The sequence below is a fragment of the bacterium genome, from assembly GCA_035454885.1.
Lineage (GTDB): Bacteria > UBA10199 > UBA10199 > JACPAL01.
In genome coordinates, this window is the sequence record DATIGE010000016.1 from 1 (window position 1) to 52,862 (window position 52,862).

The window sequence follows — 52,862 nt, forward strand, 5'->3', positions numbered from 1 at the left end:
CTTGACGCGATAGGTGGAGCTCGGCGTCAAGGGATCGAGGAGAGCGTTGTTGCCCGTGACGATCACGCTGTTCGGGCATTCGGACTCCTCATCGATGGTGAGGGCGGGCCCGATGGTCGAGCAGAGCTCATAGCCGTCCACGGTCAAGCCCGTGGGAATCTCGCCGGCCTGCCAGAGCACATGGGCCCGGGTGGCGGGCAAGATCGTGCCCAGCCCAGGCCGGAGGAGAGAAGGACCCGCGGGCAAGGAGCCGGCGTCCATGCCGCCGTCGCCCCCCATGCCACCGTCGCCGCCCGTGCCGCCGTCCCCGCTCGTCGAACCGTCCAGCGCCGGAAGCCCCGCCGGATCGAACCTGCATCCCGCCGAAAGTCCCAAGGCCAGGGAACCGGCCAAGAGCGTGGCTTGAAGCGAGTTCGCAAGGCTATTGATGAAGGACATATTGGGTTCCTTTTCTTTTTATGGACAGACTGCCGGCAGGGAAGAAGCGCCCGAAGCGACGAGGGCCGCGCAATACTCGTTGATGACGGCCCCGGGTCCCACCGCCCCACCCATGACGATGATCTCATCCATCGCTCCCGCAAACGGTTCGGTGCAGGGCACGGTGGGAGACAGACAGCCAAAGGCGAGATCCCCCGAACTGCTGACGTCCCCCGGACAGGACTTGGAGCCGTCCGCGACACCGTTCACGAAGAGGCGGACGGTGCCTTTTTCGCGGGTCACGAGGGCATGGGTCCACTTGCCCTGCTGGGCGATCACGCTTCCCGACAGGGCGCAGCCGCTCCCGGAATAGGTCAGTCGGCCATCCGGTCTCCGGTAGAATTCGTACAAGGACGCCACGTCTCTCTTATCGACGATCGCTTGGTTCGTCCCGGTGGAACTCGGGTTGATCCAGGCCGAGAGTGTGAGATCCCCGGTTCCGAAATTGAAGGCCGGGGAGGAAGCGACGGTGACGAGATCGTTCGTTCCGTCCAAGGCGGCCGCCATGTTGACCAACCCGGCGCCGAAGCCGGCCCCGTTCTGGGGGGACCCATCATGCCCGTTTCCGGTCGTATCCGAGGCGTTTCCATCCATGAGATAGCGGGCGCTCATGAGCGTGGTGGCCGAAAAAGAAAGAACGGGGGAATACGGGGAGTAGGTGTCATCCTTAAAACGGGTCCTGGCCTTGACGAGATAAGCGGCGCCGGGGGTCAAGGGGTCGATGAGGGCGAAGGTTTGCAGCGTCGCAAACATATTTGGGCACTCGGTGTCCTCATCGATCAGGTCGGGCGTGCCGGTGGTAAAACAGATCTGTTGCCCCACGGCCTCGGATCCGTTGGAGGCCGTGCCGGCCTGAAGCCGGAGGAAGGCCCGGGTCGCGAGGAGCGTGTCATTCGCGAGCGGGGCCAAAAATGTCGGGGGGACCGAGGCGCCGCCGTCTCCGCCTCCCCCCTCCCCTCCATCCGCCGCCGCATCCGGATCGCCGTTGCCGATCGTGAATTCGTCGCCTCCGCAACCGGAGGCGCTGAAGGCCAAGGATCCCGCCATCGAGGCGGATAAAGCGGTTGCACCCGCGATCGCAATCGTTGAAAGAGTCAGATTCTGAAAATTTTGCATAAGGTTCTCTTTTTGCCGAAAGACGTACAGATGTTCACCCTTGTGCACATGGCGTCGTCATTTCTCAAGGAAAGTTGCTACTTAGAAACGGAACAGGACGGAAGAAACAATGCAAGACTTGAATATTATTGAGAAAACTTATCGAGACCTGGCCGCTCAGGGGAGACCGATCCTCAAGCTCTTCTCCGGAAACCCGAACGACGAAGGTTTTCTCTATCCCGGCGGCATTCTCGAGGAGGCCTATGCCCGCTATTTCCGCGACCAGGACTACCGTCCCCATTCGAAGGGCTTGATCGAGGCGAGGCGGGCGATCGCCGCCTACTATGCGGAGCGCGGTGCGGAGGTCGACCCGGAAAACCTCCTGCTCACGGCGGGGACGAGCGAGTCCTTTCTCTACCTTTTTAGGCTGCTCGCGCGGCCGGGCGACAACGTCCTTGCGCCCAATCCGGCCTACCCCTTGTTCGACCACATCGCGGGCCTCGCGGGGATCGAGCTAAGGCACTATGTGCTGAGGGAAGAGGGCCGATGGTCGATGGATTTCCACGACCTCGATGAGAAAGCCGATGATCGGACGAGGGCCGTCGTCCTCATCTCCCCCAACAACCCGACCGGCCATGTGGCCTCACAGGACGAGATCCTGGCGCTGGTCGGTTGGGCGAATCAAAAAAAGATCCCCCTGATCTGCGACGAGGTGTTTTCCGAGTTCTTTTACGGTGCGGGGAAATTCCCGCGTCCGATGGCGGTCGCCAGGCCCGATCTCTGCTTCACGTTGAACGGCATTTCGAAGATGTTCGCCCTGCCGGCGCTCAAGCTGGGGTGGATCGCCGTCACCGGAAAAAAATCCTTGGTGGATCCCGCCGTCGACCGGTTGGAGACCACGGCCGACACCTTTCTTTCCTGCCACATTCCGATCCAAAAGGCCCTGCCGGACTTGTTCGAAAAGGGGCGCGCGTTCGTGGACGGCTACGTGGCGGAGGTGGGACGGAGACGGCTCATGATGATGAATCTCCTCCGCGGTGCGGAAGAGATCCGCTTCGTGGAACCCCGGGGAGGTTTCTATCTCACGGCGGCGATCGAGACGGGTCTACCGGAAGAGGACTTCGTCGTGAGGCTCATGAAGAAGGAAGGCGTGTTCGTTCACCCGGGGTATTTTTTCGATTACGAAAAGGGATGCCACGTCGTCCTCTCTTTTCTGGTGCACCCGGAGCGGATGCGGCCGGGGATCGAACGTCTCCTCTCTTTTCTTCAGGGCCGGTAAGGAAATTCCGCGAGGAGGTCTTCGTAGCTCCGGCGGATGTACCGGATCGGCGCGCCCGACTGGTTTTCGTACATGTGCTCGAACCAGGCGAGCCTCCAAAGAAGGGCTTCTTCGTCCACGTTTGAGTTCCTCTCCGGGTGGAGACCGTAGAACATCCGGATCCCCGAGATCATGCCTTCGGCCCCGACGGAGACCTCCATGGCGGCCGCTCCCTCGTAGGCCTGGAGCCATTGGCTGTGCCGCCGGGCGTCGGTGTTGAAGGAGAGCGGGGAGAACCAAGTCCGCCCCGCCTCCGCCTCCCGGTGAAGCCTCAAGGCCTCCGCCTTCGCGTTCTCGATGTCCGGCTTCGAGAAAACAAAGCGGGAGTCCTCGATGGAGAACCGGGCCGTGTCCTCCGGACTCAAATATTCCACCCAGGGATGCGTGTGCAGGACGAAGACGTCCTCCACGTCCTCGGCGTTGACGCCGGCGAGGTCGCCCAGGCTCAAATTCACGCCGAATCCCTCGGCCCGGGGAAACGTACCGACGGCGATTTCGCGGTAGAACCCGGCCTCGCCGATCGCCCGCACCAGCCGGAAGGCGGGAGCCAGGTCGGGCACGACGCGGAATGGAAACAGGCCGAAATAGGCCTCGGCGACGTAGGCGCGTGTCTCCATGTCGGCGCGTGAGATGGCCGTCAAGGCCTCCGGGGTGCACCGGTCGAAGTGGTCCCGGATGCGAATCAACGCCTCGGGAAAATTTCGGACGTCCTCGTTCAAGAGTGAGACGGCAAAATCGATGACCGCCGCCCTCTCCCTCATGGCCGGCGGGCCGAGCAAGGGGCGGCCCAGCCGGGCGTTCAAGATCATCCAGGCGTAGCGGAAAACCTTGTCTTTCCGGCCGAGCAGCGCGGCTCCGGAGACGACGTCCCGGTCGGAAAACTTTTTGTTTCCGCCCCAGTCCTCCGGGCAGGCGCGCTCCGTGATCTGGATCGCCCGGTCCATGAAGGCCTCGACGCGGGCGCGCAACGAAGATCCTTCGACGATCAAGTCCAGCGGGCGGTTGCGGTGGACGATTTCATGGATGAGCTCAAGGGCGTCTTCCGCGTCTCCGGCCTGTCCTCCGAATTCTTGCCGGATAACGTCGTAAAGAGAGCCTTCGGCCTCGTCGATTTCACCCATGGCGGCCTTGAGTTCCGGTGACAGGCGATTCGCGTTGGCCGGCTTCATTCTCAGGCGCCGGTAGCTTTCCGCCTCGATTAAGTCCCGGACCTCCTGCCTTTGGTGCCGCGAGGCGATGCTTGCCAACGAAACGTTGTGCCCCAGCAGGAAGTTGCCGAGGGCGTGCAAGGTTTCCGAGGACGCCTCCTCCAAACGCCGGGCGAAGAGAGGGGGTACCGCGGACGAATCCGGCCGGGCGCTCTCCTGGCGGATGAGCCGGAGCCAGGGCGCCGCTTCGAAATCGGCGGGCAGCTCGCCGTGGGCCTTGGAGATATCAAGGATCAAATTCGCGTCTTCGAGCCGGGGTTCTGAGCTTGACTGCTGTGCGGAAAGCCAGAGCCCGAAGAGCGTCTGGTTCAGGACGTAGCCGGAATTCTGCGAGACGATCGCCATGGGGACCTTTGCATTGCAGGTCCCCCGACCAGGTCCTATTTTCGGCCGGATTCGGCCCAAGTTGCCAATTTCCTTGAACTGGCAAGTGGTTGAGAATACACCCGTTTCCGTGTCTCTCCCCGCTATCGCCGGGATTTTTCTTGTCGTCGTCGGAACGGCCTATGTCTTCTACAGCCGCCTGATCGCACGCTTCTTCCGTTTGAGCGACGCCGTGGTGACGCCCGCCGTCGAGTTCAACGACGGCGCCGACTTCGTGCCGACCAAGCCGTTTTACCTGATGGGCCAGCATTTTTCGGCCATCGCCGCCGCCGGTCCCATCGCGGGGCCAATTCTCGCCTGCCAGCAGTTCGGTTGGCTGCCGTGCCTGCTCTGGATCGGCCTGGGCGTTGTCTTCATCGGCGCGGTCCACGATTTTTCCGCCCTCGTCGCGAGCATCCGGCACCGCGGCCATTCCATCGCCGAGATGATCCGCGAGAACGTCGGGCCGCGCGCGTGGCTCGCCATGATGCTCTTCATCTGGCTCTCGCTCCTCTACGTCATCGTCGCCTTCACCGACATCACGGCGGGCACCTTCGTGGGTCGCATCGAGGAATTGGAGGGCGTGAAGGTCGGTTTCGAGCGGGGAGGAGCGGTCGCGGCCGCTTCCGCCATGTACCTCCTCCTTTCCATCGTGTTGGGGCTCGTCCAGAAAAAATGGAATCCGCCTCTGTGGCTCGTGACGCTCCTGTTCGTCCCCGCCACCCTGGGGGTGGTTTGGCTGGGCACGCAGGTCTCGAGCTGGCTGATCTTCTCGAAGCCGTCTTGGGGCGTCATCATCCTCGTCTATTGTTTCGTCGCTTCGCTCCTCCCCGTCTGGATGCTCCTCCAGCCGCGAGGATACCTGGGCGGGTTCGTCCTCTACATGGCGCTGGCGGTCGGCGTGATCGGCGTCTTCCTGGGCGGCTATGACATTCAACAGGCGTCCTTCAAGACCTGGAACGCGGGCGGGTTGACCGGATCGCTCTTCCCTTTCCTCTTCGTGACGATCGCCTGCGGGGCGTGCTCGGGCTTCCACGGGCTTGTGTGCTCCGGCACGACGTCCAAGCAAATTTCCAAGGAGTCTCATTGCCGCCCGGTCGGTTACGGGGCGATGCTGCTGGAAGGCTTCGTCGCCGTCATCGCTCTCGCGACGATCATGATCCTGGCGGATTCCGAGGCCAAAGGCGCGCCCGGAGCGATCTACGGCGCGGGCATGGGGCATTTCCTCACGCTCGTGATCGGCAAGAAAAACCTGCTCTTTGCGATGACCTTCGGGGCGATGGCCTTTTCGACCTTTGTCTTCGACACGCTCGACGTCTCCACCCGGCTGGGCAGGTACATCCTTCAGGAGTTGACCGGGCGCCAGGGGCGCCTTTCCGCGCTTGCGGCCACGCTCGCGACGACGGCGATTCCGGCCCTCCTTCTCGTCAAAGCGCCGGAAGGAAGTTGGTCGAATTTCTGGACCCTGTTCGGCACCTCGAACCAATTGCTCGCGGCGCTCACGCTCCTGGGCGTCACGGTCTGGCTCTACCGAACGTCGCGCCGCTACTGGTTCACCCTGATCCCCATGCTATTCGTCATGACGATCACGTTCTGGTCCCTCTTTCGCCAGATCCAGATCACCGCGAGCCGGGTTTTTGAAGAGGGTTTGAAATTCAACGTCGGCTTCGTCAATGGGCTCGTGGCCCTCGCCCTTTTCTGCCTCGCGGGACTCGTGATTCTCGAAGCCTACCGCTCGGTCCGCCGCGCCCCGCGGAAACGATCGACACAACGGGAAATATTTGCCGCGGAGTAACCCGGCAAGCGGCTTTTATATTGATCCATGTGTATGAATGGGTTAATGTGATACACATGAAAAACCTTCGCCGGAAGCAATTCATCCTTCCCCAAGACAAGCTGGCCGAGGTTCGAAGGACCTTAGGGGCTAAGACCGATACCGAAGCCGTGATCCTCTCTCTCGACATGGTCCTGCGCCGCAAGAAATTGGAGGAGCTTGCGGGTTTGGCCGGTAAGGTCAAGCTCGGGATCACCGTCAAAGATCTTCTCAGGATGCGGCGTGGTTAAGATCCTCATCGACTCCTCGGCCTGGATTCATTTCTTCCGAGGATCTCCACCTGCCTTCACGGAGGTCGTGAAGCGATTGATTTGGGATGATATCGCCGCCACCTGCGGACCCGTGCTCACCGAGGTCGTTCGCGGAGCGAGAGACAAGAAAGAGGAGAAAACTCTAAGGAACAAACTTTTGCCTTTAATCTGCTATTCGCTGCAGGAAGAGGATTTTTGGGAGGCGGCGTCTCTGGGAGTTTCTCTGGGTCGGAAGGGATACACCGTCAACACCTTGGATCTCTTAATCGCCCATGTCTGTCTTCGCGAGAGGATTCCCATTCTCCATGACGATTCGGATTTTGAATTCATCGCGCGCCATGCTTCGCTCAAGACCCTGAGGCTGTGACCATGCGCAAGATCCCCGCCACCATGGCCACGCAGCACCCGGACAACGCCGGCGTTCCGTATTGGGGCGACACGGCGTTCATCTCGACGTTGGACGAGGTCGAGGAGTGCTACCGGGTCTTCTCGGACCTCGGGATCGACGAATACATGTGGGACTGGGAGGGCAAGTTCGTCGACGAGGCCGTGGTCGACCGGCTTTTCAACAAGCACGAGGCTTACTTCCGCAAGAATCAGCTGGGACTCGACAAGTTCCTCACCTTCCGCGTTCCGAACATCTGGAAGGAGCATGGATTCCGTCTCGCGCGTTCCTACATGACGATCATCACCGCGTCGCACACGGCGGCCGAGCACGGCATGCACACGCCGCCCATCTTCGAAGTGATCCTCCCGATGACCACGGAGGCCAAACAGCTCGTGACGATTTTGGAAAAATACCGGAACGCCCTCAAGTATGAGCGCGCGATCTTCGAGGAGCGCGTCGCCGGCGAAAGCACGCTCGAGATGATCCCCTTGATCGAAGGCAGCGCGACGCTCCTGCAGTCGCGCAAGATCCTTAAGGACTACGTCGCGCGGTATCAAACGCTTTGGAAACGGAGGGTGCCTTATCTTCGTCCGTTCATCGCGCGGTCCGACCCCGCCCTCGATGCGGGATTTATTCCGGCGGTTCTCTCCGCCCGCGGCGCGATCTCCGAGTACTACCGTTTCGAGGAGGAGTCCGGCGTGCCGGTGTTCCCCATCATCGGCGTCGGCTGTCCTCTCTTCCGCGGCGGGCTTTCGCCCGGGACAATCGATTCCTTTCTGGAAAACTACGCCGGCGTGCGGACGGTGACGATCCAATCGGCCTTCCGCTACGATTACCCGCTTGCGCAGGTGAAGCGCGCCGTCGCGAGGCTCAAGACCGACCTCCCGCGCCGCAAGCCCAAGCGTTTTGAGGAGGGGGACATCCGGGAGATCATCCGGTTCTCGGAACATTTCGCGGGCTTTTACAGGCCCGTGGTCACGGCGCTCGCGGGAATGATCAACGACCTGGCCCGCTTTGTGCCGGCTCACCGAGAGCGCATCCCGCATACGGGGCATTTCGGCTATTCGCGGAAACTCGGCAAGACGACGAGCCTGCCGCGCGCGATCTCCTTCGTGGCGACGCTGGCCTCGCTGGGCATCCCCCCGAGCGTGCTCGGCACCGGTCGCGGCCTGAAGGAACTGCTCAAGGACAAAACCGCCGAAAAGCGACTCCTGCGCTACCTGCCCACGTTCGCGGAGGACTTGGGCCGGATCGGCGCCTATCTCAATTGGGAAAACCTGAAATTCCTGATCAAGCAAGATCCGGCCTGGGAGGCCGTTCGCGAGGACGTGGTCTTTCTCGAAAAATTCCTGGGCCGCCGGATGGGACCCCAGACCTCCGAGGAGTTCGTTCACCGGAACCTGACCTCGAACATCTATCATTATTGGCGGGGCGGGAAAAAGCCGGAGGTTCCGGAGTTGAAAGACGCGATCCTCCAGGCCGCGCGGGCGCGACGGAGTTTGGGATAGCAGCAACTTTTCCGTTCTTGTGACGATGGGGCGTTCATGTCACCCGTCGGCATTCTTTCGACTCAGAACATCACCCTCCTGGCTTCGGCTTTGCGGACCAGCCTGCAGTTTCAGCCCAATGTGGGAACTGAGGCGCAGCGTTCGCGGTGGTTCCGTTCCTTGGATGATACGGAAGCGTTGGCCGCCTCTCCCGTCGGTCCGCTGGCCAGGTTCTTCCTTGGAGAGGGATGGAATCTGCACCGGGCGAAAGAGAGGCTCGGCCGCGTCAGCTCGCAGGCCGTCTCCGCCGGCCTACTCCTGGCCGACGCGAGGGACGGTTTCATCGCCAATGCGGCGCGTTTTGCGTCGGCCGACGCGGCGGTCTCCAAGGCACGCGTGTATGTCCTTCGTTCACGCTCCATTCACGAGGAGCGGTCTCATGAAAGGGCCGAGCGCCTCGTGCGCACCCTCTTTGGAAGCAAGGTTTCGGCCCACGAGACGTTGGTGGCCATGCTCGACCGGGCCTTCGAGATGCACATCCGCAAACTGGACGCCAGCGTTGCGATGATCCCGGATCTCGTGATCGGCGAGGACATCCCGTCCGATGCCGCCTATCCGCACTATTTCGAAGACGCCCATCCGCACCTCATGGATTACCTGCACCGGACTCTCGCCGAGATAAACGGCGGCCTTGATTTTAACTGGGACGAATGCCGGAGTGAAACCGTCGGCCGATTGATCGAACTGCGGTTGGAGCGCGAAGGGATCGACGCCAAGACGGCCGACGGCGGGCGAAAAAGGCGGGGTCTGTCCCTGGCGACCCAAATCTCCGAATACAGCGCGTTTCAACTTTTTTGTTTGCTCCTGCAAATCCGGGACGGGCGGCCCGAGACCGCGTTAGTCCGGGAGCTCGAGCGGTCTCGCAACGGCAGGCTCTTGGACTTCGACGACGCCATTTGCGCGGGCCTGACGTGGGGGCATCTGCTCAAGGCCTCCGAGTTGATCGGCAACATCGACATCATCCATGCGAACATCGGGACCGCCTGCGAGATGGCAAAGTACGAGCAACCCGAGGTGGACGAGCAGATCATCGTGCTGCAAGTGAAGGCGGCGGTCGCCCGCCTGGGGAAGGCCACGGGGTCCTCGCGCCATGAATACGACGGAGCCATCGAGCGCCTGCGCGCCCTGGAAACCGACCCCAACGCGGGGAGGGTGATCCCCCTCTCCAGGCGGCGGTCTTAGAGTGAAGTTTCCGATGGACCTTTGACGAGACAGCCCTTAAGTCCTCCGCGTATGAAACCGCGATTCCCCGTCAAGACCGACTTGACCGTCCGCTTCGCCGACGTGGACGTCATGGGCCACGTCAACAACGCCGTTTACCTCTCGTATTTTGAACAGGCGCGCGTCGCGTTCTTCAAAAAGATCCATGAGTTCGACCTGCGGTACATGGACGCCAAGTCCGCCTTCGGTTTCATCGTCGCCGAGATCGGCGTGAAGTTCTTGGCGCCGACGTTCGTGGACCAGGTCCTGACCGTCGCCCTCCGCGTCGCCGAGGTCCGCAACAAGGCCTTCCGCTTCGAGTACGAGATCCGGGACAAGAAGACCAAGGTCGTCGTCGCGACGGGATTCTCGGTGCAGGTTTCATATAACTACAGGAAACATAAGCCTTTTCCGCTTTCGCCCTCTCTGAAGCGCCGCATGCTGGCCTTGTAGGGGTTAATCTTATAAAATTCGTCCATGGATCTGTCCCTCTTGGCGGAACATGACCTCGACGGAGTACCCCTCGAGGAGATCGCCTTTGCCGTGGCGCGCGAAAAGTATCCCGACTTCGACGCCGACCATTACCGGGGCAAGATCGACGAATACGCCCGACGGGCCGATCAGCGCGTGGGAGGCGTGGTCGGGGCGCACGCCATCGTCCAGGGATTGAGCCATTACCTTTTCGACGAAGAAGGCTTCAGCGGCAATTCCGGAGACTATTACAACCCGGCGAATAGTTTCCTCAATGACGTCCTCGATACCCGGCAGGGCATCCCCATTACGCTCTCGATCCTCTTCATCGCCATCGGACGGCGCATCGGCATGAACGTCCGCGGCGTGAGTTTTCCCGGCCATTTCCTCGTCCGCTACGAGAGCGAGGACGGCGTCCTCTTCATCGATCCCTACCACAAGGGAAAGATCCTGACCGAGGCCGAGTGCCGGGACCGGCTGAAGGAGATGTACGGCAACGACCTGCCTTACCACGACGCGTTCTTGGAACCCGCCGGGCATCGCGAGATCCTGCTCCGGATGCTCACCAACCTGAAGCTCATCGCGTTCATGCAGCGCGACTACCCGATGGCGCTCAAGCTCTTGAACCGCATCCTCCTCTTCAAGCCGGAGGGACCGTTCGAGTTGAAGGAGCGGGGTTTGGTGGAATACCAGCTCGAATGTTTCGGGCCGGCCTTCAAGGATTTGGAAACCTATCTGAAGAGACAACCCGACGACCCCGACCGGCCGGATTTGGAGAATTACCTGGAGGATTTGCGGGGCAAGGTGGATCGGATCATGTAGAGGCGAACCTTGTGTTCGCCCGCGCGTGATGGGCGAATACGAGGTTCGCCCCTACGTCTTGTTTTTCAACTGGCTGTATTCCACAACCTCCGGATCCACCATCGACGGCGCCCTCCCCTCGGCGATGTCCTTCCGCACCTGCTTCACGTCCGTGCCTTTCATCTGCGAGGGTTGGCCCAGACTCTCCATGATCTGGTTGGTCATGCGCGCCGTGATCTGGTCGTTGACCGAACCTCGGCCGTCGACGTCGGCGTCCAAGAACTTTTCAATCTTTTGGCCTTCGACGCCGGTGGCGATCAGGGTGTCGAGCAGTTCCCGGTAGCCGAAGCCGCCTTCGCGGTCCGCTTGGGAATGAATCGACCGCACGGTCTCGACCAGGCGGTCGCAGTCGCGGCAGACGCGTTTGAAGAAGCCCGCCCTTTCCCGGCAATAGACGCATTTCATTGGGCCCCCTGCATGGTCTTGACGATATCGTAGACGATCGCCGTCCCCTTCTCCACCCATTCCACCGGAATCCTCTCGTTCTTGCCGTGGAGGCCCTCCACCTGTTCGGGCGTGAGCAGAAGCGGGATGAGTCCGTAAGCGATCGCGCCTTTTTCCCGGAAGAAACGCGAGTCCGTCCCTCCGGGGGAGATCATCGGCGCCGTCACCGCCTCCGCGTCCTGTTTGCGGACAGCGTCCTCGATGACGCGGAAAAAATCCGTCCGAAAGTCGGACTCGTTCGGAATGCTCCCTTTGATGAGCGTGACGTCGAAGCCCTCGCCGACCAGGGCGCGGACCTTTTGGAGAAAGCCTTCCGGCGTTTCTCCCGGGAGGATGCGTGCATCGAGGGAGGCGGAGGCCTCCGCCGGGATGACGTTCACCTTGTAACCCGCCTCGAGCATGGTGGGACTGATCGTGTGAGAGAGAACGGCGCGAACGGCCTTTTCCTCGGAGAGCGCGCCGGCCACGAAGTACCGCGTGACCGGTCCGATCACCGGCGTGAAGAGAAGCCGGATGCCGAGCCTCTTCCACCAGACCAGTTCTTCCGCCACGCGGTTCAAGAACTCCTTGAGGACGGCGGTCTCTTCAAAGGGAAAGCGATGCGTGCCCAAGAGGTCGACGGCTCTGGCGAGTTTGGCCACGGCGTTGTCGGAGATCGGCATCGACCCATGTCCCGAGGTCCCGCGCGCGGTGAGCTTGAACCACGTCACGCCTTTCTCCGCCACCTGGATGGGAAAGAGGTCCATGCCGAGCTTGCGCACGCCGACGGATCCCTCGTTCAAGACGTACTTGGCCTCGATCTTGTCCCAATGGTTGTTCACGAGAAACTCGGCGCCCATCGTGCCGCCCGCTTCCTCGTCGGCGGCGAGTAAGAGGATCACATCCCCTGCGAGCTTGGCCTTCTCGCGGTGCAGGCGGAGGAAGGTCTCGATCTCCATGGCGGCCAGGCCCTTCATGTCCAGGGCGCCCCGGCCCCAAAGCTCCCCGTCGCGGATTTCCGCCGAAAAGGGAGGAAGGCCCCATTCCTTGGGATCCGCCGGGACGACGTCCAGATGGCCGAGCAGGAGGAGCGAAGGCTTCCGAGACCCCTCAGCGGTCCCCTCCCCTTTCAACCGTGCGATCAGATTCCCCCGCCCGGGGGCGGATTCGATGACCTCGGTGGCGATCCCTTCGCGCGCCAGGAGATTGTGCACATATTCGGCGGCGGTCGTTTCATTTCCGGGGGGATTGGATGTGTCGATCCGGATCAGATCGCGGAGGAGGTCGAGCGTCGGCGAATCGTCAGCCGCACCTGCGCAGGGAAGGATGAGGACGAAAATAAGTGCGAGGGCCCTCTTCATCATGATCATGGCGGCGTACCGTTGCAAAGAGGGCCCGAGGGATCAATCGGTTTTCTTAGAATCGGTCCTTGGACTTGGGTCCCGCGATGAGCGGGGCCACCAGGCCGACGATGGTCAGAACGATAAACATGACGGCGATGAAATCATAGATCATAAACATCCTCCTAGTCCGTGATGTGCAATGCATGCCAGACAAATCGAGCTAGGATTTATTGTTTATGAATATGTATGAAATAAAAGTATTATTAAAATACTCCTAGATATATATAAAATATTCTTATTTTAAGTCGTCGATACCCCAGGTCGTCACGGAATGGGACCATTCACTGGAAAGGAAGAGTTTGCTGCCGTTTTTGGAGACGGCCAAGCCTGAGGGGCGAAGACCGACGTCGCTTCTCTTGGAAGGGGCAAAGGCGTCAGTGGAGCTCATGGTGAGAACGCTGTCCGGATGGGTGGCGTCCCCATCACGGACCGTCACGTAAGCGTTCTTGGGGCAACCGGTGATGAACTTTCCGTCGAACCGCGAATCCGTCGTGATGTGCAGAGGATCGGTGATCAGGTTTTCAGGGTCGGAGACGGGGTTCGGAGCGCCGAAGGCAATCCCCGGGATCGCGGGCCAGGTCACGCCAATCGAGAAACGTACGATCTGGTCGATGCCCCCGCAAGCCACCATGATGTCCGTCTGTGGATCAAAGCTGACGTCACGAGGGAGGCATCCCTCGGGCAATTCCTGCATGCCGATGATCTGATAGCCTCCGACGTCCTTGGAGACGAAGCCGAGATAGGGCTTCGAATTGGGCCCGGGGGCCGGGGTATAGTTCCCGACGAAGGCATAGAGATCGATCCACTCCGACGTATACAAATAGGCGTGATCGACGGCGGTCGTTTCCGTGACGGTTGATCCGGCCGGAAACATGGCTGAGGGGAGTTGATCCTTTGTGATCGTAGCGATACTGGACATCGAGGCGGTGTCGACCATCTCCATGATTCTCTGAAGGGCTCCATCCGGATTCGCGGTCACGGCCAGCACTTTGGAATCAAAGGAAATGGCGACGTCCGTCGGGTTTGAAATGGACATTTTTGGAGGGGCCTCAAAATCCAACTTGATCAAGTCGACGAAGGCCACGAAGTTTCCGAAGGGATCGGTCACAGCGGCTTTCATATTTCCGGAATTCACATCGATGCGGGTCGGCGCCGATCCGATGAAAGGGAAGAACTTCACCGTTTGCGTCGCCAGATCCATGACTTCCACGAGACCTTTGGGATCCGCCCCCGTAGCCGGCATGAAGGAATAGAGGGTCTCTTTGGAACTGAACGACTCCGTGGAATAACCCACTTGGTTCACTCGGCGGGGGAGGGCGCGGACGTTTGGTGGAATCACGCGCTGAACGACCGCAGAGAGCCAGGCCCCCGAACTTGGACTGATGATCCCGATCGAGACATTGTCCCCGATGTCCCCCTGGAGCGCGAATTCAAAGGCCCCTTCCGCCAGGGCATAGGCGCAGGCGTGATAGGGGAGTTTGCAAATATCCGGAAAGATCAGATCCGCGTGCGCGGAAGGGATCAACAGTTCGGCCAACTGGCCGAAATTCATCAGTGTTTTCCAGTCGAATTCCAAGGAAGCGGTCGCCTTGCTGTCGTTGACGGCCATGACGAGCGAGCCTGGGGGGGCGCCGAGTTCGTCACCGATGATCAAGGAGGCCATATTAGCGTTGGGGGTGGTTGTCGTGAGCCGGCCAGTGACGGGCGCGGGGAGATTGATCGGAGGCGCGGAAACGCCGGTGTCATCATAGGATTTCGGCGCTTCGGCTTCCCCGGAAGGCTCGCTGGAGCCATCCCCCGTGGCCGAAGCGGGACCGATCGGCGCCGAGGGTGCAAAAGCACCGCCGCCTGTCGTTGCCTGAGACCCGAAACAGCCCGTGGTCACCGAGGCCCCGGCCAAGGTCAGAGAGGCGACGACGACCAGCACGGATGGAATCCCCAGGAGGGCGGCGAGCCGGTGAAACACGTTCATACTATAGCCTCCTTGCGCGGCGCCTCTCAATCTTTAGTGAGGGCGCCATGCGGTTTTTCCCCGGAAGAATGACGGATCAGTGCAAGTTTTACGCCAATTCAGTTTCTATTTTATGAACAGGCCGGCGTTTTACCTACGGGAGGAGGTCCGGGAGGCCCCAGAACGTGACGGCGTGGGACTTAAAGGTCGAGACGAAGAGGTTCTTGTTCACGGGATCGAACACCAGGCCCGTGGGCCCGAAGCCGACGGGGTTGATGTCCACGACCTGATCGGCGGTGAGGTCGACCGTGAGAACGGTATCGGGATGGTCGGCGTTGCCGTTCTTGGCGTTGACGAAGGCGAAGCCGTTGTCCGGGTGGACGAAGAGGTCCCGGGGATTGATGACAAATCCCTCCGGGTCGGCAATCTCGCCGGCGGGTGTGAGCGTCGTAACGGGGGAAACGACGGGTGCCGTCGTTGTGAAATCGAAAATGAAGATCTTGTCGTTCCCCGAATCAGTGACGAGGACCCGGTCGGCCGTCCGATCGAAGGCCACGTCTTCTGGCACCGTGCCAGCCGGAAGGAGGGTGACCGCCAGCAGCTGCATGGAACTCGTATTCGCCAAACCGACGGCGGGTTTGTCGACCCCGTCCACATGGTAGGTTCCGATGAAGGCGACCAAGTCGAAGGTGCTGGTGGTCGTAAAGGGGATCAGGTCGAGGGCGGTCGTTTCGACGTTGACGGCTCCAGGGATCAGGACCTGGAGATCGGTATCGGTCAGTTCATCCATGTCGGTCATCACTGTAAAATCAATCTTTTGCAGGAGAACGGAGATCCCCACCGGTTTGGCGGTGTCGCTGACCACGATCTCGCTGCCAGTCGTATTGAAGACCACGTCGTTCGGGCCTTCCATGGGGAAGGTGACAGGGGTGTCGAAATTGTTGATTGCGAGGTCCACCTTGGCCACGAAATTGCCATCGGGATCGACAATGGCCCCCTGACGCGTCTCCGTCTGGACGGCCATCCGTGCGGGGCGGGGGCCGGCGAATGGAACCGGGGTGCGCGTGCCGGTGGGCAGGTCCACCACGGATACGAGCCCGTTCGGGTCGTCCAAGGTGCGTGGCATGAGGGCGTAGAGCTTCCGGGTGCTCAGGGGGATGTTCGAGAGAAGACCTAGGTCCGCGACGGGACGGACGAAATGACGGACGTTGCGGGGCACGGGCCTTCGCAACCGTTCGGAGATCTGAAAACCGTCGTTATTGAGGATCTCCACAACGATTTCCTGATCGTTCTCCGCCGAGAGGGTGATCTCGAATGAGCCGTCGGCGCCGGCAACCGCGCAGGCGTGAAAGGCGTGTCCGCAGACTTCGGGGAACGATGACTCGGCCTGCGCAGAGGAGATGGGCGAGAGGAGGGCGCTCATCAAGCTTGCGGATAAGTTGCCGGAGACACGAAGCCCCGCCGGATCCTGGGTCGCGTTGAAGGCGTGTACGAGGGAGCCCGCCGGGACCGCCCCTTCATCGCCCACCACCAAGGCCGCCCCTGTTTCGTCGGGGCTCGTGATGGTCATGCGGCCGGTGACGGGGGCAGGCAGCGAAATCGGAGGGGCCGAGGCCCCGACCCCGGTGGTGCTGCACCCACCGGCCACAAAAAGGCCGGTCTGGAGGAGACCGATAAGGCCCCCCAGATAGGCGATGGTCTTCAGGGAACGGAGTATCGTTTTCAAAATCATGGCAGTTTAACCCCTTTTGGCAAAGCTTGCCATGACTACAGGTGAGCAAATCAAATGCCACCTTCTAGAAACAAATAAAATCAATAGGTTAAATTTCAGATGATATAAAAAAAATAGAATTATTATTTTTTATATATCCATTAAAGTTCATGAAATATACTCTCCCTAGGATGGAAAAGGGCCAATTCATCGATTCGAAATACGCGATCCACTCCGTTTTGGGTGCCGGGAGTTTCAGCGAGGTCTTCGTCGTCGACGGGCCGGGAGGACGGTCCGCCTTGAAGCTCCTCCGAAAGTCCTTGAGCGGGGGGCCTTCCGGGGAGGCGGTCGAAGATTTCAAGCACGAGTTCTCCATCTTAAAGGACCTGAACCACCCCAACATCTGCCGGATCCTGGACTTCGGCTTCGACCCAAGGCTCAAGCAGTACTATTACACCACCGAGCTCGTGGAGGGGAGGGACCTATTCGAGGCGACGGAGGGCAAGTCCGTCGACGAGATTCTCGAACTCTTCGTCCAGGCCCTCAGGGCCTTCAACTACCTTCATTCCTATAAGGTCCATCACTTCGACGTGAAGGCGGCGAACGTGTTGGTGACCAAGGGCGGACAAATCAAGGTCATCGACTTTGGACTGGCCTCCATCGATCCACGGGGGAAGATGATCGGGACGCCCTCCTACATGGCCCCCGAGATCATTGCGAAGGAAAGGCCGGACGCCCGGTCCGATCTCTATTCCCTGGGCGTCCTCTTCTATTCCTGCTTCACGCGTAAAAATCCCTTCCGCGGCAATTCTGTGCCAGAGACCTTGAAGAGACAGCAGACCGTGATCGCTCCTCCGGCCTCCTCCTCGAGGTCGGAAATCCCGGACTACGTGGACCGCATCCTGGCCAAACTGCTGGAAAAGAATCCCGCCAACCGCACCCAGAGGGCCGAGGAGGCCCTCCGCGAGATCAATTTTTATTCCCCCAAAAAGTTCGCGATGGAGACGCGCGAGACCCTGCTCTCGTATTTACCGGAAGAGGGGCGGCTGATCGGACGGAAGGGGGTCGGGGAGGCCTTCGATCGGGTCTTTGATCGGGTCTTCGACCCCGCTTCGCCGGACACGATGGGCTTTCTCATGCTCTTGGGAGAGGCCGGCATGGGCAAGAGCCGCCTCTTGAAGGATTTCAAATACGAGGCGCAGCTCAAGGGTGTTTCGGTCGAATCGGCCTCGGTCCGGAATCCCGAAGAAATCTCGGTTTGGCTGGATATGTTCCGGCGCCAGGCCACCGAGGGCCGCCCCACCGTTTTCCTCCTCGACGACATCGACCACTGGAAAGAGAACGACGAAGGCTTTCAGCAATTCCGCGGAGCGCTCGCGCGCCTGATCTTCGGCGATGCCTCCGGAGATTGGAGCGATCGGTTGCCGATGCTCTTCGCCGGCGCCGCCTCCTCCCGCGACTCTCTTCCGGCGGCGTTCTGGGAGGTCCTGCCGAAGGACAAATGGGAAACCCTCGATTTGGGGCCTTTCACGACCCAGGAGCTGAGGGAATACATCTCGTCCCTGACCGGCCTCGAGGACCCGCCGGCGGACCTCCTGATCGGTCTTGAGTCGCGCACGAGCGGAAACCCGCTGCTCGTGACGGAGCTCCTGCGCTCCCTGATCGAGAGCGGCGCCCTCTTCGACGCGGGTGGCCGCTGGAAAAAGACGACGTTCGAGGACCTGGGCGTGGACTTTTCCAATGCCCGTTTTTCCAGTGTGCTCGAGGAGCTCCTCTACGCGCGCTATGAAAAACTTCCTGGCGGGCTCAAGAAGGCGCTGGAAGTCATGGCCGTCGGCGGGCGTCTGCGGGCCGGCGAGATCACGAAGATGGCGGAGATCGAGGATCCGGCGCCTCTCCTGGAGATCCTCCTTTCGCGTGACTTGGTCGCCCGCGAAGAGCCCGGAGGGCGTTACCATCTCAAGAACGCGACACTCGCCGAGCTCATCGTCGAAAAACTGCCCGAAGACCGCCGGCGTTTTCTCAATGACCAGGCGGCCTCCCTCCATCCGGAGGGCTCCGAAACGAAACTCTTCCACGAAATCCGGGGGAGCGACCTCAACAGGGCGTACACGCTCTGTCTGGAAGCCGCCGAGCGGCGATTGCAGGAAGCGCACGGACGCGAGGCGGCCGAATTGTTCCGCTTCGCCCTGGCCCTGCCCGTTCGGCGATCGACGTCGCAAAACATCGAGCTACTTCTGAAGCTCGGCGAATCCTGCATGCTGGGGCTGGATTATGCGACGGCTCTGGAAACCTTCGGGCGCGTCGAGAAGGCCCTTTCGGAGGTCAAGAATCCCCTGGATAACGTCAACGACCGCGTCGACGCCCTGCTCAAGATCGGCGGCGTCTACCTGAAAATGGGGGAAATCGAAAAGGCCCGCGGGTCCCTGGAGTCGGCGCTCACGCTCCTCCGGTACCTCAAGGGCGATCTTGTCCGGGAACTCGTCGCCGAGAACTACCGCGGCGCGATCCTGCTCCAGGAGGGAAGGCTCGAGGAAGCCCGCCAAAGTTTTGAAAAGACGCGTCTCCGCTGGGAAAAGGAGCTTGCTCCCGAGGAGCGCCCGCGAGTGACCAACAACGACCTGGGCGTCGTCTATCTCCTGACGCAGCAATACTCGCAGGCGATGAAACAATTCCAGGCCGATCTTGAGGCCCATCGCGGTCTCGGTGACCGTCTCCTGTTGACGCGGACGCATTATCACCTGGGAGAAGCCTGTTTGGGACTCAAGGATTTCGCCGCGGCGGTCGAGCACTACCAGCTCGCAGCGAACCTCGCGCAGGAGCTCAAGAACACGGAGTTTCTCCTCCGCGCCTACAACGGTCTGGGCAACGCCTTTAATCTCATGGACCGGCCCGACGAGGCCGTCCGCTTCTACGAGCGCGGACTCGACCTCTGCGAGCGCACCGGCGACTTGCGGAGTCACGCGGGAATCCTGGTCAACATCGGCATCATTGAGGCGGCCCAGGGCCATTATGAGAAATCACTCCGCCACTTGGATCCCGCCGTCGCCTTTCTCAGGTCGCTGAAAACGAGGTTCGCCATCGACCGCCAGGTCTTGGTGCGCGCCCTCCTCGAGCAGGGGGACGTCTATCTCAAACAGAAGGATTGGAAACCCTCCGAGGACGCACTGCGTGAGGCGCTCCGGGTCTCCGAAGAAGGCGAGGGCGCGCAATCGCTCCGCTTTTGGGTTCTTTTGACTCTCGCCCAGCTTCTGCGCGGGAAGGGCGATGAGTCGGGCTTCCACAAACTCTTGCCCGAGCTCCGCAAATCGGCCCAATCGCAGGATGAGATCGAGCGAGTCGCGGCGCTGGTGCCGGCGCCGGCGGAGGGTTCCGACAAGACCGTCGTCCGGTCGTCGCCCCCCGTCTCCCAACCGTCAATCCACGCCCCTCAACCTGTTTCCGATGCCTCCCTCCCTCCGAGCCTGCGAGGCCGGCTCCTCGAGATTCACCGGGCCGTGAGCGCGGGAGAGGACCTCTCCCAGGTCTTCCATAAGGTTGTGAAGCTCGCGATCGAGGTCGCGGAGATGGAGGAGAGTGCGCTCCAGGAGCCATCCGCGAAGGAGGTGCAGAGCAAGCTCTCGGAGATGTCCTCCAAACTTGAGCAGTTCGAGAGCCTGATCCACGCGACGACCCGTCGCGATACGAAATACGAATACGGCGCCATCGTTGCGCGCTCCAAGCCCATGCTCGAGATCTTCCGCCTGCTCGACAAGATCACGGATACGGACCTGACGGCCTTCGTCCACGGCGAATCCGGCACCGGCAAGGAACTCATCGCCCGCGCCCTGCACGAAAACAGCGGGCGGTCCAAGAGCCGGTTCCTCGCCGTCAACTGCGGCGCGATCCCAGCCAACCTCATGGAGAGCGAGCTCTTCGGCTACAAGGCCGGCGCCTTCACCGGCGCGAACCGCGATAAAAAGGGCCTTTTCGAAGAGGCCGACGGAGGGACTCTTTTTCTGGACGAAGTCGCCGAGCTCGCGCACGAGCTTCAGGCCAAACTCCTTCGCGTCGTGCAGGAAGGGGAGTACTACCGCCTGGGCGACAACCGCCCGCTCAAGGCGGACGTGCGGATCGTGTCGGCCTCGAACAAGGACATCGAAAAGCTCTCCAAGGAGGGCAAGTTCCGCGAAGACCTCTATTACCGGCTCTGCCAGATCCGGATCGACCTGCCGGCCCTGCGGGAACGCCGCGAGGACATCCCGCTTTTGATCGATGCCTTCGTCCGCCAGGAGGCCGGAAAGCCGCTCAAGATCTCCTCGCGACTTTTGAAGGCGATGCTCGAGTACGACTGGCCCGGCAACATCCGGGAGTTGGAGAACGTTGTGAAGGTGGCGGTGGCCTTGGCGGAGAACGAGGTGATCGACGCCAAGTTGGTCCCGTCCAATTACGGCCTGGCGAAATACCTCTTGGCGATGAAGTCTTCCGCTCGGACCGGCGAAGCCGGATCCTCGCTTAAGTCGGGGAGAGATCCTGCTCTCTCCGCGACACCCCTCATCGATACCAGGAACCATTACGATCCCTCCAAGGGCTGGTACGACTATGAAAGGATCATCCTGGCCCAAGCCTATCGCTTAAACGGCTTCAATGCGAAGGAGACCGCATCCATGCTGGGTCTCGCGCCGGCGACCGTCTACAAGAAGGTCCGGGAGACCGGTTTGGCCGACAAGAACCACGCTCTTTATTCCGAGAATTTCCACTATGACCGCGAACGGAAGCTCGAGGACTACCTCAAACCCGTCTTCCGCGCCGCCCTCACCTACGCCGGCGACAAACCGTACACCGCCATCGCCAATCTGAAGGTCAGCCAGGGTTATTTCTATAAGGTGATGAAGGGGACGTAGGGGGGTGACCCCGTCCCCACTAGAATCGTTCCTTGCGCGACCACCAGAGCAGGCCCAATCCGATGGGGAGGATGGCGAGCGTCAGTGTGCCCGGGACCTTGCCGACGGGGGATTGAGGCAGAGGGACGGCCGTGTGGTTCAGGAACTGATCCATCGTCCCCACCAGCGTGTAGCGATCGCCGAGGGCGATGGGGATCGCGGCCGAGGCGGCCAGCAGGGCGATCATGAGCAGAATGGGATAGGCCTTGTGGATCTTGGCCGTCTCGAACTTCATGGCGAAGCCGGCGGCGTAGGCGACGAAGTAGAGGATGAAGATATAGGCGATCATCCACCCGGGTATATCGGCGTCCCGGGTGAAGTAATTGAACATCCAGTCGGGAGCGAGGCGGTAGGAGTAATAAACGAGCCCTGAAAAGAGGGCGACGACGAGCTTTCCCGAGAGATAGGCCCGCGTAAGGAACACGCTCTGCGTCGGCGTGCCCTTGACCCCGTACCCGAATAAGAAGCCGATGAGCAAGAGCACCGGCCAATCAATGATAAATGTTGGAATCGCCCCCTTTCAGAGGGCGAACACAAGGTTCGCCCCTACATGGCGGGCCTTATAACCCGAAATTCTCCCGATACCAAGGCAATGTTGCCTCGAGCCCCTTCTCGAACTCCGGATATTCGAACTGGAATCCCGTGCTTTTCAGCTTGGAGTTGTCGCAGACGTAGTCGACGCCGAAGTACTTGATGCTGTCCCTCTCGAACTTGGGCGGGCGCCCGCCGAAGATCTTCCACCGGAGTTTGCCCAACGCCGCAACGATCTGGAGGTTGAACCGCACGAGCCCCAACGGCATCGTCGGCAGCGCCTTGAAGGGCTTTCCGGTCAGTCGCGCCATCATCCGAAAGTATTCGACCGTCGTCGTCTTGCTATTGTCGTTGAGGTTATAGGACTCCCCGTCCGTCTGGGGGTGTTCCGCGAGAAAGAGGGCGGCCCGGCAGACGTCCCGCACGTGCACGGTCGGGATGCGGAACGTGAAATTCCTCGGAATCATCAGCTTCTTCATTGCCAGGGCGTCATGGATCATCTGTCCGCCGCCGTAAACCGCGCGCGGGCCGTAGACCGTCGTCGGGCGCATGGCCGAAAACCGCATTCCGTGCTGTTTGCAGAAGTCACGGACGAGGCACTCCTGCTCCCACTTGCTCTTGAGGTAGTTGTTTTGGGGCTCGATCGACGATTTTTCGGTGATGGGCAGATCCGCCGGTCCGCGCGGAAATCGGTAAACCCCGCCCGCCGCCCAAAGGACCATCTTCTTGAAGCTGGGGACCTTCTGGAGCAACTCCAAGAGGTGGCGCGTCCCCTCGACGTTGACGCGGTAGAGGATGTCCCAGGGCGCCGAATAGCTGAAGATGGCGGCGATGTGGAAGACGTACTCGACGTCATGCAGGATTTTTTCCAAGGTCTCGCGATTCGTGACGTCCGCCGGGATGAACTCGACGCCGCGCTTCTTGAGCACGCTCGGAAACCGGCCTGTCTTGATGTCGTCGTGGTCGTAGCTCTGGGCGAGGTCGGTCGCCCGGATCGTGTGCCCGGCCTCCGCCAGCACGTCCACCATGTGCGTGCCCATGAACCCGCAAGCTCCGGTGACGAGGCTGACTGGTGGCATCGGGACCTCCGTAATAGGGAACCTACTTCTGCTCCTGCTCCTGCATCCACTGCGCGATCACCGGAAACACCTCGCGCGGGGCGTTTTTCCCCAGCACCAGGTCCATGTGGCCGTATTCCGTCCGGCAGCCGGATTCGCGCGAGAATACCCGAAAGCGTTTTTTTTGGGAACTCATCTCTCGAAAGGCCAGGTGGACGTCCGGATAGGCGGTGAGGCCGTCGACGGACCCCGCGCAAACGAGAAAGGGGGCGCGGATGGACTTGAGATGGTCGCGATAACTGAAGGAATGGTCGAGGCTGCGAAAATGGTTGGTCCGGTACCAGTCGTGGAGCTGCAGGAAAAGGGCCGAGGAAACGTTCTCCACCGCCTTTTCAAGGCCCGTCTCCAGGACCTCCAAATCCACGTTGTCGGCGGCGTAGAAGAAGTTGTCCTCCAGGGGCGAAAGCCAGCGCGCGAACGGGACGCCCGCCTGGGCCAAGACCTTCATCGGCACGCAGGGCATCCTCTTGACCAGAGGGTCCACCTTGAGGAGGAATTTGATCAAGCCGATCTTGGACGAGGCGCTGACGGCGGCGCCGAGCGTCGTTCCGCTGGCGCAGACGGCGTCGCCCAGGGTCTCGATCGCGGCATAGACGAGGGTGCCCCCCAGGCTGTGTCCCACCCAATGGAGTTTTTTGTGCTTCGTCTTCTTTTGGATGTGATGGACGACGGCCGGCAGGTCTTTGAAGACGTAGTCGTCGAAGGTCCAATCCGTCCTGAGCGCGGTCATGGCGTTGGAGATCCAGCCGCGCTTACGGCTCCGCCCCGCGCCGCGGAGTTCCACGATCCAGGTGTCGAACCCGCGCGCATGCAGATTTTTTGCGAGGGAATAATGCGGGTTCGGAAAGTCGACGTCGAACCGGTTCGTCCCCAGGCCGTGAACGAGAAGGACGGGATGAAATTTTGACCGCGCCGGATAATGGTAGGTCGCCAATTTCCAGCCGTCCGGGGCGTCCACGTACTCCATCACCGCATTTTGCCGTCCCGCGTCGGAGCTTTTCATTTCACGGATCCCCTCGAATGAGATATGAGACTACTTAATATGCGCGCCTTCGTCACCGGGGCCAATGGATTTTTGGGGAGCCATTTGGTCGACCGTTTGCTGGAACGCGGCGACGAAGTCCACGTGCTCGTGCGCAAGACCTCCGATCTCCAATGGCTCCTCGGAAAAGACGTCCAGTTTCATTACGGCGACGTGTCCGGCGACGGCAAGGGGTTACGTGAAGGGCTGGAAGCTGCCGAAGTCCTCTTCCACGTCGCCGGTATCCTCCGGGCGAACCGGCCTCAAACCTACTACGAAGTGAACGCCCAGGGCACGGCGAATCTCCTCCAGACCTGTCTCGAGGCGCGTCCGGACATCCGGCGGGTCGTCGTCGTCACGAGCCTTGCCGCCCACGGACCCAATCCCGGCGACGGGATGGCGCGCGAGGACGATGAGTGCCATCCCATCGGCGATTACGGAAAGAGCAAGCGGGACGAGGAGTTGATCGCCTTGAAATACGGCGATCGTCTGCCCATCACGATCGTCCGCCCTCCCGCCATCTATGGACCGCGCGACGACCAGATCCTCGCCTTTTTCCGGATGGTGCGGCGCGGCCTCGCCCTTCTTCCGGGCAATGGCAAGGGGATTCTCAACATGACGCACGTGCAGGACGTCGTCAGCGGCATGCTGCTCGCCGCGGAGCACCCGAAGGCGGCCGGGGAAATCTTCTTTATCGGGGACGACAAGAACCACACCTGGGAGGAGGCCGCGGAGGCGATCGCCGGGGCGCTGGAGCGGAAGGCGTTAAAGCTGCGCGTACCCGGGGCTTTTGTCTATTTGGTCTGTGGCGCGGCGGAGGCGCTGGGAAGGCTTGCGCGAAGGACCTTCGCGCTCAACCTTGCCTATGCGAAGAATTTTCTTCAGCGCAATTGGGCGATGGACGTTTCGAAAGCGGTGCGTCTGTTGGGTTACCGGCCGGCATTTTCGCTCGCCGCCGGCGCGAAGGACGCCGCGCAATGGTATGTTGAGGAGGGTTGGCTCAAATAGTCCGAAATAAGTCGCAACCTTTTGTCGTCGATTCCGAATCAGGCGGTGCAGGGCAGGGCAAACGGACAGGGGGGCAACGTGGAAAGACGAAAGTTTCCACGCCAGGACGTGCGGGGCACGCCGTTAAAGGCGACGCTGGTCCTTAGTGGGGGATCGCTACTCAACAGGAATTCCTTCAACGCGGTGGAAATAGAAACGCATCCCATCGACCTCAGCCGGGGCGGGATGTCGCTTTCACTGGGCCTCGACACCGTCTGGGCCACCTTCTACCCGGAACGGGAAGTGGACCTTCATTTGGACTGCGGAGGTGATTCCGGCTCCCACGTTCGCGCCCGCGTCGTGCGTATCGAGGCCGGCGACCAGGTGTTGGGACTGGAGTTTGTCTCTCCTTTGGGAGATGAGTCCCCCTTTCTTCAACCTTTGCTCAACTGACGTCTTGTCAAACCGGCTCTGATCGCGTTACGAAGCCCTCTACACCCTACGGGTGCGATTCAGTCATTTAATCATTGAGGTGTGAAACGTGTACAAGAAAACCAAGATGGCCCGCCGGAAGCGCCGCAAGAAGGCGGGCAAGAAGATCCGCAGCCTCCGTTACCGCGGTTAATGGTCATTCCTGAGCTTCACCGCTGGGACCTCCCTCCAAGGGATGCGATCGACCTCCAGACCCAATTGGCCTCCCGCATTGTCCTTAAGGACGAACCTGGGGAGATTCGCACCGTCGCCGGCGCGGATTTGTCAATCGACACGCGTAGTGGCACGGGCTACGGCGGGGTGATCGTCTTCGAGTTCCCGAGTTTGCGCGAGATCGAACGGGTCTCCGCCACGGGTCCTCTGACGTTTCCTTACATCCCCGGCCTGCTTTCCTTTCGGGAGGGTCCAATCCTGCTCAAGGCCTTTGAAAGACTGACAAATACGCCGGACGTGCTCCTCTTTGACGGCCAAGGCATCGCCCATCCGAGGCGCTTGGGGATCGCCAGCCATCTAGGTCTCATCCTGAACCGGCCGTCCATTGGCTGCGGCAAGTCCCTCCTGTGCGGAAGGTATCAAGAGCCGGGACCTTCTAAAGGAGATACCTCCCCCTTGGAGGATAACGGCGAGGTCGTCGGGACCGTCTTAAGGACAAGGGACCGGGTCAAACCCGTCTTTGTCTCACCGGGGCATCGCATCAGCCCTGCGAGGGCCGTCAAAATCATCCTCCAATGTACGGATGGTTACCGGATCCCCAAGCCGACCCGGCTTGCGGATCACTTCGTTGGATCCATAAAAAGACCATAATTCCAAGGAGTTGAGTTTTTCTGTGGGGTTTTTTGAAAATAATTGATCGAAGTCCACAACTTTTGTTTTCAATGGCCGATAACCATTCTTGGAGTGAATGACCCGAAATCCATGGAGGGACTGGGGTCAAAAAACCCCGGATTTGGGGGACGGTGACGGGAAAGCCGACAGTTCTTCCAAGGGGTCATAAAGAGGGTGTTCTTAGAAAATATTGTTAAATCAAGTAGTTAGAGACACGCAACTCGAGAGGGTGGTCCTGCCGAATAATGGCAGGAAGATTGCTTGCAATATAACTTAGGGAGGCCCCATGAACGTCGCTCAGGCAACGAATCGGTTGAACATGATTGTTAAGAGTGGTGGGCCGCAGGCGGAAGCCGCTCGGGAGATCTTGAATGGGCGTTCCGAGGGCGGTGCCTACGCCAGCGATTCTGCTTTCATCGCAGCCGTCGAAGGGCTTCCCTCCCGCTTTGGCGGAGATGCCGCGACGGGCCTGAATAGTCGCGTCGCCTTGTTCCGCGACGCCCCTGTTTCAAGCCAGTCTCTGACACCCAATCAGTCCGCCTTCGTCGACTATGTGGTTATGGGAGTCAATTTGAGTTTTGAAAATTCGGACGCCCGTGGACCTGCCGTGCTTGGCACCGCCGAACGGCTTCCTGGAGTATTAGCCTAATAAGGGCTGGGGGAGAGCAAAATGACGCTGAATGAACTCATCATTAAGCATCCGCAACTGAAGTTTCTTAAACATTCCCCGAAGATCCAATCGCTTTCGCCCGAGAAACAGGCGTTCTTGGCAGAAATGATCGAGGATGCCATGTTTTGGGTGGATCTTGAGAAGAAGCCGAATTCCGGCGATGGGTTCAAGTTTCTAGCAGCTAGTTACGGCTTGGAAAACGCCCAGGAGGAGGCCAATTCCAAGGGCCTCGAAGGCAAGGAGCGCGAAAAGTTCCTCCGCCCCCACCAAGACCTCTTTACGATGTTCAATCCTTATTCCGGCAACGGCCGCGAGACCCAGAAGGCCCCGGGTTCTAAGTAGTAAGGGCGAACCTCGTGTTCGCCCGTTCCTCTAGAAATCCACGATCATATTCGTCCGCACGCCCCACACCCAATTCGCCCCGTCGAAGGGTATGACGTTCACTTGGGCCAGATTGGTTGGGTTGAAGATCTCCACTTCGACGTCATAGGCCGGGCCCGGCATCATGAAACCAGCGGTCAGGTCGAAGAGGAAGCGCTCAAAGAAACGCGACTGAAAGTTCGCGTCCGCCTCCCAGCCATACCACTTGTTGGAATTTACGACCCGAGGCAGGTCGGCAAAGCCGGTGAGTTCCGCGAAGTCGATGTCAAAGTTGTTGGAAGGCGCCCAGGCGGTGATGAACTTGAGCCCGGCCTTCGTGTTGCTGGCCGCGGGTACGAGCGACGTCATGTCGATGTTGTGCATGTAGCCCAAGGCCGCGTAGGCGGCGTTGTTGATGTAATTGCCGGTGACCGGCACGGCGCCCACCAATTGGCGGCTCCCCGCTCCGCTGCCATTGGCTTGCGTGACGCGGGGCGAAGAACCCAGGGGCGCATGGAACATCAAGAGGGCGATCTGGTAATCCGGCCGAAAGCCGAACTGGGTGATGCGCGAAGAGAGTGGTTGGCGATCCCCGGAGGCGTATCCGCCCTGGAACAGGAAGGAGCCCCACCGGTAGTTGGCCTCAAACTCCGCCGCCGCCATGTGCACCAGGAGGTCATTCTGGGCCGGCATCTCGATGGGTCCGCGCGCGTTGGACGGCAGGTTGTTGAAGGCGATGGCGTCGATCACCAGCCCCGTCGAGATCTTTCCGGAGAGGAGGGCGTATTCCCCGCGGAACCGGTAGGGGCCGCGCTTGTACTCGCCGTAGACGTCCGTGAAATAGAGCAGCGTGTCGCCGTCATTTCCCGCGGCGCGCAGGTCCGAGAGCTGAAAGTTGCCGTTGCCGTCGAGAATGGGATCGCCGTTGGCGTCCACGAGGATCTGACGGGCCTGGGTCGTCGTGTTGCCTTCCTTGCCGTTCCGGTAGCGGATGCCGGAGAACGTACCCAGCGTCAGGTCCTTGAAGTCCCAGAGGACGAGGCCGGCGAATTGCCGCGTGTCTTCCGCCGGCCCGGTGATCGCCTTGCCGAGTCCGCTGATTCTTGGGTCTTCCTGCTTGGTGAACGTGAAATCGGCCACCGCACCGAAACTCAAATTCCCGAACTTCTTCGTCTCGAGGGAGGCGAGGTAAAGGATGCGGTCGAAGGTGTCGCCGAAGTCGTCGTTGTACCCGTTGCCGTCGTTCTGGAAGATGCCCAATCCGACGTGCGAAGGCTGGCGGCCGATCCGGAATTTGCCGCCTGGGGTCAAAATGTCCATGTAGGCGCGGCGGACGTTCAAGGCCTTGTTTTCGCCTGCCTCGCCGCCGGTCACGCCCAAGGCGCCGCCGGCGCCGGGGAGCTGGATGGTTCCGACGATGGGAGAAAGGAAATCGATGTTCTTCGTCTCCTTGGTGCCGGCGATGACGTTGTCCAGGACGTCGAAAGTGGCGTGGAGCGAGATGTTGTCGTTCACCTTCAGGATAGGTTCGACACGAAGCCTTTCCTGGACGAAGAGGATCGACCCGAAGCGGTCGTTGTCGCCCAGCCCGCCTTGATTGACGCCGGCGTTCGGGCGTTGGGTGTCGAGGTCATGGTAGTAGACGAGGCGGTTCCTGAGATAGCCGGTGGCCGTGATGTCAAAGGCCTCCGCTCCGACCGGAATCGCCAGTAAAACCGCCAAGAGAAAAAGAAAAGGGGCGATCAAGGTTTGGGCATAATACCCTGTCGCCCCTTTTCGGTCAATTAATTCGAGCGGTTACGACGCTATTTACATCATGCCGCCCATGCCGCCCATGCCGCCACCGCCGCCGGGCATCGAAGGACCCTTCTCCTTCTCATCCGGTTTTTCGGCGACCATGGCCTCCGTCGTCAGAAGGAGCGACGCGACGCTCGCGGCGTTTTGAAGCGCCGAGCGCGTGACCTTGGTCGGGTCGATGATGCCGGCCTTGAGGAGGTCCTCGAACTTTCCGGTGTCCGCGTTGAAGCCGTAGGACCCGGTGTTCTTTTTAATCTCGTCGACAATGACGGCGCCTTCGTAGCCGCCGTTTTGGGAGATCCAGCGGGTGGGTTCCTCGAGCGACCGGCGGATGATGTCCACGCCGAACTGTTCAACCGAGTTGAGCTTGAGCTTCTCGACCGCCGGCAGGCAGCGAATGAGGGCCACGCCGCCGCCGGGAACGATGCCTTCTTCCACCGCCGCGCGGGTCGCGTGCAAGGCGTCTTCCACGCGGGCCTTCTTTTCCTTCATTTCGGTTTCGGTCGCGGCGCCGACGTTGATGACCGCGACGCCGCCGACGAGCTTCGCCAACCGTTCTTGGAGCTTTTCCTTGTCGTAATCGGAGGTCGTCTCCTCGATCTGGGCGCGGATCTGCTTCACCCGGCCTTCGATCGCCGCCTTCTTGCCGCCGCCGTCGACGATCGTTGTGTTGTCCTTATCGATCGTGACTCTCTTGGCGCGACCCAGGTTTTCCAGCCGGACGTCCTCGAGCTTTTTGCCAAGCTCTTCGGCCAGGAGCTCGCCGCCCGTGAGGATCGCGATGTCTTCCAGCATGGCCTTGCGGCGGTCGCCGAAGCCCGGGGCCTTCACGGCCGCGCATTGGAGAGTGCCGCGGAGCTTGTTGACGACCAAGGTGGCCAAGGCCTCACCCTCGATGTCTTCCGCGATGATGAGGAGCGGACGGCCCGCGCGCGCGATCGCTTCCAAGACCGGCAGAAGCTCCTTCATGGAGCTGATCTTCTTCTCATGAATCAGGATGTAGGGGTCCTCGATCACGCACTCCATGCGCTCCGGATCCGTGACGAAATACGGGGAAAGATAGCCGCGGTCGAACTGCATGCCTTCGACGACGTCCAAGGTCGTGTCCATCGACTTGGCCTCTTCGACTGTGATCACGCCTTCCTTGCCGACCTTGTCCATGGCCTCGGCGATGATCTTGCCGATCGTCTCGTCATTGTTGGCGGAAATGGTTCCGACCTGGGCGATCTCCTTCGGGTCCTTCGTCTGCTTGGAGAGCTTCTTCAGCTCCTCCACCGCCGCCGCGACGGCCTTTTCGATGCCGCGCTTGAGAGCCATCGGGTTGTGACCCGCGGAAACCATCTTCATCCCCTCGCGGTAGATGGCTTGGGCCAGGACGGTCGCCGTCGTGGTGCCGTCACCGGCGACATCGGACGTCTTCGAAGCGACCTCCTTCACCATCTGCGCGCCCATGTTCTCAAACTTGTTCTCGAGCTCGATCTCCTTGGCGACCGAGACGCCGTCCTTGGTGATCGTCGGCGAGCCGAACGATTTTTCGAGGATGACGTTGCGGCCCTTGGGACCCAACGTGACCTTCACCGCGTCGGCCAGGACGTTCACGCCGCGCAGGATCGACTCGCGGGCCTTTTGGTCAAAAATAATCTCTTTCGCTCCCATAGGATTCTCCTTTTGTCGTTAGATGAAATTATGCTTCGAGGACGCCGAGGATTTCGTCTTCCTTCAGGATCAGGTGTTCCTCGCCGCCGATCTTCACTTCGTTGCCCGAATACTTGCTGAAGAGGATTCGGTCACCGGCCTTGACGTCCAACGGAATGACCTTGCCGTCTTCCAACCGGCCCCTCCCGACGGCGACGACCTTGCCTTCCTGCGGCTTTTCCTTTGCCGAGTCGGGGATGATGATGCCGCCCCTGGTCTTCTCCTCTTCAAGCACTCGCTTGATGAGGACCCGGTCGTGCAAGGGGCGAATCTTGATTTTTTTGTCGTTCTTGTCGGCCATGACGAAAACCTCCTTAAAAATTAATGGATTATAAAGCTTCGAGAAGCGGACGCAATATATGCACTCGACCCTTCGTGTCAAGGGGGATGCCTCGAAAATCGCACTGGAAAAGGGTCAGGGGGGAGCGTTAGTAAAGCCCCCTTTGGAAAACCATGAGAACGTCTGATGAAATTGCGGCGATCGCGACTCCGCCTGGAAACGGAGGGGTGGGAATCATCCGGATCTCCGGTTCGAGGGCCTTGGACGTCCTCGAAGTTGTTTGGGAGGGATCCGTCCGCCCCTCGGAGTTCGAGCCCCGCCGGGTCTACGTCGGCAGGATCGCCTTTGATCAGGTCCTCGCCTTCTTCCTAAAGGCCCCCTCCTCCTATACGGGCGAAGATGTCGTGGAGGTCCAGGCGCATGGGGGGCGACGGGGTCTGGAGCTCCTCTTGGAACGAATCCTCAAGGCCGGTGCCCGGATGGCCCACCCGGGGGAATTCACAAAGCGGGCCTTCCTGAACGGACGGATGGACTTGGCCCAGGCCGAGGCCGTGGCCGACCTGATCGCCGGCGCGAGCGAACGGGCCGTGGTCCTCGCCGGGCGCCAGCTCGAGGGGAGGCTTTCCGAATACGTCGGCAAGCTCCGGAACGAGATCAAGGTCATGAGGGCCCAGATGGAGGCCCGGATCGACTTTCCGGAGGACGAAGACGTCCAGGGCCTCCGCTACGAAGAGGTCTTGGAGCGTCTGGCGAGCCTCAAGGTTCGCATCGAATCCCTTCTCGCGAGCTATGAAGAAGGCCGTTATCTCCGAGAAGGCGTCCGCGTCGCAATCGTGGGCAAGCCCAATGCCGGCAAATCCAGCCTCTTCAATGCCCTGGTCGGCGATGATCGGGCCATCGTCCACCCCATGCCCGGGACCACGCGGGACACGGTCGAGGAGGTTTTGGACCTGGAGGGGCTGGCCATCCGCTTCATCGATACGGCGGGCATCCGGCCCGGCGAGGACGGTGTCGAGGCCGAGGGCATCCGTCGATCACGCCAAAAGATCGATCAGGCGGATCTCTCCCTTTTTGTCTTGGATTCGAGCCGTCCTTGGGACGTCCAAGACGACCGGGTCCAGGAGCTGATTGGAGGCCGCCGGGCCCTGACCGTCTTCAACAAGACGGACCTGTCCCCCGCCTTTGATCCGCCGAAGGACGCGATCCGCGTCAGCGCGAAAACGGGCGAAGGGGTCGAGGGGCTTAAGAAGGCCATGGCGGCGGTCTTCTCGGAACGGACGGGACATGCCGACGTCATCCTGACCAATCTCCGCCACCGGGACGCCCTCCTGAAGGGTGCGGAGGCCCTGGAGAGGGTCGGCGACGGTGCGCGGGCGGCGATGTCCCTGGAGCTTCTCGCGGCGGATCTTGCGATCGCCATGAATGCCTTGGGCGAGGTCACGGGCGAGGTGACGAACGACGAAATCCTGGGTGAAATCTTTTCAAAGTTTTGTATTGGTAAATGATGAGCACCTATGACGTCATTGTGATCGGGGCCGGGCATGCCGGCTGTGAGGCGGCGCTGGCCGCCGCGCGCATGGGGTGCGCCACGCTCCTGGTCACGTCGAACGCCGACAACATCGCCCAGATGAGCTGCAACCCCGCGATCGGCGGCATCGGCAAGGGTCACCTGGTCCGCGAGGTCGACGCGCTCGGCGGCGAAATGGGCCGGGTCGCCGACGCGACCGGAATTCATTTCAAGCGTCTCAATACCAACAAGGGACCGGCGGTCCGCGGGAGCCGTTGCCAGTCGGACCGTCTCCTCTACAAGCGGCGCATGCAGGAAGTCCTCCGGAACCAAGCCAATCTGACGATTCATGAAGGAATGGTCGATGAGATTTTGACGCGGGAAAACCGTGTGGAGGCCGCCATTCTTGATGATGGGACGAAAACCATGACGCGTTCCGTGGTTGTTTGCACGGGGACCTTCCTCCGTGGGCTGGCGCACACGGGGACGAACCGCACGCCTTGCGGACGCCGCGGCGATCGCCCTTCCGAAAGGCTTTCCGAGAGTTTTCTTAAGCTCGGTTTCGAGATCGGCCGGCTCAAGACCGGAACGCCTCCCCGGCTCTTCGGCCGGAGCATCCGGTTCGATCGGCTCGAGGTTCAATGGGGCGATGCGCGCCCTTCCCGTTTCAGCTTTTCGCCGACCCGGATCGAACAGCCGCAGGTCGCTTGTTTCATCACGCATACGTCGCCGGACACGCACGCGATCATTCGGGAGAATCTCCACAGGTCGCCGATGTATTCGGGAGTCATCCAATCCACGGGGCCGCGTTACTGTCCGTCCATCGAAGACAAGATCGTCAAGTTCGCCGACCGGGAAAGGCACCAGATCTTTTTGGAACCCGAAGGCCTTGGGCATCCGGAATGGTATCCAAATGGAATTTCAACCAGCCTGCCGGAGGATGTCCAGCTCGCCTTTCTGCAGACGATTCCCGGCTTGGAGGACGTGAGGATTTCCAAGCCGGGTTATGCGATCGAGTACGATTATGTCCCCCCCACCCAGCTCGATCCGACGCTCGAGACCAAGAGGATCAAAGGTCTCTTTCACGCAGGCCAGATCAACGGCACGACGGGATATGAGGAAGCGGCGGCTCAGGGCCTCATCGCCGGGATCAATGCGGCGCTGCAGGTTCAGGACAAGTCACCCCTCGTTTTCGATCGGTCCCAGGCCTACCTGGGTATCATGACCGATGACCTGGTGACGCGCGGCGTCATGACCGAGGGACAGGCGGAGCCCTATCGCATGTTCACGTCACGTGCGGAATATCGCCTGGCCTTGCGTGAGGACAACGCCGATCTGAGGCTCCGGCGGGTGGGTCATGACCTCGGGCTCGTCCCTAGAGACGAGTACCGTCGATTTTGCCGCAAGCTCGCGGCCATAGAAAATCTCCGCGGTTTGATCGCCTCTCGTCGCGTTCAAGGAACCCCTCTCGATGTTATGTTGAAGAGGCCGGAGGTCTCGGGGTCTTCCTTGGTTGAGACATATCTGCCGGACTTTTTGGAATCCTCATTCTTTCAGGCCCTTGATCCGGCGCAGAGGGAAGAAGTCATCGAACAGGTCGAGATCCAGTCGAAGTATGAAGGTTACCTAGGCCGCCAAGAAGACGAGATCCGGCGGTTTCAAAGAATGGAATCCATGAAGATTCCAGCGTGGTTTGCCTATCAAGAGATCCCCGGCCTCTCCCGAGAGATCGTTGAGAAGCTGACAAGGGTTCAACCCCTATCGCTGGGTCAGGCTGGTCGGGTGCCCGGTGTGACTCCGGCCGCCCTTTCTATTCTAATGGTCTATCTTCATCGTTCTTCCGCCCATGTTGTCACCCATTGACCTTTACCGCCAACACGAACCGGGCTTTGAACGGTATCAAGCCCTTCTCTTGAAATGGAATGAAAAGATCAACCTGACAGCCATCACGGATCCTGCTGAGATCCTCGATAAGCATTTTCTTGATTCGCTCGCCATCCTACCAGCCCTTTCTCGCTGGCTCCCAAATGTTTCACGTGAAACATTTTTCCCAGAAGCGTTACGAATTGCCGTATTGGATATTGGATCAGGCGCCGGTTTCCCAGGCCTTCCCCTCAAGATCGTGGCTCCCCATGTTGAATTGACTCTCGTGGATTCCGTTAAAAAGAAATGCGATTTCCTCAAGGAGGTCGTCCGGACCCTGGGACTCGAATCCGTGCAGGTCCTTCATCAGACGCTCAAGGGCCAGACAATAGGGCCATACGATCTTATTCTGACGAGGGCGACCTTTGACCTAAAGAGCTATTTGGAATTGGCGTTCCCGAATCTCAAGCCCGGCGGAAGGATCGTCGCAATGAAGGGGGCGGAATGCGCCCAAGAATTGAAAGATTCGGAGGGAGTCTTAGAGAAACTGGGCCTCCGTCCTTGGGAGAGCAGTCCTTACGAGATCCCTGTTTCCAAGGCACCTCGTCAGCTTCTCATGACGCGTCTTTAGGATGGTTCATGACTAGAGGTCGGCGCAGGCGTCGCCGATCCCATCGGCATCCTGATCCGCCTGATCCAAATTAGGGACCGTCGGACAGTTATCCAAGGAATCCGGGATCGAATCGGCATCGACATCGTCCGTACTCAACTTTGTTCCATCAATGATGCGACCGTCTCCCGAGGGACCGTCTGAAGGCGTTCCGGCGAGCTCCGTTGGAACGTCTTGGTCAAGGGAGTCGATCCCAGCCGTTTCATTGCATGCAGAAATCGATGTAGTTGCGAGAAGAAGGAGGAGGAGCGAGGTAAGTTTCATTTTCATAAGACGGCCTCCGTGAGACTGCCCCCTCAGTACCAAAAGTATCGGAGGGGAAGAGTGCTCCAGTTGTCCCCCTCAAATTCTGTTTCACGTGGAACATTTTTCTTGCCTTGACCGTTTCAACTGGCCTATTCTGCGAAAAATTAAGGTGTAAATGGCTGTAATTATTGGATTTTGCAATCAAAAGGGTGGTGTGGGCAAGACCACGACCGCCATTAATCTTGCCGCCTCGGTCGCGGCGGCGGAGAAAAGGACCCTCGTCGTCGATTTTGACCCCCAATCCAATGCGAGCAGCGGGCTTGGAATCCATAAAAACTCAATAGATTCAAACTCTTATACGCTTTTGCAAGGCAAGGGTGGAGTTCAGCCCACCAAGACCTGCTTGGAGTATTTGGATATCATTCCCGGGACGTCGGATCTGGTTGGGGCGGAGGTCGAGCTCGTCGCCCAGGTCGGGCGTGAGTTCCGGCTCAAGAAAAAACTCGAACCCCTCCTCAAGGACTATGAGTACATCTTTGTCGATTCGCCGCCGTCGCTGGGCCTTCTGACCCTCAATGTCCTGACGGCCGCCAACCTCCTCATCGTTCCCGTTCAATGCGAGTACTACGCTCTGGAGGGACTGGCCGATCTCACGCGGACCATTGAACTCGTCCAAAATTCTCTCAATCCGCACCTCAAGATCGCGGGCATTCTCCTCACCATGTATGACGCCCGTAACAATCTCGCCCATGAGGTGGAGGGTGAGATTCGAAAGCATTTTGGGGATCTGGTCTACCGGACGGTCGTGCCGCGGAATGTCCGGCTCTCGGAGGCGCCCAGCCACGGCAAGCCGGTGCTCCTCTACGATGTCAAGTCCAAGGGGGCCCAAACCTATCTCGAACTGGCCCAGGAATTTTTGGAAAGAATCTCAAACATCGCGCCCGCGGCCGCCGTGCGGGTCGCGTAAACCCAAGGAGGGTGGTTGATGGAACCTCAAAAGAAGGGGCTCGGCCGGGGGATCGCGTCGCTCATTCCCGTCAAACAGGAATCGGCGGCCGCCGTGGCCGTGATGAGGGAGGAGGATCAGCCGTTCCGGACGGTCCCGATCGGCGAGATCGTCCCGAATCCGCACCAGCCGCGTAAATTCTTCGACGAACAAAAGATCAACGATCTGGCCTCCTCCATCCGAGATAAGGGCATCCTTCATCCCTTGGTCGTCACGCGACGTGCGGACGGTTCCTACGAACTCGTCTCCGGAGAGAGGCGTCTCCGGGCGGCCAGGGTTGCGGGTTTGACAGAAATCCCGGTCATCCTTCGGGAGGAGGCCGAGCCTTCGGAAATCCTCGAGCTCGCGATCATCGAAAACGTCCAGCGCGAGGATCTGGACCCCATAGAAGAAGGGGCCGCTTACCAGGAGCTTCTGGACAAGTTCGGTTACACGCAGGAGCAGGTGGCTCAAAAAGTGGGAAAGGACCGGGCGACCGTCGCCAATCTTCTACGCCTCCAAAAGCTTCCCACCAAGGCCCGTCAGGCCCTGCAGGGCGGACAGATCTCCGTCGGGCACGCCCGGGCGCTGCTTTCGGTGCCGGAACTTGAAAAGCAGATCTACTTCATCGACCGGATCGCCGACGAAGGGTGGTCGGTCCGGGAGCTTGAGCTGAGGGTCGCGGCCAAGCGTGTTCTCAAGCCCGGAAAGAAGGGTCGCGAACTCAAGCCCCTGCCTCCCCGATACATCAGCCTTCTGGATAATTTGAGACGGCGGTTGGGGACGCAAGTCCGGCTCGTTCCCTCCGGGGAAAAAGGAAAAATTATCATTGAATATTACTCGGAAACGGATTTAGATCGGCTCTACCAATCGCTCACGAAACAATAAGTAAAGGCCAAGGGGGTTTATTATGTTCGGCGAAAAAGGAGGTCGTGACATGACGACATCGGGTCCTATCAGCGGTCTTTTGGAAAAAGGCTGCGAGTTCGAGGGTAAGCTCACTTTTGAGGGCACCGTCCGCATCAACGGCAAGTTCAGCGGCGAGATTTTCTCGGACGGAACTCTGGTCGTGGGTGAGGGGGCATCGATCGACGGCAAGGTCGATGTCGGAAACATCATTGTTCATGGCGAGGTCAAGGGGACGATCAAGGCACATGACCGGATCGAGATGCACACGCCCGCGACGGTCGAAGGCGACATCACGGCGCAGACCCTCGTCATCGACGAAGGCGTCATCTTCGAAGGAAGCTGCAGCATGGGCAAGAAGGCGACGGTCCGCTCCATCGACGGTTCCAAGGTCGCCTTGCCGTCCGGGGCCTGATGGTTCCGCAGTCTTCTTGACACGTCCCGTCATTCAGTTATAGCGTGCGTCGCCCGTCCGTCAGGCGGGCGGCGCATTTTTTTGTTTTTTCACCTTATTCAATAAAGAGCGGCGATGATCGATCTCCTTCCAAACGCAACGATTGTCACCCAATGGGTGATCTTCATGACCGCGTTTCTGGTTTTGCATTTCGGTGTCTTTCGACCGACCCTCAAGATCATCGAGCAGCGCACGTCGAAGACCGCCGGCGAGAAGGAGACCGCCCGGCAGCTGGAAGAACAATCCAAGGCAATGGAGCTCGTTCACAGCAAGAAAATGGAGGAAGCCCGGCTCGAAGGCATCCGCAAGAAGGACGTCCACCGGACCAACGGGGAGAGGTTCGTCGAGGACCTACTTAAGAAAGCGCGCGCCGAGATCGAGCAAAATATGGAGCGTTCCCGCGCGGAGATCGATCGGCAGTCGAAAGAAGCCGCCTTGCAGCTGCGGCAACAAGCCCGCGAGTTGGGACACGACATTGCCGTTAAGGTCCTGGAGAGAAACATCTGATGGACGCGCTACTTCATTCCGGCATCCATTGGAGCCTGATCAACTTTTCGATCTTCGTCAGCCTCCTGTTCTTCTTTTTGAAAAAGCCGGTGAAGGAATTCTGGGAAAGCCGCGCGGGACGGATCCGTTTCGAGATCGAGGAAGGGGAGAAAATAGGACGGGAAGCCAAGTCGCGGCATGAGAATCTCCGGAAGGCCATGTCACGCCTGGAGGCCGAATCCCGGGATCTGGTGCTTTCCCTGGAGCGCGAAGGTGAATTGGAAAAGAAGCAACTGATGGAGGAAGGAAAAAAGCGTTCCGACCGGTTGAAAGAAGACGGACTGCGTATTTTGGACCAGGAAGCCCGCAAGGCTCGCGAGTCCCTCAAGGGGCAGGTGGCGTCCCTCGCCCTCGAAACGGCCGAGAGAATGGTCCGGGAGAACCTGAAGGCCGAGGATCAAAAAAGGCTTTCGGACGATTACATGGCCGGCCTTGAAAGGCAGTCCCTATGAAGACCTCCCGCGGTTCCCTTCATGGATCGCTGCCTCGCCGCTATGCGCGGGCCCTGATTCAAATCGCGCGAGAGGACGATCAGGTCGAGGCGTATGGACGTTCTCTGGGTGAGATGCTGCGCGCTTTGGAGTCTTCCGCCGGGGGACCGTCCTTCTTAAGGACCCTCGCGGACGACACGATCGACGTGAACCAAAGGCTCGCCGCGATAGAAGAGTTGGCCGAAAAAGTCGGAGCGGCTCCCTTATTCAAGAACTTCCTGTGTTTGCTCGTCCGCAAAGAACGCGTGGGACTTCTGACCGAGATCGGACGCGAGTATCAGCGATTTCAGGACGAGATCCTCGGGATCGTGCGCGTCACGGTGGTGACGCCCGGGCAGCCCGAGGCGGGTTTGCTTCAAAAGGTGGAAACGGTCCTGGCCGAGAAGCTGAAGAAAAAGATCGTCCCGCGCGGCGAGGCCGATCCGGCCCTGATCGGCGGTGTCGTTCTGCGCGTGGACCACACCGTTTATGACGGCTCCGTAAAAAGGGAATTGGAAAGAATCAAAGAAAACATCTTGAGGGGTTAATCTTATGGAAATCAGGGCCGAAGAGATCAGTTCCATCATCAAGAAGCAGATCAAGGACTACGGCAAGAGAGTGGAGGTTGCGGAGACGGGCACCGTTCTCTCCGTGGGCGACGGCATCGCGCGCGTCTACGGGCTGGAAAAGGCCATGGCAGGCGAACTCGTCGAGTTTTCGCACGACGTTCGCGGCATCGTGCTCAATTTGGAAGAAGACAACGTCGGCATCGCCGTCATGGGTCACGATACGGAGATCAAGGAAGGCGACGAGGTCCGGCGCACGGGCCGCATCGCCGAGGTGCTCGTCGGGGACGCCTTGATGGGTCGAGTCGTCAACGCCCTGGGCGAGCCGATCGACGGACTCGGGCCCATCGCCTCCAAGGAAACCCGCCGGATCGAGGTCAAGGCCCCGGGAATCGTCGAACGAAGAAGCGTGTTTGAACCCCTGCAGACCGGCCTCAAGGCCATCGACGCCATGATCCCCATCGGACGCGGCCAGCGCGAGCTCATCATCGGCGACCGACAGACGGGCAAGACCGCCATCGCCATCGACACCATCATCAATCAGAAGGGCGGCAACGTTCATTGTTTTTACGTCGCGATCGGTCAAAAACAGTCGACCGTCGCCCAGGTGATGGACCGCCTGAAAAGTTCCGGGGCGATGGAGTACACGACGGTGATCGCCGCCAACGCCTCCGATGCGGCTCCGCTCCAGTTCCTGGCGCCTTATTCCGGCGCCGCGATGGCCGAATATTACCGCGACAACGGCAAGCACGCCCTCATCATTTATGACGATCTTTCCAAGCACGCGGTCGCCTACCGCCAGTTGTCGCTGCTCCTCCGCCGCCCGCCGGGCCGCGAAGCCTTTCCCGGCGACGTCTTCTACGTTCACTCGCGCCTTTTGGAGCGCGCGGCCAAGCTCTCTGACGCGCGCGGAGGGGGCTCCTTGACGGCGCTTCCCGTGATCGAAACGCAAGCCGGCGACGTCTCGGCCTACATCCCCACGAACGTCATCTCGATCACCGACGGGCAGATCTATCTGGAGACCGATCTCTTCTACGCCGGCGTCCGGCCGGCCGTGAACGTGGGGCTTTCTGTCTCCCGCGTCGGCGGCAACGCCCAGATCAAGGCGATGAAGCAGGTGGCCGGCACGCTTCGCCTGGAACTCGCCCAGTACCGCGAGTTGGCCGCCTTCGCCCAGTTCGGAAGCGATCTCGACAAGGCGACCCAACAGCAGTTGAGCCGGGGCGCCCGGCTGGTCGAGGTCCTCAAGCAAGGGCAGTACCAGCCGATGAACGTCATCCAGCAGGTGCTTTCCATCTATGCCGCCACGAACGGCTACGTGGACGATTGCCCGACCGAAAAGGTGCAGAAATACATGAACGAGATGCTCCTCTTCATGGAGACGAAGCACGCGGCGGTCGTGAAAGAGTTGAGCGACAAGAAGGCCCTCGACGACGGGCTGAAGCAAAAGATCAAGAAGGCCATGGACGAGTTCAAAACCCAATTCGCGGCATAAAAGCGGGGGAAGCCTCCGGCCTTCCCCCGAGCCCTCTGGGGCCGAATCGAACGGGCAAGGCCCGATTCGATTCGGCGGATGATTGAGAATATATGGCGACCCTGAAGACAATTCGAAAGCGCATCGCGTCGGTGAAGAACACGCAGAAGATCACCAAGGCCATGAAGATGGTCGCCGCGGCCAAGCTCCGCCGGGCTCAAACGCGGCTGATCAGCGCGAGGCCTTACTCGGGCAAGATGAACGAGTTGCTCGCCAACATGGTGAAACTCATCGGGCCCAAGGCGCATTCGATCTTCCAGCCCCGGAACGAGGTGAAATCCGCCGAGTTCTTGGTGCTCACCTCGGATCGGGGTCTCTGCGGAGGATTCAACGGTAACCTGCTCCGGCGGGTCGAGAACTTCCTCAAGGACCAGCAAACCAAGATTCCCGAAATCCGAGTGACGGTCGTGGGCAAGAAAGGGCGCGATTTTTTCCGGTCCCGCAAGCGCGAGCCGCAAAATATCATTACCGGGATTCAGGACAATTACCCCTTTGATGAAGCCATGAAGATCGCCGAAGACATGCTCGGCGGCTTTCAAGAGGGCCGGTTTGACGAATTCTATCTGGTTTACAACTATTTCCGGTCAGCCATTTCGCAGGAAATCCGGATCGAAAGGATTCTGCCGCTGTCCGTCGGCACGGCCAAGGCGGAGTCGGCGCCGGAGAAATTGGGAGACAGGTCCGGCGACAGATATGTCCCCGAGTATATCTACGAGCCGTCGCGCGCGGCGATACTTGACAAGCTTGTCCCCCGCGCCGTCGCGACGGTAATCCACCGCGCCTTTCTGGAATCGATCGCCGGAGAGTTCGGTGCGCGGATGATGGCGATGGAAAACGCGACGAACAACTCCAAGGAAATGATCGGAAGCCTGACGCTCCAAATGAACCGATTGCGCCAGGCCGTGATCACCACGGAATTGATGGACATTGTGAACGGGGCCGAATCGCTTAAGAAATAGGGAGAATCATTTTATGCCAGAAAAAGAGCTAGCGAAGGGTAGATTGACCCAGGTCATCGGGCCGGTCGTGGACGTCCAGTTTCCGTCCTCGGACCTCCCGGAGATCTACACCGCCCTCAGGGTGACCAACACCAACATCAACGACAAGCCTTGGAATCTGGTCGTCGAAGTGGCGCAGCACTTGGGCGAAAACACCGTCCGGTGCGTCGCCATGGATTCCTCCGAGGGTCTTGTTCGCGGCGCGGAAGTGATCAACACGGGCGCACCCATTCAGATGCCGGTCGGGAAAGAGGTCTTGGGCCGCATCCTCAACGTCGTCGGCGAACCCGTGGATGAAGCCGGACCGGTCAACGCGAAAAAGAGCTATCCGATCCACCGTGACGCGCCGAAATTCACCGAGCAGAGCACGCAGGTGCAGATGTTCGAGACGGGCATCAAGGTCGTCGACCTTCTCGCTCCGTACGCCCGCGGCGGAAAGATCGGCCTCTTCGGCGGCGCCGGCGTCGGCAAGACCGTTCTCATCATGGAATTGATCAACAACGTCGGCACCAAGCACGGCGGCTTCTCCGTCTTTGCGGGCGTCGGCGAGCGGACCCGCGAAGGCAACGACCTCTGGCACGAGATGAAGGAATCGGGCGTCATCGCCAAGACCTCTCTCGTCTACGGCCAGATGAACGAGCCTCCCGGGGCGCGCGCCCGCGTCGGCCTCTCCGCCTTGACCGTCGCGGAGTACTTCCGCGACGAAGAGCGCCAGGACGTGCTTCTCTTCATCGACAACATCTTCCGCTTCACCCAGGCAGGCTCCGAAGTGTCCGCCCTGTTGGGACGCATCCCGTCCGCCGTCGGTTATCAACCCACCTTGTCGACCGACTTGGGCGAATTGCAGGAACGCATCACGACGACGACGAAGGGATCGATCACTTCCGTGCAGGCGATCTACGTCCCCGCCGACGACTTGACCGATCCGGCTCCGGCGACGACCTTCGCTCACCTGGACGCGACCACCGTTCTCTCGCGTCAGATCGCCGAGCTGGGTATTTACCCGGCCGTCGACCCTCTCGATTCCACCTCCCGCATCCTCACCCCCCAGGTCGTGGGCGAGGAGCATTATAAGGTGGCGCGAGACGTGCAGAAGGTCCTGCAGCGCTATAAAGACCTCCAGGACATTATCGCCATCTTGGGAATGGATGAGCTTTCGGAGGACGACAAGCTGGTCGTCGCCCGGGCGCGCAAGATCCAAAAGTTCCTGTCGCAGCCGTTCTTCGTGGCCGCCCAGTTTACCGGCCTCGAGGGCAAGTACGTCAAGGTCGCGGACACGGTGAGGGGCTTCAAGGAAATCGTGGAAGGCAAGCACGACGATCTCCCGGAACAGGCCTTTTACCTCGTGGGTTCCATTGAAGAGGCGGTCGCGAAGGCCCAGAAGCTGGCGGCGTAATCATGGCCAAAATCCGATTGGAAATCGTGACGCCCGAGGCCTCCGTCCTGAACGAAGAGGTCGACGAGTTCGTCGCCCCCGGTGCCTTGGGCCAGTTCGGGGTCCTGCCGGGCCACACGACCCTTTTGGCCGAGCTGGAAAATGGGCCCCTTACCTACACCAAGGGTGGGCAATCCAAGACGATCGTCGTCACCGGCGGTTTCGCGGAAGTCCGCGAGGATCATGTCGTGGTTCTGGCGGACGGTGTGGACTAGCTTCCATTACGAGCCGTAGCGAGTGCTGTCCCGCGGGGAGCGGGAGCTGACGAGCTAAGGCAGTCCGACGTTCGAAAGAAACTCCTCGATCTCCTTCAAATAATCCCCTCGAGCCACGGCGTAGACGTCGTTGTGTCGCGCCTTGGGGACCGCGTAGAGGCGCTTCGGGTGCGGGGCGGCCTCAAAGAGTTTCTTGCCCATGGAGAACGGAACGATTTCGTCCTCGATGCCATGGATCACCAGCACCGGCGACCTGACATGCCGGATCAGTTCGATCGAGCGGTAGACGTCGGGAGTGGCGCCGGAGGGCAAGAACCGGTAGACCTCCTGCGAGAGATCCCGCAGCGACGTGAAGCTGCTTTCCAGGATGGTCGCAGCGACCGGCTCCGTGTGGGCCAGATCCACCGCCATGGCCCCGCCCAGCGACTCTCCAAAGAGAATGATCTGTTCGTTCGGAATCCCGATCTTTTCGGTGAGGTAGTGTAAGGCGGCCCGGCTGTCCTCAAGCACGCCTTCGAGCGTGGGGCTCCCCTGGCTCAGCCCGTAACCGCGGTAGTCGAAGGCGAAAATGTTCCAGCCGAGCTTTTTTAAAAATTGGATCTTGTCGACGCGGTCGCCGATATTGCCGGCGTTGCCGTGGAGGTAGAGGAGGGTCCGGTCCGACTTCTTTCCCACGAAAAACCAGCCGTGGAGCATGACGTCGCCGGAGCTCTTGAAAAACACCTCCTCGCAAGGGGTATCAACCTGGGACGGGTGATACTCGTGAACCTTCGTCGGAAAGAAGAGGAGCTTCGCGACAATGACACCGGTTGTGGCTTCAATCACGCCCACTGATCATAGCATAAACGGAAATAGCCCATCGGTCCAGCGTGCCGCCGCAGGACTCGCCGCGAAGGCCTTCACTTCAGTCAAGGCCACCTCGCTCGTCGTCGCCGGACGCCGTTCCAATGGGCCAGTTCCTTCTAGCTACCTTTACGAGCCGTAGCGAGCGCTGTCCCGCGGGAAGCGGGGTCACCTCTCGTACAGATAGCCGACGGTCGCTCCGTACAGGGCCATCCCGATAAACGTCGCCACCGCCATCATCATGGACCCATAGAAGAAGCCCATGCCGAAGACAGGCATGAGAACCATCCCCATGACGGCCCAGAGAATCGCGGCGTAGATCATGCCGCGCCCCCAGGAGTGGGCCGGCAGGACGGACCGGAAAAAGGCCCCATACAGATAGGCCAAACCGATGCCGACGGCAAAATACATCACCCACCCGAAGGCCGTGCCCACATGAAAGAACGAGGCGAACATTCCATGCCAATCCATCTTGGGCAGCTGCAGGTAGTGGGAAATGAAAGAGAAACCCGTCATTACAACGGTGCCGGCCACGCCGGCCATAAACGCCTTTTTGAAGGACGCCATCCCGCAATCACCTCCTTTTATTCCCCGGGGGCCTACGCCCGCACAAGGGAAGGATCTCATCGCGCTCTGACGCATGCGGTTAACGCACCAAGACGTTAACCTATTGATTTATAATGAAATTCTACCGTCTCGGCGAGGGCCTGTCTAGCTAGTAATGAAAACCATTCTTCCGCGTGTGGACCATGGAGTGTCCGTCTTTCAGGATGCCACCCTTGAGGACCCGCCCCAGAAAGACCTTGTGATCCCCGGCGTCCACTTCGCCCGCGATCTCGCAGGAAAGGTAGGACATGGCGTCGGAGAGGATGGCTCCGCCGACGGGTTCGCGAGTGAGCTGAATGCCTTGAAACGGATTCTGCCCCGGCTCGACGCCTTTGGCGAAATGCGCAAAAAGGTCTTTTTGGCTCGTGTGAAAGAGGCTCAACGTGAACGCCTTGGAGGCGTGGATCAGCTCCAAGATGGGGCGTGACTTGTTGACCGCGACGGCGATCATCGGCGGCTCGAAGGCCACCTGTTGAAACCATGACGCCAGCATCGCGGATTCGACGTCCCCGCTCCTGGCGGTCAGGACGCCCACTCCCGACGGAATCTTGCCCAGCGCTCTTCCGATTTCTTCCCGGTTATTCATCTAGCTGGCTTGTTGAATGGGAATGAGCTCTCCGGTCACCCCGTCGACCTTGAGAACGAAATGATCCTTGAAGATGCGGTCGTTATCCGGATTCTTGTACTCCAGCGTCCCGTAAATCTGTCCTCCCGCGGCCTGAGGCCCGATCTCCACCTCCGCCTTCTCGCCTTCCTCGATGCGGGCCAGGACCTTGAGCCTCTGCTTCATCGTCGCGGGCGCGGGACCGAGCGAGAGCCGAATATCATCCGCCGCCACCGAGCCGGTGTTGGTGAGCGTCAAGCGGTCGTAACTTCTCTCGACCTTCAGGTGCGGACGTCCACCGATGACTTCATCGCGGAGGTGGTCGACCTCGGATTTCCAGACCATGCGCCGGAGACGCTCGTCGCTCTTCCGCACGGTGATGATCAGAAAACCCATGCTGACGAGGGAAATTCCAGCCACGATCAGGGCCAGCAAGGCGAACGATTGGGACTGCTTGAGTTGCTGGGAGACATCCTCGGGGATCGTGATCTTGATCTCGGAGACGGGTGCGACCGGCGCGACGGCGACGGGCGGGGCAACCTCCACGGCTGAAGCGATGGCCGCGGGCGCGGGCTCCGGACTCGCGGTGACCGCGCGGCCCATGTCCTCAACGACCGCTCGGTCAGGGAGAACGGGCGGCGGCGCCGGCGCCGGCGCTACGGCCAAAGGGGCGGGCGTTGGCGGAGGAAGCGCGAGAGGCGTCTCCACCGCGGGCGCGGTCTTTTCGGCTGGCGCCGCCGGAAGCGCGACGGGCGCTTCCACAATGGCCGTTGGTGGTACAGCCGCGGTCGGTTCTTCGGCGACCGGAGCGGCGGCCGGGGTGGCTGCCGGCGTAACGGCCGGGGCCGGGACCGGAGTTGAGGCCGAAGCGGGGACCTGGGCCGCCGTTGCCGCCGCGGGCGCTTGAACGGTCGGCTCCGCTCTGGGAGCAATCACATGGACCGTGGTTTTCTTGGCGGCGAGATCCCGGACCTCCTTCAAGACCCTCATGAGTTCCTGGTGCCGTTCGTAATCGAGCTGGATCAGCCGCTCATACTTGTAATTGAGTTCCTGGACGGTGGTTTTGGTCTCCTTGTCGATCAAGACGGCGCCGGTCGAAAACACGAAAACCAGCCCCAAGACGGGAAGACCGATGAGATTCTTCATAAAAGATTTTCGAATGCCAATTCCACTAGCACTCTCTCCAAACCCTTGTAAAGGGACGTCCCGTCTTCGCTTTTGACAAAGGAAAAGTTGCGTGCTTAGGGGAATTCGTATGTCAAAAACCGCCGCGGCCGTGGTTCCCATGCAGGAGGGAAGCCCCTGGCTCCTCTCCCGCCGGTGGGACCTGATTTTCTTGATCGGTGGCGCGATCCTCGTGCCGCTGCCCCTGCTGATCAAGAACGGGTTCGGGCTCTCCGTCAGCGCGGTGAACCTGGCGGTCACGGTCCTGATCGGCGGCCCGCATCTCTTCGCGACGTTTTCCTACACCCTCCTGGAAAAACGTTTTTGGAAACAGCACCCGTTGTACGCGGCGGGGGCCCTGGCGATTCCCCCCCTCGTGATTTACCTCGGGCTCAATCACTTTCCGGTGCTCATCGGGATCTTCTTCTTCTGGGCCTCCATCCACATCCTCCATCAAGTTTGTTTTCTGGTGGATTGCTACCAGGCCAAGCGTGAGACCGCCGAGATCTGGTCCCGAGTCATCGACTACGCGGTCGTCTTCACGAGCATTTATCCGATCGCGTTCTACAAGCTGGCGAATGGCACGTTCGCGGTGGCGGGTCAGACGCTCAAGATCCCGTTCGTTCTGGGGAACCCGGCCGTTTTCGTCCTCATGTCTTCGCTTTTTGCCGTCGCGCTGGCCTTCTACGTCGGCAAGTGCGTCCGGGAGTGGAGGCGCGGGTCGCTCAGCGGGCCCAAGACCCTCCTCATCGCGGTGACCGTCGTGGTGTCGTTTCTGCTCCCTATTCCCAAAGACCTCGACGTCACCTTCCAGGGTTTCAACACCTGGCACTCTCTGCAATACATCGGGCTGGCCTGGTGGATCAACGTCCTGAGAAAGGAAAGGGCGGCGATCAGTTCGCCCTTCGTTCGGAAGATTTCGGGACGGGACCGGACACCCTACTTCTACGCCGCCTGTTTGGTCCCGACGCTGGCCTTTTTAGCCATCATCGCGGTCCTCGTCAGGACGACCAGCCTGCCCTCGAACCAGTGCTATTTCATGGTGGTCTTGTCGGGTCTTCTCGCCCACTATTATTTTGATCACTGGGTTTTCACGAAGACCCAGGCGGTTGTCCCCTAACAACCGATCTCGCGGGAGATGACGATTCGCTGGACCTCGGACGACCCCTCTCCGATTTCGAGCAGCCGCTGGTCTCGGTAAAATTTGGCGACGGGATATTCCTCCATCAGGCCGTAGCCGCCGTGGATCTGGACCGCCTGGTCGGCCACGCGCCCCATCACTTCCGAGCAATACAGTTTTGCGATCGCCGCTTCCTTCTTGAACGGGCGTCCCTGGTCCTTCAGCCAGCAGGCCTTGTAGAGATAGGTGCGGGCGAGTTCGATCTCCATGGCCATGTCAGCCAGTTTGAAGGCGATGACCTGGTGCTTGCAGAGGGGTTGTCCGAAGGTCTTGCGCTCGTGCGAATATTTGAGCGCGGCTTCATAGGCCCCTTGTGCGCCCCCGAGGCCCATGGCGGCGATGGCAAGGCGGCCTCCATCCAATGTCGCCAGCATCTGGCGGTAGCCTCCGCCCTTGGGACCCAAGAGATTCGCCTCCGGAACCTTCACGTCTTCGAAATAGAGCTCGCCAGTGTTCGAAGACCGCCAGGTCATCTTTCCGTGCATCTCCTTGGCGGTGAAGCCCGGCGTGTTTTGCTCCACGATGATGCACGAAATCTCTTTGACCCCGTCCGGTTTCTGCCCCGTCACCGCCTGGACCGTGACGCCGGCGGTGATCCTCGAGGCGGCATTCGTGATGAAAATTTTGGAGCCGTTGACGATCCACTGGCCGTTCTTGAGCTCGGCGCGCGTCTTGGAATTACCCGCGTCGCTGCCGGCGTCGGGCTCGGTGAGTCCGAAACCCCAGAGTTTCTTGCCGCTGCAAAGATCCGGCAGGTACTTCCGCTTCTGATCTTCCGTGCCGAAATTGTAGATGGGGCCGATGCCCAAGCCGTTTTCGGCCGCGACCGTTGCCGCCTGGCAGCCGTCCACGCGAGCCAGTTCCTCGACGGCGATGATATAGGAGAGCGTGTCGAGACCTTGTCCGCCGTAGTCCGGCGAAACCGTGACGCCGAAGAGGCCGAGCTTTCCCATCTTCCCGACCAGGTCGAGAGAGAACTCCTCCTTCTCATCGAGCTTGTGCGCGACGGGCTTGATCTCTCCTTCCGCGAATTCACGGATGGTCTTTCGGAGCATATCCTGCTCCGGGCTTAAGTCGTAAGACAGCATGGATCCCTCACTTAATCTGGCCAGCGAAGAACGCACTGGGTTTGCGACGAGCCGATGGTCATGGAGCAGGATCTCGACTGATTCTTCTGGTCGGTCGCCGAAACCCGGTACTTGCCGGCCGGGAGTTTCACGAGCAGCCAGGCCCCGTCGCAGAAGACGTCAAAGACGGACTTGCCGGAGCCTTCTTCATAGACCTTCACGTTGACGTCGCTATACAGGGCGCTGGAGACCGTTGCGAAGACGATCTTCATGGGGAATTCGGAGGTGCGCGGGTCATCCTTGGATTCGCCGATGCCGCTGCACAGGTAGGTCACGCCGTTCTTCTTTTTGACGGTGTCCGTCAATCCGAAAGACGACTCCGCCCCTGCCCCGGCGCTGGACGCCACAGACAGGATGACCAGCAAGGTCATGATGGATTTGTTCATAATCATTTCCCCGCGACGTTTTTGGGCCAGGTGAGTTTCACGACGGTGCGCTTCACGCCCTCCTCGGGCTGCTTCTTCACCGTGAAGGGTTTGACCCGGGTCACCTTGTTTCGGTCGACGGCGACGACGTTGTAGTCGCCCTCCGGGAGTTTCATGAAGAGCCACGGTTTTTCGCACATCTTCTTGAAGATCGCGATGCCGGAGGCGTTGAAGACCCGGACGTACGCACCGTCGTAGTGCTTGCCTGTTTCCGACTGGATCATGATTTTGACGGGAAAATTCCTGATGAGGTCGTCCTCCAGCTCACCCGGGGCGATGTTGCTGAAAAAGACCTTGTTCTGTCTTTCGATCGGTTGGGAGGCGGCCGGGGCCGCTCCCATCAAAAGGAAAAGGGCAGAAACGACGAGGGGCCGGAGTCGCATGTGTCCAAAAATACTCGGGATTCGGTTTCTAGACAAGGGCGAATCTTTGGGCTACCCAGTCGGGGTGGGCGAGCTCAAGAACCTGTTTTCGTGGTCCAAGTCGCGCGACGAGAAGTTTCGTGAATGCCCGCGCCAGTATTACTACCACCACTACGCGTCGTGGGGCGGCTGGGACCGTCAAGCCGACCCCAAGGCCCGCGAAATCTACACCCTCAAGAACCTGAAGAGCCGGCATATGTGGCTGGGCGAGGTCGTCCACCACGTGATCGAGGACGCCCTCAAGCACTACCGGGAGACCCGCGAGATGCCGACGGAGGCCTTTCTCGCGCGGCTCACCGAGACGATGCGCCGGAATTTTCGCGAATCCAAGTCGCGCCAGTACCAGGAGCGGCCCGGCAAGGCCTTCGGTCTCTACGAGCACGAGTACGAGTCCAATGTCCCCGACGCGAAATGGGCCGAGGTCCACGACAACGCCCGCCGCTGCTTTACGAATTTCGCGAACATCGTCTTTCCCGCCATGGCCAAGCCGATTCCCGTCGAGCGGTGGAAGCTGATCGAGACGATGCAGACCTTCGATTTCGAGGGGTCCCTCGTCTACGTGAAGATCGACTTCGCCTATGAAGACGACGAAGGGCTCAAGGTGGTCGACTGGAAGACGGGAAAGTCCGAGGATGTCGACAACGAGATCCAATTGGATTGCTACGGCATGTTCTCCAAGGAGCATTTCAAGATCCCGACGGAGAAGATCCAGACGGTCGAATGCAATGTCAATAGCGGCAAGTCGACCATCCGGACGATGATCGAGGCGAAGATCGACTTCGCCAAACACTACATCCGCAATTCCATCCACGGGATGAAAAAGGCCCTGGCCGACCCCGAAAAGAACGTCGCCCGCGAGGAGGATTTCCCCTTCACGGAAAACGAGCAAACGTGCCGGTGGTGCAATTTCAAAAAGGTCTGCGCCAAGTGGACGTGATCGAGATTACCTCCGAGTTCCGACGCGTCCTGGATCTCATGGAGAGAGGCTCATCCCATGTCTTTCTGACAGGCAAGGCCGGCACCGGAAAATCCACGCTCCTGAAGCACTTTCGGGAGACGACCGAAAAGAAGATCGCGGTTCTCGCCCCCACGGGCGTCGCGGCGGTGAACATCCGCGGCCAAACCGTCCATTCCTTTTTCGGTTTCCGGCCCGACATCACGGTCAAGGAGGCCAAACGCCTGGCGGGCCGCGCTCTGAGAGAGGAAGAGGACGGTCTCTACCGCGAACTGGACGCCGCCGTTATCGACGAGGTCTCCATGCTTCGCGCGGACGTCCTCGATTGCATCGACGCCTTCCTCAAGGTCGTCCGAAAGTCCAAGTTCCCTTTCGGCGGGCTCCGATTCGTCTTTATCGGCGACCTCTACCAGCTCCCGCCGGTCGTCACCTCGCGCGACAAGGCGGTCTTCGAGGAGCATTATGCGAGCCCCTACTTCTTCGACGCCAAGATCTTCCCCAAGCTCGCCTTGGAGCTGGTGGAGCTCGAGACGGTCTTTCGCCAGAAAGACCCGCGCTTTGTCGAACTGCTCAACTCCGTCCGGAACAACACACTCTCCGACGATCAGATCGAGGACTTGAACCGACGCTGCGAACCGGACTGGGAAGTTTCCGAAGGACTGACGGTCCACCTGACGGCGACCAACGCGCAGGCCGCCGAGATCAATCACCGCAAGTTGCAGTCGTTGCCCGGGAGGCCTTTTTCCTACGAGGGCTTGGTGGAAGGCGATTTTCCCGATAAGGACCTGCCGACCGAACGCATTCTGAACCTCAAGACGGGCGCCCAGGTCATGCTCCTGAACAACGACTCCTTCGGCCGGTGGGTGAACGGGACGATGGCGGTCGTGACCGCGTTGAGCGACGGCCGGAAGGACGGGGAGGCCGAGGTGACTGTGGAGTTGGAGGACGGCCGCGAGTACGACCTGGCGCCCGCGCGTTGGGACCTCTTCCGCTACGCCCTGGACGCCAAGAGAAAGACGCTGACGACGGAGACCGTCGGGAGCTTCACCCAATACCCCGTCAAACTCGCCTGGGCGGTGACCATCCACAAGTCCCAGGGCCGGACCTTCGACCGCGTCGTGATCGACGCCGGCCGGGGCATGTTCGCGCCCGGACAGATGTACGTCGCCTTGAGCCGTTGCCGGACCTTGGAGGGCCTCATCTTGACGAGGCCCGTGACCCGCTCGCACGTCTTCGTGGACCGGAGGATCGTCACCTTCATGACGAGGCACCGCTACCGGACGGCGGAGGAGGCCTTTCCGCTGGAGCAGAAGAGAAAGATCATCGAGAGGGCCATCGGAGACGGCCACGATCTGGAGATCGTCTACTTGAAGCCGACGGACGAGAAGTCCCGACGGGTCGTTCGGCCCGTTTCCATCGGTGACATGGAGTTTCAGGGAAAATCCTTCATCGGCCTGCGCGCCTATTGCGACAAGCGGCGCGAGGAGCGGACCTTCCGGGTGGATCGGATCTTGGAGATGCGGGTCGTTTAGCCGGGCCCCTTTGCCCCCTAATCGCGTCTCAGCCTGCCTAGACAGTCATGGATTTGAATGGGCTTGCCCATCATCTGGCATCGCATGCGTCCCCGCCTTGCCCGGTCTTCCGGCGTCGAGGGGGGCTCCGGCGGGGGCGGCGGCGATGGGTGGTCGACCCGGTCCAGGCAGGCCATGACGGCGATCATCTTGCCCTGCATGCGGCAGGCGGCCCTTTCCCGGTCCCTCCGTTCTCCGGCCGTCGGCGGGGTCGGCGGCGGCTCGAAGAGGGCGGCGACCCTTCGGTCGACGCAGTCTTGGATGGCGAAATGGGCGACGGCGGGTTTGGTGCCCAGGTAACGGGTCCGGCAGTCCGCCTCGATGGGACCCAAGCGAGGGTCGTCGGGCGGAAGCTCGTGAGTGGGCCGATA

The 52,862-nt window shown here is 60.3% G+C and carries 53 protein-coding genes; 30 read left to right on the forward strand and 23 right to left on the reverse strand.

Annotated elements, in window-relative coordinates:
• On the reverse strand, nt 1-438 hold a 438-nt coding region (locus tag VLJ37_03660), incomplete at its 3' end, for a hypothetical protein (protein ID HSA58758.1).
• Nucleotides 439-456: 18 nt separating this feature from the next.
• The gene (locus tag VLJ37_03665) at nt 457-1,524 is read right to left on the reverse strand and encodes a LamG domain-containing protein (GenBank protein ID HSA58759.1); all 1,068 of its coding nucleotides are present in this window, start codon (nt 1,522-1,524) and stop codon (nt 457-459) included.
• A 178-nt stretch (nt 1,525-1,702) separates the two neighbouring features.
• Here VLJ37_03665 and VLJ37_03670 point away from each other — a divergent pair, with 178 nt between their 5' ends.
• Entirely contained in the window at nt 1,703-2,851 is a 1,149-nt protein-coding gene (locus VLJ37_03670; GenBank protein HSA58760.1) for a pyridoxal phosphate-dependent aminotransferase, read from the forward strand.
• Here VLJ37_03670 and VLJ37_03675 read toward each other — a convergent pair.
• Entirely contained in the window at nt 2,839-4,443 is a 1,605-nt protein-coding gene (locus VLJ37_03675; GenBank protein ID HSA58761.1) for a hypothetical protein, read from the reverse strand. The two genes, VLJ37_03670 and VLJ37_03675, sit on opposite strands and share 13 nt — an antisense overlap.
• 109 nt (nt 4,444-4,552) lie before the next feature.
• Between VLJ37_03675 and VLJ37_03680 the strand changes: the two genes are divergently transcribed.
• The 7 genes from VLJ37_03680 to VLJ37_03710 are packed head-to-tail and all read left to right on the forward strand — an operon-like array spanning nt 4,553 to nt 10,974.
• Nucleotides 4,553-6,256, forward strand: coding sequence for a carbon starvation CstA family protein (locus VLJ37_03680; protein ID HSA58762.1), 1,704 nt, complete (start codon nt 4,553-4,555; stop codon nt 6,254-6,256).
• Between the two features lie 56 nt (nt 6,257-6,312).
• A complete protein-coding gene (locus tag VLJ37_03685) occupies nt 6,313-6,525 on the forward strand; it encodes a hypothetical protein (protein HSA58763.1) in 213 nt (70 codons plus the stop codon).
• Entirely contained in the window at nt 6,518-6,913 is a 396-nt protein-coding gene (locus tag VLJ37_03690; protein HSA58764.1) for a PIN domain-containing protein, read from the forward strand. Before VLJ37_03685 ends, VLJ37_03690 begins: the two co-directional genes overlap by 8 nt.
• Before the next feature lie 2 nt (nt 6,914-6,915).
• On the forward strand, nt 6,916-8,442 hold the full coding sequence (gene ppcA, locus VLJ37_03695; GenBank protein ID HSA58765.1) for a phosphoenolpyruvate carboxylase: 1,527 nt from the start codon (nt 6,916-6,918) through the stop codon (nt 8,440-8,442).
• 36 nt (nt 8,443-8,478) lie between these two features.
• Entirely contained in the window at nt 8,479-9,663 is a 1,185-nt protein-coding gene (locus VLJ37_03700) for a hypothetical protein (GenBank protein ID HSA58766.1), read from the forward strand.
• Nucleotides 9,664-9,714: 51 nt separating this feature from the next.
• The gene (locus VLJ37_03705) at nt 9,715-10,134 is read left to right on the forward strand and encodes a thioesterase family protein (GenBank protein HSA58767.1); all 420 of its coding nucleotides are present in this window, start codon (nt 9,715-9,717) and stop codon (nt 10,132-10,134) included.
• Between the two features lie 24 nt (nt 10,135-10,158).
• The gene (locus VLJ37_03710) at nt 10,159-10,974 is read left to right on the forward strand and encodes a tetratricopeptide repeat protein (protein HSA58768.1); all 816 of its coding nucleotides are present in this window, start codon (nt 10,159-10,161) and stop codon (nt 10,972-10,974) included.
• A gap of 51 nt (nt 10,975-11,025) precedes the next feature.
• On the opposite strand, the gene VLJ37_03715 is transcribed toward VLJ37_03710, so the two are convergent.
• The 4 genes from VLJ37_03715 to VLJ37_03730 form a co-directional block, all read right to left on the reverse strand.
• Entirely contained in the window at nt 11,026-11,418 is a 393-nt protein-coding gene (locus VLJ37_03715) for a hypothetical protein (protein ID HSA58769.1), read from the reverse strand.
• Nucleotides 11,415-12,824: a M20/M25/M40 family metallo-hydrolase gene (locus tag VLJ37_03720; GenBank protein ID HSA58770.1), complete on the reverse strand. Its 1,410-nt coding sequence runs from the start codon at nt 12,822-12,824 to the stop codon at nt 11,415-11,417. Before VLJ37_03720 ends, VLJ37_03715 begins: the two co-directional genes overlap by 4 nt.
• 250 nt (nt 12,825-13,074) lie before the next feature.
• Nucleotides 13,075-14,811 (reverse strand): hypothetical protein, encoded by a 1,737-nt coding sequence (locus VLJ37_03725; protein HSA58771.1) that lies wholly within the window; start codon nt 14,809-14,811, stop codon nt 13,075-13,077.
• A 133-nt stretch (nt 14,812-14,944) separates the two neighbouring features.
• Complete coding sequence (locus tag VLJ37_03730) at nt 14,945-16,516, reverse strand: hypothetical protein (GenBank protein HSA58772.1); 1,572 nt, start codon at nt 16,514-16,516, stop codon at nt 14,945-14,947.
• A gap of 176 nt (nt 16,517-16,692) precedes the next feature.
• Here VLJ37_03730 and VLJ37_03735 point away from each other — a divergent pair, with 176 nt between their 5' ends.
• Complete coding sequence (locus VLJ37_03735) at nt 16,693-21,384, forward strand: sigma 54-interacting transcriptional regulator (protein HSA58773.1); 4,692 nt, start codon at nt 16,693-16,695, stop codon at nt 21,382-21,384.
• Between the two features lie 19 nt (nt 21,385-21,403).
• Here VLJ37_03735 and VLJ37_03740 read toward each other — a convergent pair whose 3' ends face one another.
• The 3 genes from VLJ37_03740 to VLJ37_03750 all read right to left on the reverse strand — a co-directional run bounded on the left by VLJ37_03740 (nt 21,404) and on the right by VLJ37_03750 (nt 24,075).
• Nucleotides 21,404-21,907 (reverse strand): hypothetical protein, encoded by a 504-nt coding sequence (locus tag VLJ37_03740; GenBank protein HSA58774.1) that lies wholly within the window; start codon nt 21,905-21,907, stop codon nt 21,404-21,406.
• 76 nt (nt 21,908-21,983) lie between these two features.
• On the reverse strand, nt 21,984-23,033 hold the full coding sequence (locus VLJ37_03745) for an NAD(P)-dependent oxidoreductase (GenBank protein HSA58775.1): 1,050 nt from the start codon (nt 23,031-23,033) through the stop codon (nt 21,984-21,986).
• A 22-nt stretch (nt 23,034-23,055) separates the two neighbouring features.
• On the reverse strand, nt 23,056-24,075 hold the full coding sequence (locus VLJ37_03750; GenBank protein ID HSA58776.1) for an alpha/beta fold hydrolase: 1,020 nt from the start codon (nt 24,073-24,075) through the stop codon (nt 23,056-23,058).
• Between the two features lie 24 nt (nt 24,076-24,099).
• Here VLJ37_03750 and VLJ37_03755 point away from each other — a divergent pair, with 24 nt between their 5' ends.
• The 5 genes from VLJ37_03755 (at nt 24,100) to VLJ37_03775 (ending at nt 27,409) form a co-directional block, all read left to right on the forward strand.
• A complete protein-coding gene (locus VLJ37_03755) occupies nt 24,100-25,101 on the forward strand; it encodes an NAD-dependent epimerase/dehydratase family protein (protein HSA58777.1) in 1,002 nt (333 codons plus the stop codon).
• A gap of 78 nt (nt 25,102-25,179) precedes the next feature.
• On the forward strand, nt 25,180-25,533 hold the full coding sequence (locus VLJ37_03760; protein HSA58778.1) for a PilZ domain-containing protein: 354 nt from the start codon (nt 25,180-25,182) through the stop codon (nt 25,531-25,533).
• A gap of 171 nt (nt 25,534-25,704) precedes the next feature.
• On the forward strand, nt 25,705-26,376 hold the full coding sequence (nfi, locus tag VLJ37_03765) for a deoxyribonuclease V (protein HSA58779.1): 672 nt from the start codon (nt 25,705-25,707) through the stop codon (nt 26,374-26,376).
• A gap of 307 nt (nt 26,377-26,683) precedes the next feature.
• Nucleotides 26,684-27,046: a hypothetical protein gene (locus VLJ37_03770; protein HSA58780.1), complete on the forward strand. Its 363-nt coding sequence runs from the start codon at nt 26,684-26,686 to the stop codon at nt 27,044-27,046.
• A gap of 21 nt (nt 27,047-27,067) precedes the next feature.
• The gene (locus VLJ37_03775; protein HSA58781.1) at nt 27,068-27,409 is read left to right on the forward strand and encodes a hypothetical protein; all 342 of its coding nucleotides are present in this window, start codon (nt 27,068-27,070) and stop codon (nt 27,407-27,409) included.
• A 30-nt stretch (nt 27,410-27,439) separates the two neighbouring features.
• Here VLJ37_03775 and VLJ37_03780 read toward each other — a convergent pair whose 3' ends face one another.
• The 3 genes from VLJ37_03780 to groES form a co-directional block, all read right to left on the reverse strand.
• A complete protein-coding gene (locus tag VLJ37_03780) occupies nt 27,440-29,173 on the reverse strand; it encodes a hypothetical protein (GenBank protein ID HSA58782.1) in 1,734 nt (577 codons plus the stop codon).
• A gap of 63 nt (nt 29,174-29,236) precedes the next feature.
• Nucleotides 29,237-30,880, reverse strand: coding sequence for a chaperonin GroEL (groL, locus tag VLJ37_03785; protein HSA58783.1), 1,644 nt, complete (start codon nt 30,878-30,880; stop codon nt 29,237-29,239).
• 28 nt (nt 30,881-30,908) lie between these two features.
• The gene (groES, locus tag VLJ37_03790; GenBank protein ID HSA58784.1) at nt 30,909-31,196 is read right to left on the reverse strand and encodes a co-chaperone GroES; all 288 of its coding nucleotides are present in this window, start codon (nt 31,194-31,196) and stop codon (nt 30,909-30,911) included.
• A 176-nt stretch (nt 31,197-31,372) separates the two neighbouring features.
• Between groES and mnmE the strand changes: the two genes are divergently transcribed.
• Genes mnmE through rsmG form a run of 3 tightly spaced genes read left to right on the forward strand, consistent with a single transcriptional unit; the run spans nt 31,373 to nt 35,200 of the window.
• Complete coding sequence (gene mnmE, locus VLJ37_03795) at nt 31,373-32,704, forward strand: tRNA uridine-5-carboxymethylaminomethyl(34) synthesis GTPase MnmE (GenBank protein HSA58785.1); 1,332 nt, start codon at nt 31,373-31,375, stop codon at nt 32,702-32,704.
• Nucleotides 32,704-34,569 (forward strand): tRNA uridine-5-carboxymethylaminomethyl(34) synthesis enzyme MnmG, encoded by a 1,866-nt coding sequence (gene mnmG, locus VLJ37_03800; GenBank protein HSA58786.1) that lies wholly within the window; start codon nt 32,704-32,706, stop codon nt 34,567-34,569. Before mnmE ends, mnmG begins: the two co-directional genes overlap by 1 nt.
• The gene (rsmG, locus tag VLJ37_03805) at nt 34,553-35,200 is read left to right on the forward strand and encodes a 16S rRNA (guanine(527)-N(7))-methyltransferase RsmG (protein HSA58787.1); all 648 of its coding nucleotides are present in this window, start codon (nt 34,553-34,555) and stop codon (nt 35,198-35,200) included. The genes mnmG and rsmG overlap by 17 nt, the downstream gene beginning before the upstream one ends.
• A 12-nt stretch (nt 35,201-35,212) precedes the next feature.
• Here the strand turns inward: rsmG and VLJ37_03810 are convergent, their stop codons facing one another.
• Nucleotides 35,213-35,338, reverse strand: coding sequence for a thrombospondin type 3 repeat-containing protein (locus VLJ37_03810; protein ID HSA58788.1), 126 nt, complete (start codon nt 35,336-35,338; stop codon nt 35,213-35,215).
• Between the two features lie 103 nt (nt 35,339-35,441).
• The gene (locus VLJ37_03815; GenBank protein HSA58789.1) at nt 35,442-35,816 is read right to left on the reverse strand and encodes a hypothetical protein; all 375 of its coding nucleotides are present in this window, start codon (nt 35,814-35,816) and stop codon (nt 35,442-35,444) included.
• Here VLJ37_03815 and VLJ37_03820 point away from each other — a divergent pair.
• From VLJ37_03820 to atpC, 10 genes are all read left to right on the forward strand, one after another.
• Entirely contained in the window at nt 35,700-36,452 is a 753-nt protein-coding gene (locus tag VLJ37_03820) for a ParA family protein (GenBank protein HSA58790.1), read from the forward strand. The two genes, VLJ37_03815 and VLJ37_03820, sit on opposite strands and share 117 nt — an antisense overlap.
• An 18-nt stretch (nt 36,453-36,470) precedes the next feature.
• A complete protein-coding gene (locus VLJ37_03825) occupies nt 36,471-37,358 on the forward strand; it encodes a ParB/RepB/Spo0J family partition protein (protein HSA58791.1) in 888 nt (295 codons plus the stop codon).
• 49 nt (nt 37,359-37,407) lie between these two features.
• On the forward strand, nt 37,408-37,791 hold the full coding sequence (locus VLJ37_03830; GenBank protein HSA58792.1) for a polymer-forming cytoskeletal protein: 384 nt from the start codon (nt 37,408-37,410) through the stop codon (nt 37,789-37,791).
• A 114-nt stretch (nt 37,792-37,905) separates the two neighbouring features.
• The gene (locus VLJ37_03835) at nt 37,906-38,337 is read left to right on the forward strand and encodes an ATP synthase F0 subunit B (protein HSA58793.1); all 432 of its coding nucleotides are present in this window, start codon (nt 37,906-37,908) and stop codon (nt 38,335-38,337) included.
• Complete coding sequence (locus tag VLJ37_03840) at nt 38,337-38,828, forward strand: ATP synthase F0 subunit B (protein HSA58794.1); 492 nt, start codon at nt 38,337-38,339, stop codon at nt 38,826-38,828. Before VLJ37_03835 ends, VLJ37_03840 begins: the two co-directional genes overlap by 1 nt.
• On the forward strand, nt 38,825-39,394 hold the full coding sequence (gene atpH, locus VLJ37_03845) for an ATP synthase F1 subunit delta (GenBank protein ID HSA58795.1): 570 nt from the start codon (nt 38,825-38,827) through the stop codon (nt 39,392-39,394). Before VLJ37_03840 ends, atpH begins: the two co-directional genes overlap by 4 nt.
• Nucleotides 39,395-39,398: 4 nt before the next feature.
• Complete coding sequence (gene atpA, locus VLJ37_03850; GenBank protein ID HSA58796.1) at nt 39,399-40,907, forward strand: F0F1 ATP synthase subunit alpha; 1,509 nt, start codon at nt 39,399-39,401, stop codon at nt 40,905-40,907.
• Between the two features lie 92 nt (nt 40,908-40,999).
• On the forward strand, nt 41,000-41,905 hold the full coding sequence (gene atpG, locus VLJ37_03855) for an ATP synthase F1 subunit gamma (GenBank protein HSA58797.1): 906 nt from the start codon (nt 41,000-41,002) through the stop codon (nt 41,903-41,905).
• 13 nt (nt 41,906-41,918) lie between these two features.
• Complete coding sequence (gene atpD, locus VLJ37_03860) at nt 41,919-43,340, forward strand: F0F1 ATP synthase subunit beta (protein HSA58798.1); 1,422 nt, start codon at nt 41,919-41,921, stop codon at nt 43,338-43,340.
• A gap of 2 nt (nt 43,341-43,342) precedes the next feature.
• On the forward strand, nt 43,343-43,594 hold the full coding sequence (atpC, locus tag VLJ37_03865) for an ATP synthase F1 subunit epsilon (GenBank protein ID HSA58799.1): 252 nt from the start codon (nt 43,343-43,345) through the stop codon (nt 43,592-43,594).
• Nucleotides 43,595-43,648: 54 nt separating this feature from the next.
• On the opposite strand, the gene VLJ37_03870 is transcribed toward atpC, so the two are convergent.
• The 4 genes from VLJ37_03870 to VLJ37_03885 form a co-directional block, all read right to left on the reverse strand.
• Nucleotides 43,649-44,419, reverse strand: coding sequence for an alpha/beta hydrolase (locus VLJ37_03870; protein HSA58800.1), 771 nt, complete (start codon nt 44,417-44,419; stop codon nt 43,649-43,651).
• A gap of 186 nt (nt 44,420-44,605) precedes the next feature.
• Nucleotides 44,606-45,004 (reverse strand): DUF6789 family protein, encoded by a 399-nt coding sequence (locus tag VLJ37_03875; GenBank protein ID HSA58801.1) that lies wholly within the window; start codon nt 45,002-45,004, stop codon nt 44,606-44,608.
• Nucleotides 45,005-45,152: 148 nt separating this feature from the next.
• A complete protein-coding gene (locus VLJ37_03880; protein ID HSA58802.1) occupies nt 45,153-45,629 on the reverse strand; it encodes a flavin reductase family protein in 477 nt (158 codons plus the stop codon).
• On the reverse strand, nt 45,630-46,793 hold the full coding sequence (locus tag VLJ37_03885; GenBank protein HSA58803.1) for a hypothetical protein: 1,164 nt from the start codon (nt 46,791-46,793) through the stop codon (nt 45,630-45,632).
• A 109-nt stretch (nt 46,794-46,902) separates the two neighbouring features.
• Here VLJ37_03885 and VLJ37_03890 point away from each other — a divergent pair, with 109 nt between their 5' ends.
• Nucleotides 46,903-47,931 carry a hypothetical protein gene (locus VLJ37_03890; protein HSA58804.1) on the forward strand — a complete coding sequence of 343 codons (1,029 nt, stop codon included), beginning with the start codon at nt 46,903-46,905 and terminating at the stop codon, nt 47,929-47,931.
• Here the strand turns inward: VLJ37_03890 and VLJ37_03895 are convergent.
• Genes VLJ37_03895 through VLJ37_03905 form a run of 3 tightly spaced genes read right to left on the reverse strand, consistent with a single transcriptional unit; the run spans nt 47,928 to nt 49,926 of the window.
• Complete coding sequence (locus tag VLJ37_03895) at nt 47,928-49,076, reverse strand: acyl-CoA dehydrogenase family protein (protein HSA58805.1); 1,149 nt, start codon at nt 49,074-49,076, stop codon at nt 47,928-47,930. The genes VLJ37_03890 and VLJ37_03895 overlap by 4 nt on opposite strands.
• 14 nt (nt 49,077-49,090) lie before the next feature.
• Nucleotides 49,091-49,504 carry a hypothetical protein gene (locus tag VLJ37_03900; protein HSA58806.1) on the reverse strand — a complete coding sequence of 138 codons (414 nt, stop codon included), beginning with the start codon at nt 49,502-49,504 and terminating at the stop codon, nt 49,091-49,093.
• A gap of 2 nt (nt 49,505-49,506) precedes the next feature.
• Complete coding sequence (locus VLJ37_03905) at nt 49,507-49,926, reverse strand: hypothetical protein (protein HSA58807.1); 420 nt, start codon at nt 49,924-49,926, stop codon at nt 49,507-49,509.
• A 46-nt stretch (nt 49,927-49,972) separates the two neighbouring features.
• On the opposite strand from VLJ37_03905, the gene VLJ37_03910 reads away from it, so the two are divergent.
• Nucleotides 49,973-50,902 (forward strand): PD-(D/E)XK nuclease family protein, encoded by a 930-nt coding sequence (locus tag VLJ37_03910; protein ID HSA58808.1) that lies wholly within the window; start codon nt 49,973-49,975, stop codon nt 50,900-50,902.
• Nucleotides 50,866-52,452, forward strand: coding sequence for an AAA family ATPase (locus VLJ37_03915; GenBank protein HSA58809.1), 1,587 nt, complete (start codon nt 50,866-50,868; stop codon nt 52,450-52,452). Before VLJ37_03910 ends, VLJ37_03915 begins: the two co-directional genes overlap by 37 nt.
• Before the next feature lie 17 nt (nt 52,453-52,469).
• Here the strand turns inward: VLJ37_03915 and VLJ37_03920 are convergent.
• Nucleotides 52,470-52,862, reverse strand: a 393-nt coding sequence (locus VLJ37_03920; protein HSA58810.1) for a hypothetical protein, incomplete at its 5' end; no start/stop codon positions are given.

Bases quoted from the DNA above. Each gene is read 5' to 3' on its own strand.
- VLJ37_03665 (HSA58759.1), bottom strand. From the start codon at position 1,524: ATGGCGGGATCCTTGGCCTTCAGCGCCTCCGGTTGCGGAGGCGACGAA.
- VLJ37_03670 (HSA58760.1), top strand. From the start codon at position 1,703: ATGCAAGACTTGAATATTATTGAGAAAACTTATCGAGACCTGGCCGCT.
- VLJ37_03675 (HSA58761.1), bottom strand. From the start codon at position 4,443: ATGGCGATCGTCTCGCAGAATTCCGGCTACGTCCTGAACCAGACGCTC.
- VLJ37_03685 (HSA58763.1), top strand. From the start codon at position 6,313: ATGAAAAACCTTCGCCGGAAGCAATTCATCCTTCCCCAAGACAAGCTG.
- ppcA (HSA58765.1), top strand. From the start codon at position 6,916: ATGCGCAAGATCCCCGCCACCATGGCCACGCAGCACCCGGACAACGCC.
- VLJ37_03700 (HSA58766.1), top strand. From the start codon at position 8,479: ATGTCACCCGTCGGCATTCTTTCGACTCAGAACATCACCCTCCTGGCT.
- VLJ37_03705 (HSA58767.1), top strand. From the start codon at position 9,715: ATGAAACCGCGATTCCCCGTCAAGACCGACTTGACCGTCCGCTTCGCC.
- VLJ37_03710 (HSA58768.1), top strand. From the start codon at position 10,159: ATGGATCTGTCCCTCTTGGCGGAACATGACCTCGACGGAGTACCCCTC.
- VLJ37_03715 (HSA58769.1), bottom strand. From the start codon at position 11,418: ATGAAATGCGTCTATTGCCGGGAAAGGGCGGGCTTCTTCAAACGCGTC.
- VLJ37_03725 (HSA58771.1), bottom strand. From the start codon at position 14,811: ATGAACGTGTTTCACCGGCTCGCCGCCCTCCTGGGGATTCCATCCGTG.
- VLJ37_03735 (HSA58773.1), top strand. From the start codon at position 16,693: ATGGAAAAGGGCCAATTCATCGATTCGAAATACGCGATCCACTCCGTT.
- VLJ37_03745 (HSA58775.1), bottom strand. From the start codon at position 23,033: ATGCCACCAGTCAGCCTCGTCACCGGAGCTTGCGGGTTCATGGGCACG.
- VLJ37_03750 (HSA58776.1), bottom strand. From the start codon at position 24,075: ATGAAAAGCTCCGACGCGGGACGGCAAAATGCGGTGATGGAGTACGTG.
- VLJ37_03755 (HSA58777.1), top strand. From the start codon at position 24,100: ATGAGACTACTTAATATGCGCGCCTTCGTCACCGGGGCCAATGGATTT.
- nfi (HSA58779.1), top strand. From the start codon at position 25,705: ATGGTCATTCCTGAGCTTCACCGCTGGGACCTCCCTCCAAGGGATGCG.
- VLJ37_03770 (HSA58780.1), top strand. From the start codon at position 26,684: ATGAACGTCGCTCAGGCAACGAATCGGTTGAACATGATTGTTAAGAGT.
- VLJ37_03775 (HSA58781.1), top strand. From the start codon at position 27,068: ATGACGCTGAATGAACTCATCATTAAGCATCCGCAACTGAAGTTTCTT.
- groL (HSA58783.1), bottom strand. From the start codon at position 30,880: ATGGGAGCGAAAGAGATTATTTTTGACCAAAAGGCCCGCGAGTCGATC.
- mnmE (HSA58785.1), top strand. From the start codon at position 31,373: ATGAGAACGTCTGATGAAATTGCGGCGATCGCGACTCCGCCTGGAAAC.
- mnmG (HSA58786.1), top strand. From the start codon at position 32,704: ATGAGCACCTATGACGTCATTGTGATCGGGGCCGGGCATGCCGGCTGT.
- rsmG (HSA58787.1), top strand. From the start codon at position 34,553: ATGTTGTCACCCATTGACCTTTACCGCCAACACGAACCGGGCTTTGAA.
- VLJ37_03815 (HSA58789.1), bottom strand. From the start codon at position 35,816: ATGGATTCCAAGCCCGCTGCTCGCATTGGATTGGGGGTCAAAATCGAC.
- VLJ37_03825 (HSA58791.1), top strand. From the start codon at position 36,471: ATGGAACCTCAAAAGAAGGGGCTCGGCCGGGGGATCGCGTCGCTCATT.
- VLJ37_03830 (HSA58792.1), top strand. From the start codon at position 37,408: ATGACGACATCGGGTCCTATCAGCGGTCTTTTGGAAAAAGGCTGCGAG.
- VLJ37_03835 (HSA58793.1), top strand. From the start codon at position 37,906: ATGATCGATCTCCTTCCAAACGCAACGATTGTCACCCAATGGGTGATC.
- VLJ37_03840 (HSA58794.1), top strand. From the start codon at position 38,337: ATGGACGCGCTACTTCATTCCGGCATCCATTGGAGCCTGATCAACTTT.
- atpH (HSA58795.1), top strand. From the start codon at position 38,825: ATGAAGACCTCCCGCGGTTCCCTTCATGGATCGCTGCCTCGCCGCTAT.
- atpA (HSA58796.1), top strand. From the start codon at position 39,399: ATGGAAATCAGGGCCGAAGAGATCAGTTCCATCATCAAGAAGCAGATC.
- atpG (HSA58797.1), top strand. From the start codon at position 41,000: ATGGCGACCCTGAAGACAATTCGAAAGCGCATCGCGTCGGTGAAGAAC.
- atpD (HSA58798.1), top strand. From the start codon at position 41,919: ATGCCAGAAAAAGAGCTAGCGAAGGGTAGATTGACCCAGGTCATCGGG.
- atpC (HSA58799.1), top strand. From the start codon at position 43,343: ATGGCCAAAATCCGATTGGAAATCGTGACGCCCGAGGCCTCCGTCCTG.
- VLJ37_03875 (HSA58801.1), bottom strand. From the start codon at position 45,004: ATGGCGTCCTTCAAAAAGGCGTTTATGGCCGGCGTGGCCGGCACCGTT.
- VLJ37_03880 (HSA58802.1), bottom strand. From the start codon at position 45,629: ATGAATAACCGGGAAGAAATCGGAAGAGCGCTGGGCAAGATTCCGTCG.
- VLJ37_03885 (HSA58803.1), bottom strand. From the start codon at position 46,793: ATGAAGAATCTCATCGGTCTTCCCGTCTTGGGGCTGGTTTTCGTGTTT.
- VLJ37_03890 (HSA58804.1), top strand. From the start codon at position 46,903: ATGTCAAAAACCGCCGCGGCCGTGGTTCCCATGCAGGAGGGAAGCCCC.
- VLJ37_03900 (HSA58806.1), bottom strand. From the start codon at position 49,504: ATGAACAAATCCATCATGACCTTGCTGGTCATCCTGTCTGTGGCGTCC.
- VLJ37_03905 (HSA58807.1), bottom strand. From the start codon at position 49,926: ATGCGACTCCGGCCCCTCGTCGTTTCTGCCCTTTTCCTTTTGATGGGA.